Source organism: Halpernia sp. (assembly GCF_048269545.1).
Taxonomy (GTDB): domain Bacteria; phylum Bacteroidota; class Bacteroidia; order Flavobacteriales; family Weeksellaceae; genus Halpernia.
On sequence record NZ_JBLXIJ010000002.1, the window covers coordinates 115,344 to 173,014 of the forward strand.

Consider the following 57,671-nt stretch of genomic DNA (forward strand, 5'->3'; position numbering starts at 1 on the left):
AAGATGTAATTATTTGCGGATTTACAGAGCCAAGAGGATCTAGAAAAGCTTTTGGCGCATTAATTTTAGGTAAATATTTAGATGAAAAACTGATTTACTGTGGACATACAGGAACCGGATTTAACAATGAAAAGCTTAAAGATTTAGAAAAGATTTTTAAACCATTAATTACAAAAAAATGCCCTTTTGAAGAAGTTCCTAAAACAAATTCTCCAGCAACCTGGTTAAAACCAAACTTAATTTGTGAAATAAAATTTACAGGAATTACTAAAGATGGTATCTTTCGACATCCAGTTTTTTTGGGATTACGTGAAGATAAGGATTTAGAAGATTTAAAAAATGAAAAAAATTCCGAAAAATTTGATAAAAAAAAATCAAATAAATTAAAAAATGAAGTTTCAAAAGCTTCTAAGAAAATTGAAATTTTAAATTTGAAACTTACGAATCAAGATAAAATTTATTTTCCTGAAAATGGCTATACTAAAGGAGATGTGATAGAATATTATCAATCTGTTGCAAAATATATTTTGCCGCATTTAAAAAATAGACCGCAATCTTTAAATAGATTTCCGAATGGAATTAAAGGTTTAAGTTTTTACCAAAAAGATGCAGGAAATGATGCTCCAGATTGGATTGAAAAAGTTGAAATTCATTCGGATTCCAATGATAAAGAAATTAATTATTTGATTTGTAACTCCAAAGAAAGTTTAGCTTATCTGAACAATTTGGGTTGCATCGATTTCAATCCTTGGAATTCTACAATAGAACATTTAGAAAACCCGACTTGGATGGCGATTGATTTGGATCCATCAAATAAAAATACTTTTGACCAAGTTATTGAAACAGCATTGGTAGTAAAAGAAGTTTTAGATTTAGTAAATATAAAAGGTTTTTGTAAAACTTCAGGAAGTTCCGGAATTCATATTTTCGTACCCATGAACAATCAATATTCCTTTGAACAAGTGAAAAATTTCGCACATATTTTAATGCAAAAAGTGGAGAAAAAATTACCAAAAATAACCACTTTAGAACGCGCTTTGAAAACTAGAAGTGACAAAAAAATCTATTTGGATTATTTGCAAAATCGAAGCGGACAAACCTTGGCAAGTGTTTACAGCATTCGTCCGAAAGAATTTGCGCCCGTTTCTATGCCTTTAGAATGGGAAGAATTAAAAATGGGCTTAAAACCAACTGATTTTAATATTGAAAATGCCTTGGAAAGAATAAAAAAAAATGGTGATTTATTTAAACCTGTTTTAGGAAAAGGAATAAATATGTTGAAAGCATTGGAAAATCTCTCGAACGCTTAGTTCTTAAAAACCAAAGGTAGAATCTCATTTTCCTTTAAAGAATATTTTTTTCGCTCCTCAGATGAGAATTTTCTTGAATAAAAATTAGCATCTACTTTAAAACCAACACTTTTCAAGCGATCAAAATAATCCATTCCGTACCAACGAACATGATCATATTGCCCAAAATGTTTTTGCCGTTCTTTAGGATCTTTAATGTTAAAATCCTCATAAGTTTTTTCTAAAGAATTTTTCATTGGAACTTGGAAAATTCCCCAACCGCCGGGTTTCATCACGCGAAATAATTCTGACATCGCTTTTCTATCATCTTCAATGTGCTCTAAAACGTGGTTACAAAAAACAACATCAAAACTTTCATCTTCAAAAGGTAAATTTAAAATATCGGCTTTTACATCTACAATTGGAGAAAATAAATCGGCTGTTAAATAATCTAAATTTTTCATCATTTTGAAACGTTTAAAAAAAGATTGTTCTGGCGCCATATGAAGAACTTTGTAATTTTTAGTAAAAAAATCGGTTTCATTTTTTAAATAAAGCCACATTTGGCGGTGTCTTTCTAAACTTAAAGTTCCCGGTGAAAGTGCGTTTTCTCTTTGTTTTCCATAACCATAAGGCAAAAATTTGCGATAAAAATTATTGTCAATTGGATCATGGAATTGATTTCCTTTAAAAAAAAGAACAATTACTGGACGAAAAAAAACGCTCAATGAAATCAGCCACGGTCGTGGAATTTTATTAAGTAGAAATTTTGCTATTTTTTTCAAGAAAATGGATTAAAAATTAAATTCCTACAGTTTTTGAACGACGTTCCAAAAGTACAATATCGCGCCATTTATTATTCATTTGTGCAATTTTTTCGCGTCTTCCAACAGTTACAAATCCTAACTTATGATGAACTGCAATACTCGCTTCATTTTCTGGAAAAATTCCGGATTGTAAAGTCCAGAATTCTTTTTCTTCAGAATCTAAAATTAATTTTTGTAGTAACATTTGTCCGAGACCTTTTCCTTGCGCTTTTGCAGTTAAATAAATACTTACTTCTGCCACACCACGAAAACAATCTCGGTTGCTCACTGGCTGAATGGCCGCCCAACCTACAATTTCATTATTTTCATCTTCTAAAATCCATCTGCAAAGATTAAAATGTTTTGTATCCCAAACTTCCCAAGTTGGCGCTTCTTTATCAAAAGTGGCATTTTCAGATTCTATACCTTCAGTAAAAATTTTTAAAACCACTTCCCCATCGTCGGGTTGCATTTCACGGATTTCGTAGTTCAAAATATATAGGTTTTTAAGTTAAATTAGTTGCTTAATCCTGCAATTATATTGATAGTTAAAGCAACTACAAAAGTATTCATAAAAAATGAAATTAAACTGTGGACTAATGTTATATTTCTAAGTTTTTTGCTAGTTGTTTCAACATCAGAAACCTGAAATGTACAACCGATACAGAATGAATAATATGCAAAATCTAAATAATCGGGATCTTCGTCGCCTGGAAAATCTAAACCTTCTGCTTGTTTTTTATTTCCATTTTCATCCTCATCATAATATTCGTGAGCATAATGAAAAAGAAATTGGGTATGAACCGTTGCCCAAGCCAAAATCATGGCGGAAATTACTGTTGGAAGATAGTATGAAGTTTCACGAACTGCATCGTCTTTTGAAGTAATGAGTAATAAAATGGCAAACATACTTGCAACAGAAGAAATTAGAATAATTAGAAAAACAAAAATTGCACTTCCATCATCTTCTCGCGCTTTTCTTCTGATACCTTCTAAATTTCTTTTGAATACGATAACCCAATTTAAAATTAAAAAGACAATTGCAAAAGCCACCCAAGAAAAAGTGATAGAAAATAGAAATTTTATATCTGAAAAATGAGCGGAAAATCCAACAATTGCGGCAATTATAAAACTAATTATTGCTCTGTAAAGGGGTTTTGATTTTAAGATATATTTAATCATTTTATTTAATTTTAATAATTTAATATTATAAAATAACTTTAAAATTTCTCTTCACCGCTAATTTTAATTTGAGATATTTTCGAAATTCTCTTTCGGGACAAATTTTGTAGTATCACTTAAAAAATCATTCTAATTCTTTCTTCAAAAACCTCGCTGTCAAAGATTTTTTAGATTTTGCAACTTGCTCCGGCGTTCCTTTTACCACGATTTCTCCTCCATTTTTTCCTCCTTCTGGACCGACATCAATAATATGATCGGCTAATTTTATAACATCCATATTATGTTCAATAATAATAAAAGAATTTCCTAAATCGACCAATTGATTGATGGCTTCCATCAACACACGCACGTCCTCGAAATGTAGTCCAGTTGTCGGTTCATCTAAAATGTAAAGTGTATTTCCGGTATTTCTTTTGGAAAGTTCTGTTGCCAATTTTATGCGTTGTGCTTCACCGCCAGAAAGCGTTGTAGATTGTTGTCCGAGAGTGATATAACCCAAACCGACATCCTGCAAAGTCTTCACTTTAATAAAAATTTTAGGAATCGGCTGGAAAAATTCTACGGCTTCATCAATCGTCATTTCCAATACATCAGAAATTGATTTTCCTTTGTAGCGCACTTCTAAAGTTTCACGATTAAACCTTTTGCCGTGACAAGTTTCACAATGCACATAAACATCGGGTAAAAAGTTCATTTCTATGACTTTCAAACCGCCGCCTTGACAAGTTTCACATCTTCCGCCTTTTACATTAAACGAAAATCTTCCCGGTTTGTAACCACGGATTTTACTTTCTGGCAATTCTGAAAATAAATTACGAATATCGGTAAACATTCCTGTGTAGGTCGCAGGATTTGAGCGCGGCGTTCTCCCAATCGGCGATTGGTCAACATCTACAATTTTGTCAATATTTTCAATTCCTTCGATTTTTTTATACGGCAATGGTTCTTTTACGGCTCTGTAAATATGTTTATTTAAAATTGGATAAAGCGTTCCATTGATTAAAGAAGATTTTCCACTTCCTGAAACTCCGGTTACAACAACTAATTTTCCAAGAGGGATTTCGAGGTTTACATTTTTTAAATTATTTCCTGTTGCACCTTTTAAAATAATTGATTTCCCATTGCCTTCTCTCCTATTTTCTGGAATTTTAATTTTTCTTTTTCCAGTAATATAATCTGCAGTTATAGTGTTTGCTTTTAATAAATCTTTGGGCTTTCCTTGCCACAAAATTTCACCGCCAAATTTCCCCGCTCTCGGTCCAACATCTAAAACTTCATCAGCTTCCAGAATCATATCCTTATCGTGCTCCACAACGATTACAGAATTTCCGATATCTCGTAAATTTTTTAAAGAAGCAATTAATCTTTCGTTATCTCTTTGATGCAAACCAATTGAAGGTTCATCTAAAATATAAAGAACATTTACAAGTTGCGAACCAATTTGTGTAGCGAGACGAATTCTTTGTGATTCGCCACCAGATAAAGTGCGTGAACTTCGGCTTAAACTTAAATATTCTAAACCTACATTCAATAAAAATTGCAAACGCGTTCTAATTTCTTTTAAAATTTCGTGGGCAATAATTTTTTTTGTTTTATTAAATTTTGGTTCAATTGAATGAAGCCAATCCATTAATTCTGAAAGAGGTAGCGCATTAATTTCAGCAATATTTTTACCGTCAATTTTAAAACTTAAACTTGAAGCCATTAAACGAGTTCCATCACATACTGAACAAATTTCTTCAGTTGTGAAATGTCTTTCTATTAAAACCGCATCATAACTTTCTTTGTCTTCAACTATTTCTTCCAAAATAGAAATCAAACCATCGAAATTGACCTTTATTTTTTTTGTAATTCCAGCGAGTTTTAAGTCTTTGCTAATTTCTTTATGACAACCATTGTAAATATAATTTATGGCTTCTTCCGGGATTTTATTAAAAGGAGTTGATAAATCTAAACCAAAGATTTCAAGAATATTTTTAATTTGTCCGAGAATCCATTTATTGGATTTAATGTCTTCTAATGGTAATAAAGCACCTTGATCAATGGAAAGTTTTGGATTTGTAACAAAAAAATCTGTATTAATTCTTTTTACCATTCCCAAACCTTTGCAATTTGGGCAACTTCCTTTTGGAGAATTAAATGAAAATGTATTTGGTTCAGGCAAAGCGAGGGAATTCCCGCTATCTTCGTCCATTAAATTTCTGGAAAAATATTGAAATTCATCACTTTCAAATTTTTGAATTCCAACCAAACCTTCTCCCATCTGCATAGCTGTTTTCAGTGATTTTTCCATTCTGGCTTCCGAAGCATTTTCGCCAATAATCCAGCGGTCAATTACGACATCGATATCGTGGGTTTTGTAGCGGTCGAGTTTTAAATCGTATTCAATATCTTGCAACTCACCATCAATTCTTGCTTGGCTGTATCCTTTCTTAGCTAATTGTACAAAAAGTTCATGATAATGTCCTTTTCTGGAACGCACAACTGGCGCTAAAAGCAACACTTTTTCACCTTGATAATTTTCTTTAATGGTTTCTAAAATCTGTTCTTCTGTGTAACTTACAAGTTTTCTGCCTGAAGTTTGAGAATAAGCGTCGGAAACGCGCGCAAAAAGTAAACGCAAATAATCGTAAAGTTCAGTTACCGTTCCAACCGTCGAACGCGGATTTTTATTAGTCGTTTTTTGTTCAATAGCGATTACGGGGGAAAGTCCATCAATTTTATCAACATCTGGACGTTCTAATCCGCCTAAAAACTGTCTCGCATAAGCCGAAAAAGTTTCAATATAACGTCTTTGTCCTTCCGCAAAAATAGTATCAAAAGCAAGTGATGATTTTCCACTTCCAGAAAGTCCGGTAATTACAACCAGTTCATTTCTTGGAATTTTAACGTCAATATTTTTTAAATTATGTTCTCGAGCACCGTAAACCTCGATGTATTCTTTGCTATCGCTCATTTAATCTTTAGAATTTTGATTGCAATTATTCAAAATTTGCAATTTTACAAAAATACGGAATTTTTAGGTTTAAAAATAATATCATGATGTTAAGAAAGGTATAAAACTCGAGATATTTTTTAATGGCTAAGTCACTAAAAGTTTTTAAATTTTTATGTTTTTGAGGCAATTTTAAAGGCGCTCATTTTAAAGATGTTTTTATAATTTATAATCTTTAATTTCAATATACTTAAAAGCAATTTTCGTAAATTTGAGAAAATAAAGATTTCAGAAATATGGCACCTATAAAGAGACATCCTGCTTTAATAAAATTGAGTCACGATCATCATTTTACGCTACTTTTAGGTTGGAAAATAAGAGAAGGTTTAAGTAAAAATATTTCAATTGAAAGAATTTCAAACTATGTGAAATTTTTCTATGAAGAAAATTTGAAAAAACATTTCCGTGAAGAAGAAGAAACAATTTTTAAATTATTACCAATTGATAATCCTAATCTTAAACAAGCACTTTTTGAGCACGTAAAATTAAATGAATTAGGAAATTCTGACCTAAATTCTACTGAAAAATTAGAAGAATTTGAAAAATTATTGACGGCTCATATTCGATTTGAAGAACGCACTTTATTTAAAGAAATTCAGCAAGTTGCAACAGATGAAGAACTTCAGAAAATTTTAGAAATGCCGCATCACGATTGCAATGATTTTTGGAGAGATGAGTTTTGGAAATAATTATTTTCTCCGTTTCGCTTTCGTTTTTGCTTGACCTCTATTTGAAGGTTTTGTTTTTGGTGGATTTCGTTTGGTTGGACCGCCAAGATTAATTTTTCTATTTTTTTCCTTCTTCTCATGAAACGCACCGCCGCCTTCGTACATTTTTACTGGTGAGATATCCTTCATGATTACTTCGTCTTTTTCGGAAGCAATTTTTATCGGGTTTATCGCCACATTTTTAGGGAAATCTTGAAGAGTAATTTCTTTGTTCATCAAAAGTTCAATTTCCAAAAGTGATCTTTCTTCAGCTTCAGTCACAAATGAAATTGAAATTCCGTCTTTTTCCGCTCGACCTGTTCTACCAATTCTATGAATATATTGTTCTGGGATTTCAGAAATTTCAAAATTTATAACATGGGTAATTTTTGAAATATCGAGTCCACGCGCCATAATATCGGTGGTAATAATTCCTCGTAAATTTTCGTTTTCAAAATTCCGCATTGCGCGTAAACGGTAATTTTGAGATTTATTAGAATGAATGACGTCAAATTCCCCAGGAAATAATTCGTCAATTTTTGTAAATAAATAATCGGCGTGTTTTTTATTATTACAGAAAATTAGAACTTTAGATAAATCTTCGTTGCTTTCTAAAAGATGTTCAAGCAAATTAATTTTAGTATTAAAATTTTGAACTTTATATGCAATTTGTTCAATTTTTTCTAAAGGTGTTCCAGATTTTGCCAAAGAAATTTCAATTGGTCCCGCGAAATATTCTTCCAACATTGCATCTACATTTTCTGTCATAGTCGCAGAAAAAAGAATATTTTGTCTTTTCTCTTTCATCATTTCGAAAATGTGTGTGAGTTGGGGACGAAAACCTAAATTCAGCATTTCATCAAATTCATCAATCACCAATTGCTTTACTTCTTTTAAAGAAATTGCATTGTCAATCGCCAAATCCATTACTCTTCCGGGCGTTCCAACTAAAATATCGCAACCATTTTTAAATAATAATTTCTGGGTGTTGATATTTTTGCCACCATAAATTCCGATGATTCTTGCTGTAAGATTTTGGGCTAAATTTTCTAAAATTTCAGTCACTTGAACAACTAATTCTCTAGTTGGAACTAAAACCAAAATAGTTGGATTTCCAGTTTTGTTATATTTCCATTGTTTTAAAACGGGAAGTAAATACGCCAAAGTCTTACCTGTTCCAGTTTGAGCAATTCCCATCACATCACGTCCTGAAAGAATGTGACTAAAACTTTTTATTTGAATGGGAGTAGGTTCAAAAAGATTTTCATCTGCTAAAACATCGAGAATTTTTGAAGGTAAATCGAAATCTGCAAAGGTTTTTATTTCCATTTTGCAAAGATAGTTATTTTGGGTGGAGATTTTTAATCCCAAAAAAAAGTATGGTTATAAAGTTGAAAATTTTGTTTTCTAATAAAAAAGGTAAAGAGTTATTAAAAATATTTTTTTTCACTATTATTCCCACTCAATCGTAGCAGGTGGTTTGCTGGAAATATCATAAGCAACCCGATTGATTCCACGAACTTCATTGATAATTCTGCTTGAAATTAAATCTAAAAATTCGTACGGAAGTCGGCTCCAAGTCGCGGTCATGAAATCGATTGTATTTGCGGAACGAACAACCGCGGTATATTCGTAAGTTCTTTCATCTCCCATTACGCCGACAGATTTTACAGGAAGCAAAACTACGAAAGCTTGCGACACTTTTTCATATAAATCATTTTTGTATAATTCTTCAATGAAAATATCATCGGCTTCTTGTAGGATTCTTACTTTTTCTGCATCTACGGCTCCCAAAATTCTTATTCCTAAACCGGGTCCTGGAAATGGATGGCGGTAAACTAAATGGTGCGGAATTGCTAGTTCCTCTCCTACTTTTCTTACTTCATCTTTAAATAATTCTCGCAAAGGTTCTAATAATTGAAAACCCATTTCTTTCGGTAAACCTCCTACATTATGATGTGATTTTATCACGGAAGATGGTCCTTTTACAGACTGACTTTCAATAACATCTGGATAAATTGTTCCTTGAGCAAGAAATTTTGCGCCTTCAATTTTTTTTGATTCTTCATCGAAAACTGCCACGAATTCGTTTCCAATGATTTTTCGTTTTTGTTCGGGATCTGAAATGTCTTTTAACTTATTTAAAAATCTTTCTGAAGCGTCAATTAATTTAATGTTTAAATTAAAATGATCACCGTAATTTTTCATTACTTTTTGATCTTCATCTTTGCGTAAAAGTCCTGTGTCAACAAAAATACAAGTTAATTGATTTCCGATTGCACGATGAATTAAAACTGCAGCAACAGAAGAATCAACTCCGCCAGAAAGTCCAAGAATTACTTTTTGATCGCCTACTTTTTCTTTGATTTCAGAAATTGATTTTACAATATAATCTGTGAGAAACCAGTTTTTTTCTGCTTTACAAATTTTGAAAATAAAATTATTCAGTATTTTTTGACCTTCTTCTGTATGTGTTACTTCTGGGTGAAATTGAATGCCGTAAATATTTTTTTGTGAATTGCTGATTGCTGCAACTACACCCGATTTTCCGTTGATTTCAAAGTTTTCTGGAACTTTTTCTACTTCATCAAAATGACTCATCCAAACGACAGAATTGTTTGAAACGCCGTCAAATAATGAGCAATTTTTGGTCATTTCTAATTCTGCTTTTCCGTATTCTCCTTTTGTACCACGGGAAACTTTGCCACCCAATAAATGCGTGATCAATTGCATTCCATAGCAAATTCCTAAAATTGGAATTCCCGCTTCTAATAATTTCTTTGAAATTAAACTGGCGTTTTCAGAATTTACAGAACTTGGTCCGCCAGATAAAATAATCCCAACTGGTTTTTTGTCTAAAATTTCTGAAACTGGAGTATTGAAAGGAATTATTTCTGAATAAACTTCCATCTCACGAATTCTTCTACCAATTAATTGATTGTATTGGGAGCCGAAATCTAAAATTAATATACCGTTTTGCATGTTTTATTTGTAAAGTTGTTGAGATGTAAAGTGTCAAGTCGTGAAGTTGTAATGTTGTTGAGTTGTGGAGTTTTTGCTTATTTTTATTAATTTTCAAATCAATGATTTCATGTGTTTTTTTATTAAAATTTTTGAAATTCGTTTTTTAAAAAATACTATTCAAAAAAAGCGAATTTGTAACTAGCCCCGATTGCAGCGACATCCTTTTGTGATGAGGAACGAAGAGCAAAAGATATAGCGAAAAGCGGGAAATAGCTCCAAATAAAAAAGACGCGAAATAATCACGTCTTTAATTTTTTAAAATTTACCAATATCTGTGCGGTAATAAGCGTAATCAAACTTAATTGGAAGTGCGTCATTGTAAACTTTCTTACGCGCTTCATCAAAAGTATCGCCTGTTGCAACCAAACTTAAAACTCTTCCTCCGGATGTTACAATTTTCTTCGGTTCTTGTGTTGCACCAGCAAATAAAAGCGTGGAATTTTCTACTTTATCTAAACCTCTGATTTCAAATCCAGTTTCGTAATTCTGTGGATAACCGCCGGAACACATCACTAAACAAACTGCTTTTTTATCTGAAAATTTCAACTGAATATCTTCGCCATTTAAACAGGAAGTAATGGTATCAATTAAATTATTTTCTAAAAGCGCCATCAAAACCTGAGTTTCTGGATCACCGAGACGCATATTATATTCTAATAAATAACAACCTTTCGGCGTTACCATTAAACCAAAGAAAATAAAGCCTCTGAAATTTAAATTTTTATCTTGTAAACCTGCAATGGTTGGTTCTAAAATATTTTTTTCAAAATCTGCTTGGTTTTCTGGAGTCCATTCTGGACTTGGCGCAGCTGATCCCATTCCGCCTGTATTTGGACCTTTTTCGCCGTTTCCAGCTTTCTTGTAATCTTTCGCAGGAATACATGGAAACAATTTTTTACCATTTGAAAAAGCAATAATAGAAACTTCGTATCCAACTAAATATTCTTCAATCACTAATTGAATTCCGGCATCGCCATAAATTCTATCAATCATAAATTTGTGAATTGTAGCATTTGCTTCTAAAATATCTTCACAAACAACAACTCCTTTTCCGCCGGCTAAACCGCTTGCTTTAATTACCAATGGATAAGAATGTGTTTTTACATAATCCATTGCTTCGTGATAAGCGTCAAAAACTTCGGCTTTTGCAGTTTTTATATTGTAAGTCTGCATAAATTTTTTAGAATAAGCTTTACTGCCTTCTAATTCTGCACAACGCGCCGTTGCACCAAAAATCTGTAAATCATTTTTTCTAAATTCATCTACAATTCCATTTACCAAAGGCGCTTCTGGACCAACAATTGTTAAATCTATATTTTCTTGAATAGCCAAATTGCGGAGTGAAATAATGTCATCTTCATAATAATTTTGACCAATAGTTTCTGTAGTTGCATTTCCATGAGCAAAAAATATTTTCGAAACTCTCTTGTCTTGTTGTAATTTTACGCCTAAAGCTGATTCTCTTGCGCCGTTACCAACGATTAATATTTTCATAAATTTAGTCTTGTTATTTTATATTACAAATTTAGTTATTTAATAAATGGAGGTCAAATTTAGTTCCAAGTTTTTCATAATTATTTTTTAATGAAAGAAATGTCGCATTCCTGTAAATACCATTGGAATTTTATTTTCGTTTGCTGCTGAAATAGATTCTTCGTCTTTCATAGAACCACCTGGCTGAATGATTGCGGTAATGCCTTCTTTTGCACAAAAATCTACAACATCTCGGAATGGGAAAAACGCATCAGATGCGAGAACTAAATCGCCGGAAAATTTTTCTTTAGCTCTTGAAATCGCTTGTTCTGTCGCCCAAATTCTATTGACTTGTCCACCGCCAATTCCTAAAGCTTGTGTTCCGTTTGAAACAACTATGGCGTTAGATTTCACATATTTTACAATTCTTTGGCTAAAAAGAAGCGCTTGATTTTGCGCTTCATTTGGTTTTTTTTCTGTAACACAATTTAAATTTTCTGAAAATTGATTATCAGAGGATTGAACTAACATTCCACCATCAATTTTCACCCAAGTTTGCGTATCTGAAACAGGATTTTTAATTTTAATAATTCGCAAGTTTTTTTTCTTTTTTAATATTTCTAAAGCCTCTTCATCAAAATCTGTTGCGGCAACTATTTCTAAAAATGTTTTATTTAATTCGGTTGCGGTTTCTACATTTACTTTAAAATTCATTCCAACAATTCCACCGAAGATAGACATTGGATCACATTCAAAAGTTTTTTTAAAGGTTTCTAATTCTGAATTTCCAACTGCAACTCCACAAGGAGTAGAATGTTTAACGGCGCAACAAACCATTTCTTCTTTAAATTCATTGACCACTTTCCAACACAAATCTAAATCTCGTAAATTATTAAAAGATAATTCTTTACCGCCCAATATTTCAAAATCTTTCATCGCACCATTTTCGACATTCGAAACATAGTACGCTGCTTTTTGATGTGGATTTTCGCCATATCTTAAATCTGAAACTTTCTTATAAGATGCTTCAAGATAATCCGGAAATTCTTCATTTAGCAACATTTTAGAAATTGCGGCGTCATAAGCTGAAGTTAAATTAAATACTTTTCCCGCTAATTTCTTTTTTGTTTCAAAAGAAACTTCGCCGGTTTCCATTTCATTTTTAACTAAATCATAATCTTTTACATCTGTTAAAACGACTACATCTTTAAAGTTCTTCGCACCAGAACGCAACATTGAAGGTCCACCAATATCGATGAATTCTATTTTATCGGCTAAAGAAATATCAGAATTTGCATTTTCAAAAAATGGATAAAGATTAACAATCACCATATCAATTAAACCAATTTTATGAACTGCAACTGTTTTCATGTGATCTTCATTTTCTCTTAAAGCCAATAAACCGCCATGAATTTTTGGATGTAAAGTTTTCACTCTTCCATTCAGCATTTCTGGAAAATCTGTGATTTCATCTATTTGAATTGGATTTAAGCCTGCTTCTTTTAAATGTTTAAAAGTTCCGCCAGTTGAAATAATTTCAAAGTTTTTACTTTCTAAAAATTGAGCAAATTCTATTAGATTGCTTTTGTCTGAGACGGAAATTAAAACTCTTTTTTTCATAATTATTTTTCTGAATTTAAAATTTGTTGGATCGCTTTTGGGAAAATTTCATATTCTATTTTGTGTACTTTTTCGGCTAAAGTTTCTGTAGTTTCATCTTCAATTAACTTAAAAGATTTTTGTAAAATTATTTCACCTTCATCAACTTCTTGGGTTACAAAATGAACTGTAGCACCACTTTCTGTTTCATTATTTTCTAAAACAGCGTTATGAACATTATTTCCCCACATGCCTTTTCCACCAAATTTTGGTAACAATGCAGGATGAATATTAATGATTGGTACATAAATTTTATTAAAAATTTCTTTGTTTAAAATAGAAAGAAATCCGGCTAAAACGATTAAATCTGTGTTTTCAGGAATTGCATTTAACAATTCTTCTGTAAACGATTTTCCTCTTTTAATTAAAATAGATTTTAGACCTAAATTTTTCGCTCGTTCCAAAGCAAAACATTCTCTGTCTGCAATCACCAAATTGATTTTAGCATTCTGAATTTTGCCGTCTTTTATATTTTCAAAAATATTTTGAAGATTTGTACCAGAACCGGAAAGTAAAATGCAAATGTTTTTCATTAATTTAAAATAATCTTTTCGTCACTTTCTATAATTTCACCGATAATGTAAGTTTCTGGTAAAATTTCCAAAACTTTTTCAGCGCTATTTTTATCAACAACTACAACCATTCCGACGCCCATATTAAAAGTTCCAAACATTTCATTGCGATTAATATTTCCGCGTTTTTCACATTCTAACATAATATTTGGAATTTTAATTTTATTAATTTTAATCTTTGCTCCTAAACCTTCAGGAATGATACGTGGAATATTTTCTATAATTCCGCCACCTGTAATATGTGCAATTCCATTAATTTCAAGTTTTTCTGTCAATTTTTTGATGTCTTGATAATATAATTTTGTAGGAACTAAAAGTGTTTCGTACAAAGGTTTTTCTTCAAAAATTTCATTAAAATCTGGAAAGATTTTTCGTACTAATGAAAATCCATTGGAATGAAAACCAGAACTTGGCAAACAAATAATAACGTTGCCCGATTTTATTTTAGAACCATCAATAATGTTCTCTTTTTCTACAATTCCCACACAAAATCCCGCCACATCGTAATCGCCATCTTTGTACATTCCGGGCATTTCTGCGGTTTCTCCACCAATTAAAGCGCATTCATTGTCTTTGCAGGCTTTTACCATTCCTAAAACAATTTCAGCAGCAACGTTGGAATCTAATTTTCCGCATGCTAAATAATCCAGAAAAAATAAAGGTTTTGCGCCGTGACAAACGATGTCATTTGCGCACATGGCAAAACAATCTATTCCGATAGAATCGTAATTTTTGGTGTCTAAAGCAATTTTTAATTTAGTTCCAACGCCATCTGTTCCACTTACTAAAACTGGATTTTTATAATTTCCAATTTCGTAAAATGCTCCAAAACTTCCTAAATTATTCAGAACATTTTTATTATGCGTTTCGGCAACTGCGGATTTTATTTTATCGACTGTTTTATAGCCTTCTTCTTTATCAACTCCGGCAGATTTGTATGTGTTGCTCATTTTCTTAAATTATATAAATTTTTAAATAAAAAAAGCCGACACTTTTAGGCGTCGGCTTTTCATTATTATTTAGCGGTGCTTATTTTTATCCCATTTTCGTGGAAAAACTGTGGATTAAAAATGAGCAGTAATTTCTTCAATTGTAAAGATATTTTCTTTTGGCAAAAGTAAGATTATTTTTAGACAAACAAAAAATATTTTAAAAAATTATCTTATAGATTTATTAGATTTTAAATTTTGAGAAAATTAATTCCTTTTAATCTAGATTTTACACTTTCGACTTTCTGTTCAAATTCTGCCTTTAGTTCTTCATTAATAATTCCTTTTCCTTCTTCGAAATTTTCTTTAAATTTTGGTAGAATAAAATTTTCTAAAACAGTTGTTCCACTAAAGGGTGCTCTTTTTAAAAAAGCTTCTGTAACATTTTTTCCACCGCCGGGACCTGTTGCAGTTGACATTAAAAACATTGGTTTTTCACCAAAATGTTTTCTACCTTTTACTCTTGAAACCCAATCAAAAATATTTTTAAAGGCAGAAGTATAAGTAGAATTGTGTTCCGCCAAAGACATTATTATTAAATCTGAGTTGTCAATTTTATGAGCAAAATCTATTGCCAATTGTGGAATTCCCGTTGCTTCTCGTTCTGGTTTATAAATCGGCATTTCAAAGTCATTTAAATCTAAAATTTCAACTTCATCTTCTTTAAAATAAGTGCTTGCGAAATGTATTAATTTTTTATTGACAGATTGCTCAGAATTACTTCCGGCAAAAGCGAGTATTTTCATATATAATTATTTTTTAATTAATCTCCATAGGAACTTCCATTAGTAATATTTCGGAATCTTCTAAAGCTTCTAAAGTGAAACTTTCTGTTTCCCAAATTCCGAAACCATCTCTTGTTTCTAAAATTTGATTGCCCACTTTTGCAGAACCTTTTAATACAAAGATATAAACTCCATTTTTAGAATCATGTAATTGATATTTTTTAGAATTTCCTTTTTCAAATTTAGCCAAATTAAACCAAGCATTTTGATAAATCCAAACGCCTTCATCATTTTGATTCGGTGAAAGAATTTGTTGAAAATCATTTAATTTTTCATCTTTTTTTATATTGATTTGATCATAGCGTGGTTCGACACTTTTTTTATTGGGTATAACCCAAATTTGCAAAAACTTTACAAGTTCATCTTTATTTTTATTGTATTCACTGTGTTGTATACCCGTTCCTGCACTCATGACTTGAATTTCACCTTTTTTAATAACGGCGGTTGTTCCCATAGAATCTTTATGTTCTAAATCTCCTTCTAAAGGAATTGAAATAATTTCCATATCACGATGCGGATGCGTACCAAAACCCATTCCAGAAGCAACTTGATCGTCATTCAGAACGCGTAAAACACCGAAATTCATTCTTTCTGGATTGTGATAATTTGCAAAACTAAATGTGTGATGAGATTTTAACCAACCATGATCTGCAAAACCTCTTGTATTTGATTTATGATAAACTGTTTTCATATCTAAATTTTTTAATTTTTTATAATCTATAATTGCCTAACTTTATGGGTGTTGTTTTATAAACTCCTTAATTTTATTATACAAAGGTAGATTTAATTAAAAAGTTTTCCATTATCATAAGGTAAGAAATCTTACAAAATAATTAATATTAGAAAAAGATGAAGGTAAAAGAAAAAAGAATTTATGAAACCGCTGAAAAAAAAGATGGTTATAGAATTTTTGTAGATAAACTTTGGCCACGAGGAATGAAAAAAGAAGATGCTCATTTTGATTTTTGGGCAAAAGAAATTTCACCAAGTAAGAAATTACGGAAATCCTATCACGGAAATGAAATTGATTTTAAAGAATTTAGCAAACTTTATTTAAAAGAGTTAGAAAATAATCCGGACTCAAAAGAGTTTTTGGAAAAAATAAAATCAGAGAAAATTATTACGCTTTTGACTTCTGTAAAAAATATTGAAACAAGTGAAACTCCTGTGTTAAAAGAATTTATAGAATCTGAAATTTAACTCAAAAAACGTCTCGAAAAATATCGAGACGTTTTTTTGAATTAAATTATTTTTAAAAATGAATTTGTTCTATTTCTTGTTCAATTTCTTTTGCAGTTTCGTTTTCATCATTTTGAATTAAAAACATGGTAATTGCAGAAGCGATTAACATACAAATTCCGCCCACAACAACATAATCCATTGCCATATTTCCAAAGAAATTTTTCACAATTGGTCCGCCGAAAATTCCATTTACGATTTGGGGAATAACGATGAAAAAATTAAAAATCCCCATGTAAACACCCATTTTGTGTTGTGGAATTGCATCGATTAACATTGCATAAGGCATTGCTAAAATACTTGCCCACGCAAAACCAAGACCAACCATCGAAATCCAAAGCATTCCTGAATCTTTTATAAAAAACATTGAAATTAAACCTAAACCTCCGCAAAATAAAGCCAAAGCATGAGTTTGTTTTTTACCAATACTCTTTGCAATAGGTGTTAAAAGAAAGGCAAATGGAATGGCAAATAAATTATATAAACCAAATAAATGCCCCGTTAAATCTCCTGCTTTATTGAATTCTAAGGATTTTGTATCTTCTGGTGAAAGTCCGAAAGTATGTGTAGCTAAAGCACTTGTAGTAAAAACCCACATTGTGAAAAGCGCAAACCACGAGAAAAACTGGACGATTCCTAGTTTTTTCATTCGCATAGGAATTTTAGCAAAATCCGTGAACATTTCAGAAAATTTGGAAGGTTCTGCAGTGCTTTCATCCCCTGAAAATTCTGCAAATTCTTTCGGCGAATATTCTTTAGTAGTAAAAATTGTGTATAAAATGGATGCTAATAAAACGCCTGCTCCGATATAAAAAGCATAAATTACATTGTCTGCTACAAAACCTTCTGGTGCTACATTTGAAATACCCAATTTTGTAAGCCAGTTCGGCATTTCTGAACCGATTACAGCACCAATTCCAATTAGAATGGTTTGTACTGAAAAACCAACTGTTCCTTGATGTTTTGGTAACATATCTCCTACTAAAGCACGAAAAGGTTCCATCGCAATATTAACAGAAAAATCCATCATTGCTAAAAAGATTACCGCCAAAAGTAAAACGCTTGCACCAATCATTGCATTAACTGAAGCAGCATTTGGTAAAAAAACCAAACCAACTGCACACAAAATTGCACCAATTAAAAAATAGGGTTTTCTTCTTCCAAGAGGGCTCCAAGTATTATCTCCCATGTGACCAATAATTGGCTGAACAATTAAACCTGTAACAGGAGCAACCAACCAAAACCAAGATAACTGATCCACATTGGCGCCTAAATTTGCGAGAATTCTACTTGCATTTCCATTTTGTAATCCAAATGCCATCTGAATTCCCATAAAACCCATACTCATATTAATGATTTGAGGTATGGTGAGATTTGGTTTTATTTTTTTTATCATTTTAGTTTAGAGAATTTTATTATTATTTTTTAATAATTATTTAACCAGAGTTTGGAGTAAAGCGTCTTCTAGCGGAGTTTTCAGTTTTGTAACTTCATCAGAAATTTCATTTGGAATTGTCATAGAAAGTACATATTGTTTTATTTTCCAGCCATCTTTGGTCTTTTCTAAAACTCCCGAACCTCTGCAAATTTCCATCTGGGTTTTTAAAAGTTCATCAAACCAAGCATATTTTCCATCAGTACTAAAAGAGATATTTCTTTTTATGGAAGAGAAATTCCAGGCTTTTCCTTTATCGAAAAATGGTTTTGCAAAAGCCATAAATTCTTTTTTATTCCAAATTTCTGTGGCATCTGTTCCCACGAATGTAGAGTTTTCAGCGTATAGATTAAAATAATTATTAAAATCTGCAGCGGCGGCGAATTTATTTAAATTATCTAAAACTTGTGAAACATTTTTTTTCTGAACGTTTTCATAAAAGCCTTTCTTTTGAGCAGAAAATGAAGCAGAAAAAAAAGTAAACAAACTAAAAACAGATAACAAAAAGTATTTTTTCATCTAAAAAATTTTATTAAAAATAAAGAAATTTTTTGAGTTTTGGTAAGTTGTTCCCAATTATTTAGAAAAACTTTGCCAAAGTATAATTACTCAACTAAAAACTTTGGCAAAGTGGTGTAGGATAATTTTAACTAATCATTTTAAGTCTAGTATTAATGAAGACTTTGCGGATATTGTTAAATCATTTTTTAAATCAAAATCTTTGTTTGAAATGATGTCTTTTCCTTTTGTATAGTTATGAAGTGATTCTGCAAAACGATTTAATTTTAAAGTTTGGTCTTTTTCATTGTTATTTATAATGACCATCACGCTTTCATTTTCATTGTATCTGAAATAAACATAAACATTATTTTCTGGAACATAATGTTTTGTTTTTCCTATGTGAATCACGGTTTTATCTTTTCTCCAATTCAATAATTTTGAAGAAAAATCATAATATTCTTGTTGAAAAGCAGTTTGTGTTTTTGGGTTAAATGCATTTTCCTTATCAGATTTCCAACCGCCAGGAAAATCGCGGCGAATATCTGCATCGCCTAATTTGTCTTTATTTCCACGCATTCCTATTTCTGAACCGTAATAAATTTGGGGAATTCCGCGAACTGTCATTATTAAAGAAAAGACCATTTTGTAATATCTAATATCACTATTAAAAATCTCATTCCAACGCATTGTATCATGGTTTTCAAAAAATACGAGTAAATTATTGATGTCTGGATAAAGAAAATCATTAGAAAAAGAATCGTATAATTTTACTATTCCTTGATCCCAATTTTGTTTGTTTGAAAAGGCAGAAGGCATAGAAGTGAACAAATTAAAATCCATAACAGAAGGTAAATTGGAATTATAATTTTCTATTTCACCAATTTTTGAATTTTTTTGCCAAAAGGAAATATTTGCGGGCGATTGCATCCAAGTTTCTCCAACAATATTGAAATTTGGATATTCATTGGTAATTGATTTCGCCCATTTTGCCATTGCAATTTTATCGTTATATGGATAAGTATCCACTCTCATTCCGTCTAAATCTGAAGATTCTATCCACCAAATTGCGTTTTGTGTCAAGTAATTTAAAACCAGAGGATTGCTCTGATTTAAATCCGGCATTGTTGTATCAAACCAACCATCAAGTGCTAATTTTTTATCAAATTCGGAAGTATTAGTATCAAATTGTGAAGAAATTCTGTAATTTGATCTTTTGAAACCATCTTTTCCTTCGCCATCTGGAAATTGATGTATCCAATCTTTGGAAGGTAAATCCTGAATTAACCAATGCGAAATTCCCCAATGATTAGTCACATAATCTTGCACCAATTTCATATTACGGGATTTTAATTCTGCAGATAATTTTGAATAGTCTGAGTTTGTTCCGTAACGTCCGTCGATTTTGTATAAATCAGTTTGCGCATAACCGTGATAAGTAGTTTGTTTTTCATTATCCTCATTTACGGGAGTTAACCAAATAGTAGTTACACCTAAATTTTTTAAATAATCCAAATGATTAATAATTCCTTGCAAATCGCCGCCATGACGTCCATTGGGTAAATTTCGGTTGGCTTTTTCTGTTAAATTTGGTTGAGAATCATTTTTTTCATCGCCATTTGAAAATCTATCGGGCATTATTAAATAAATAACGTCTGAAGAATTATAGGATTTTCTTTCGGCTGAATTCGGTCTTCTATCTTTCAATTCATATTTGTAAGAGGCGATATTTTTACTCCCTTCTTTTACATTTATTTTAAAATTGGAGGAAATTATAGCGTTCGTGTTTAAAGTTAAAAAAACATAGTTTGGATTTTCAACTTTTTCTAATTTTTCAATTTTAATTCCATCAGAAAGTTCGATGTTTTTTGATGCAATATCTTTACCATAAAGCAATATTTGCACTTGTGGATTGTGCATATTGTGCCACCAAAAAGGTGGTTCTACTCTATCTAAAGTTTTTTGGGCGTTTAGAAATGAAATTAAAAAAATAAAGATTAGGAATAGTTTTTTCATAACTGATATTTTTGTTAACCACAAAAGTCACAAAAGTTTTGGGGTTTTAAAGTTGAATTTACTCCGTTTTAAAGCTAAAAAAAATTTAGATTAAACTCGTTTTAATATTGTTTACAAATTTTTTTTCAATCTTAAAATACAAATGACACAAATTGATAAGTTTAATTTCAACTCACTTTTTTTTGTTTAAAAAACTTTGTCAAATTACAATTACTACTTAAAAACTTTAACATAGAGTAATTTTATTTTACAAAATTTATTTTACAGGATAAACTGAAATTGCGTAACCACCGCTTCTTACCAAATGCATTTTTAATTTCGTTTTGTTTGTAATTACTTTTTTATATATATGATAAGATTGTGGATTATTGATGTAATCTGCATCTTTTCCGTCTTCATAAATAGTTGCTTCATATTTTTTATTAGAATCTAAAAATGAAAAATCTACGATAAAATCTCTTGCATTTTCATCGGTAATTCCGCCTACAAACCAATTGTCTGTTCCTTTTGCTTTTCTCGCTGTGTGAATAAAATCACCCGGTTCAGCGGATAAAATCTTTGTATCGTCCCAATCTAAAGCGACGTCTTTGATGAACTGAAAAGCGTCCATGTGTTTTTCATAATTTTCAGGTAAATCTGCCGCCATTTGCAGCGGAGAATACATCACTACATATAAAGCCAATTGTTTCGCTAAAGTGGTTTTCACAAAACGTTTATCGCCAGGAAAATAATAATTTAATTGGGTTTGGAAAATTCCAGGAGTATAATCCATCGGTCCACCCATAAATCTTGTGAATGGTAAAATTGTTTGATGGTCTGGATTGTTTCCGCCAAAAGCTTCGAATTCTGTTCCACGTGCAGCTTCTGCAGCAATCCAGTTTGGGTATGTTCTATTTAATCCAGTTGGACGAATGGATTCGTGAGAATTAACCATAATGTGATGTTCTGCAGCCAAATCTACAATTCTTTGGTAATGATTGATTGTCCATTGAGAAAAATGGTGTTCTCCGCGGGGAATAATATTTCCAACATAACCCGTTTTTACGGCGTCATAACCATATCTATTCATTAAATCAAATGCTTTTGGCGCCCATCTTTCATAATTTGTTGCGGAGCCAGAAGTTTCGTGATGCATGATTAATTTTATACCTTTTGAATGGGCGTAATTATTTAACATGGGCAAATCAAAATCTGGATATGGCGTAAGAAAATCAAAAACAAATTCTTTGCTGTGACCAAACCAATCTTCCCAACCGATGTTCCAACCTTCAATTAGCAATGCATCAAAACCATTTGTAGCGGCAAAATCAATGTAATGTTTTACTTTTTCATTATTTGCGGCGTGTTTTCCGTTGGGAGTCAATTTAGAAAAATCTGTAATTCCAATATGCACATTATCTGCTGTGGAATAAGCCCATTGTGATTTTCCAATAATCATTTCCCACCAAACGCCCATATATTTTGTAGGGTGAATCCACGAAGTGTCTTTGTATTTTGTAGGTTCATTAAGATTAAAAATCATTTTTGACGCTAGAACATCTTCAGCTTTTGGTGAAACTATAATTGTTCTCCATGGTGAAACTGCTGGTGTTTGAATATATCCTTTTGCGCCTTGCGCATCTGGTGTAAGATGTGTTTTAAAACTAAAATTTTTGGCATCTACTTCTAAATTTGCGGCGGAATAATTAATTAAAGCAGCTTCTGATAAATTGACATACAATTGTTCTTTTCCTTCTTTTTTTAACATCAAAGGCATTTGAACGGCATTTTTTATCAAAGTTTGTGAGGCATTCCCATCATAACTTGTGGGCCAAAGTTTTGGGATTTCTGAAATATTTGAAGTTTGAGTTTGGTATTCTTCTGAATCATAATCTCCAGCGAGCCACCAAGCTTTCATATCCCAAGGAAAATTAATTTCTGAATCTTCTTCTTTTATGACGAAATAATTCAAATTTTTCTGCTGTGGGAATTCATATCTGAAACCAAGTCCATCATCAAATAAGCGAAATTTCAGAATTATATATCTTTCGTTTGCAGGTTGATTTAAAGTAACAGCTAATTCATTATAAGTATTTTTATAATTTTTTTTCTCACCCAAAACTGGTTGCCACGTTTCATTTTTAGAATCCCTTTTTTCATCAGTTTTTACAAAACCATCGTTTAGATTTTTTCCTTGATTATTTTTGCTTTCTAATTCTGAAGCGAACTGGATATTCCCATCTTTTAAAATTCTAAGACCTAATTTGGAATCTTCAATTATGGTTTTTCCTTCATATTTTAAATTATAATAAGGAATACCATTTTTCAAACTAAAATCCATTTGGAATTTTCCGTTGGGAGATTTTAAATTTTGTGCATTAACAAACGTTATGGTTAATAAAAAGGCTAAAGCGAATTGAATGAAATTTTTCATAGTATTTTTATAATGTTTAAAAATAAAAAAACTGCTGCGATAAAGCAACAGTTTTAAAATTTAATTTGAAATAAAGATTATAATTTAGTTTTGCTCCAAGTAAGGTTTACTTCGTCAAAAGTGATTTTATAGTTTCCTGCATCTGCAATTGGAATATTTGCGCCGCCTGCTTCTAGACTTCCATTATTTCCATCATCACCATAATTAGTTCCCCAATCATTATTTAAACGGAATTTAATTTCACCAGGAACTAAAGCAATAGTAACTTCCCATTTTTGAGTAGCATCATTATAAACCAAATCTGTATCTGGATCATTCCATCCGTTTGGAGTTGCAGAACCTATTACTGCCCAAGAATATGGAGCTAAAGCATAAGTCATTGTATTTAAATTAACTGTTAATTTTTGACTTCCTGCGTTTGGTGCTTTTAAATTATCACCTCCATTTAAAGTAATATTGTTACCTCCGGTTGAGCCGTAACTATTATCCCAGTTTCTAACAGGTGTAATTTTAAATTCTGAATTTGCATCTACAAAATTAATGTAACCAATGTAAATACCATTACTTGTAGCAGAAATTAAAGTGTTTGCTGTTGTAGGATTCCAACCTTGATATGCACCTGGTGCGTAAAGATAGGAAATTAACGCATAAGGTTTTACAGCCATTTTTACTGTTTGGGAGTATACAGATTTTGGTAAATCAATTGCAGATCCATCTAAAGAGTAAACTGAGGATAATAATCTAACCTCAACATCAGAAGTACTACCATCTAAAGGTAAACCTAAATTTAACATTATAGAGTTAAAATCTTGAACATTATAAGAAATAGTATTTTTTCCTTTTGGTAAATCAACTGTTTTTGGATTTGCAAAATTTGTCCCTTTAATTGCAAATTGTAGTTGATTATTGAAAGCTAACTTCGGTCCATAATTTGGATCTGTCCAAGTATAAACAACTGCAACTTTATCTGCATTATCTTTAGTCAAAACCACTGAACTTTGAGACGTTACTAAAGTTGCAGGTGTATTAGAAGACACAATTGCCATATCTTCATCTTTTGTACATGAGAACAGCAAAAAGCTGATTATCATTACAAAACTTATTTTTAAAAAATTTTTCATTTTATCTTTGGTTTTATTATTAATAACCTGGGTTTTGCACCAAGTTTGGATTTGCAATGATATCTTTTGCTGGGATTGGGAAAAGATTTCTTGTTTCATCTACTGCTTTACCATCTTTCACACCACCTTTCCATGGCCATAAATAAGCTGCGCTAGTAAATTTTCCAAAACGGATAAGATCTGTTCTTCTTGTTAATTCCCAACTTAGTTCACGAGCTCTTTCATCTAAAATAAAATCTAAATTAATGGAAGTAACATTTCCAGAGTTATTACCATAAGCTCTTTCACGAAGTTGATTAATATAACCAATTGCAGTGTTCATATCTCCACCTGCACCTCCACGCAATGTAGCTTCTGCATACATTAAATATATATCCGCTAATCTGTATAAAGGAATATCTGTATCTACAAAATTCCCCGAATTGTCTGAACCAGGTGCTCCTGTGCTTGTTACATTTTTATATTTAATAAAAGCATAACCATCTGTGAAAGATCCTAAATCATTAATTTCTTTATCTTGTCCGTTGGTATAAAAATTTCCTCTTTTATCCGCTCCATTTGTTGGAAATTTATCTACAAAAGCTTTTGTAGTTCTAAGACCACCCCATCCGCCATTCACTCCAAAATCTGAAGCAGGCATACTTCCGCCAATGGATGCATGAACCATGTAAGTGGATCCGCCATAAGTTTGTGTATGAACTCCATCATAATTTATAGAAAAAATTTGTTCATTATTTCCTATATTATTATCTGCTTTAAATAAATCTGCATAATTAGATTTAAGAGAATATCCTGCACCGATTACCTTTTTACAATAAGTAATACAATCTGTGCTTCTATCCGTTCCTGTATAAACTTTTGCATTTAAATATAATCTCGCTAATAAAGACCAAGCTGCAGCTTGATCTGCATGTCCGTAAGTATTAGTACGAGCGGGAGCCATTTCTGCTGCAGCAGATATTAATTCTGATTCTACATATTTAAAAAGATCTGCTCTGGTAATTCTTGCAGGAGGAGTTGTAGAACCTGGTAAATTAGTTTCAGTAATGAAAGGTACATTTCCGAAAAGATCTAAAGCATGTTCATAAGATTGAGCTCTAATAAATCTTGCTTCACCACGCATTACTTTTGCTTTTGCGAGATTATCACCTGTAATATTATTGGACGCTAATTTTTCGTCTGTTGTATTTCTCAAAAATTCATTACAAAAAGCAATTTCTGTAAAAATTCTATAATACATTGCTCCAATAAATTCATTTGATGAATCCCAAGTCATTTTATGCATTGTTTGCAAAGTTCCGTCATTCCATGCAATTACTGCTTCGTCTGTTGTAATTACATTCATGGTATAAAGTTGACGTAGATAATTAGAAAATCCACCATCAATACCTGCAACATCAGAATTTCCATCACCACCACTTTGTCCACCAACAGCAAGTCCGCCATAAAGTTTTGCCAATGCATTTGGATAATTTGCAAAATCGGAAAAAACACTCGCAGAAGTAACATCTGAAATAGGCTCTCTTTCAAGATCTTTAACACAAGAACCTAAAGAAAGTAAAGCTATTGCTGAAAAAGCTATTATACTTCTAAATTTTATTTTATTTGATTTCATTTTTTTTTATTAAAAATTAAAGTTAAAACCTAAAGAATAAACATGAGGTAATTGGTAATAACCATTATCTATTCCATTGAAAACTTCAGGATCTACACCTGTATATTTACTTATTACAAAAACGTTTTGCGCCATTGCATAAACTCTCATATTACTATTATTAGATAAGAAATTTTTAAAATTATAACCTAAATTAATATTATCTAATCTAAAGAATGAAGCGTTTTCTACAAATATATCAGAGAAATATTGTGGACTCTGAAATCTATTTTGTACAGCTGAACTGTAAACATTTTGAAGATAATCATTTGTAGTAGAAGATTGTATAGAACTATTTGAAGCTGCATTATTATACACATAGTTTCCTAAAACTGCTCTTCCACTCATACTCAGATCCCAATCTTTGTAAGAAACTTTAGTATTAAATCCTAAAATAGCATCTGGTGTAGTAGATTTATAATAATATTTATCCGCGGCAGTAATATTTCCATCGCCATTTCTATCTACATAAACACCATCTAAAGGATGTCCACTTGCATCATAAACTTGTTGGTAAACATAGAAAGAGTTTGGGTTATATCCAACTGCATGAGCTTGCACCGTATTTCCAACGCCACCAGAAATTCCGCCAACGCCAATATTAAATGTAGGATCATTTCTTTCTAATAATTTTGTCACAATAGGATTGTAATGTGTCGCATTAAAACCAATTTCCCAAGTTATATTCTCTTTTTTAACAGGTACGAAATTTATTGAAGCATCGATTCCTTTATTTTGCATATTTCCAACATTCAAAATATTAAAGTTGCTTAAATCACCTGCTGCAATTGGGCTATAAACAATTAAATCTTTTGTGTCTTTTTGATAAATATCTACGGAACCTGTAATTCTGTCACTGAAGAATCCAAAATCTAAACCTAAATTCTTGGTAGTTGTAGTTTCCCATTTAAGATTTGGATTATAAATTTCTGGTCTATAAAAATAATAATAACTATTTCCAAATTGATATTGCGCTCCACTTCCACTCAAATTATATTTAGCAAAAGCTGGGAAATCTGAACCAATTTCTTGTTGACCAGTTTGTCCCCATCCGCCACGTAATTTTAATGAACTTATTACTTTGGAATTTTTTAAGAAATTTTCATCATTAATTTTCCAAGCTCCAGAGATACTTGGGAAATTACCCCAAAGGTTATTTCTTGTTCCATTATAAAATCTGGAAGATCCATCTCTTCTAATTGAAGCGGAAATGATATATTTATCTGCAATTGTGAAAATACCCCTTCCGTAAAATGATAATAATGTATATCCAGTTGCAGTATCTACACCGTATGGATTATAATCTGGTGCTGCATTACCGATAAAGGTACTTCCTCCTGGACTTATAGTTTTAAAATCTTGATAAGAATATCCTGCTGTTAAATCTATATTTGTATTTATTGCAGAAATATTTTTAACATAATTAAAATAAGTTTCTAATAATTTATTCTTTTTCTCTTGTGTAAATTGAGATACACTTCCTTTATTAAAAAAACCTGCACGAAGATTTGCATCTACTGTTTTTCTTCCTTCACCTTTGGAATAATCATAACCTGCATTTACATTAAAATGTAAATCTGGTAAGAAATGAAATTTATAATCCAACTGAATATTTCCTAAACCTCTATAAACAGAAGTTACATCATGAATTGCTCGCAAAGTAGAAACTGGATTGGAGGTTCCGTTTACGTTTAAACTTCCATTGAGTAACCATTCGTAATAACCACCGTAATTAGAATTTCCAGAATAAACCGGTTGAGTGGGATCGAAATAAGTTGCAGCTGCAATTACACCACCATCAGGAAATCTATTATCTGTATAAGTTCCTTTTAAACTAACATCTACTTTTAAATGTTTGTCAAAAAAAGTTGGATTTAAATTTAAACCAAGTGAAGTTCTTTTAAAACTATTGGTTTTAACAATACCATTTTGCTCATTATAACCGATGGATAATCTGTAAGGTAACCATTTTAATCCACCAGATAAAGCTAAATTATTATCTGTTCCCCAAGCTTGCTGATAAATTTGGTCTTGCCAATTGGTATCTGCACTTCCCAGTCTAGCTTTATAACCTGAGCTTGCATTTGCATTTACAAAATTTCTAAAATCATCTGCACTCAAAACATCTACATTTCCCATTTTTTCTGAGACAGAAGCCACTGTTGAAAAATTGATTTTCAATCTACCAGAAGTTCCTTTCTTTGTCGTAATTAAAATGACACCATTGGTTGCACGGTTACCATAAATCGCAGTTGCAGAAGCATCCTTTAAAATATTGAACGTTGCAATATCATTTGGATTAATTAAAGATAAGGGATCTGAAGCACCACTAATTCCTGAAAAATCTTGCGGAACGCCATCAATAACTATTAAGGGTGAATTACTTCCTGTAAGTGAAGAAGTTCCTCTTACTCTAATTGAAGTTCCAGCTCCCGGTGCTCCACTATTTGTAGTGATTTGAACACCCGGCGTTTTACCTTGTATTAATTGTCCAGGTGAAGTTGCACCTCCATTAAAATCCTTGGAGGAAATTGAAGTAATTGATCCAGTGAGATCAGTTTTCTTTTGTTTTCCGTACCCAATTAAAACTACTTCTTCAATCTTTTTTTCTTTTGAAGTTGAATCTGTAGTTTGTGCGTTAAACATTGCGCCGAACAATAAAAAAGCTGGTGCAATTTTTAAAACTGTGTTATAGTTTTTCACAAAAAATAAATTTTAGGATTAATATTCTTTTTCTTCTACATCTCTGTAGTCTTCAAATTTAATTAATATATAATTATTATAAAATTATTTTAAAAGTGTTAAATTATTGATAACAAATAACTTTTAAAAATGCTTTTTCCCTTTATCAATGAAGCATTTAAAAGATTTTATACCATTCTAATTTTTAATAAACTTATTTTACTTTAACATTTCATTAAACATTTGTTTAACTAAAAAAGATTATTGTCCCAGATTAAGACAGGAGAAATAAAAAAAAAGCTAAAAATTTTGCTATAATCTTTATATTTGCAGAGAAATTTACTCTAAAAAATGTCAGATAAAAAATTAATTACAGCCGCACTTCCTTATGCAAATGGACCCGTTCACATTGGTCATCTCGCAGGAGTTTATATTCCCGCAGATGTTTATGCAAGATTTGAACGTAGAATGGGAAAAGACGTGGCGTTTATTTGCGGTTCTGATGAACATGGAATTCCAATTACGATTCGTGCTAAAAAAGAAGGCGTTTCACCACAGAATATAGTGGATCAATACCACGAAATTATCAAGAAATCATTTTCAGATTTAGGAATTTCTTTCGACGAATATTCTAGAACTACCTCTCCAAAACACAGACAAGTCTCACAAGATTTTTTTACAACTTTATATGATAAAAATAAATTTATAGAAGAAACTTCTGAACAATATTTTGATGAAGAAGCAGAAGAATTTTTAGCCGATCGTTATATTGTAGGAACTTGTCCTAATTGTGGCAATGAAAATGCTTACGGCGACCAATGTGAAAAATGTGGAACAACGCTTTCTCCTTCAGAATTGATTAATCCACGTTCAATGTTAAGCGGAAATAGTCCTATTTTAAAAGAAACTAAAAATTGGTATTTGCCTTTAAATGATTACGAAGATTTTTTAAATAAATGGATTATTGAAGGTCATAAAGAAGATTGGAAACCGAACGTTTATGGACAAGTAAAATCTTGGTTAAATGATGGATTAAAACCCAGAGCAATGACGCGCGATTTAAATTGGGGCGTTCCTGTTCCTTTACCAAATGCAGACGGAAAAGTACTTTACGTTTGGTTTGACGCACCAATTGGTTACATTTCTTTTACCCAAGAATGGGCAGAAAAAACCGGAAAAAACTGGAAAGATTATTGGCAAAGTGACGATTCTGAACTCGTTCATTTTATTGGAAAAGATAATATTGTTTTTCATTGTATTATTTTCCCTGCAATGATGAAAGCACATGGCGATTATAAAATGCCAAAAAATGTTCCTGCTTTTGAGTTTTTAAATCTTGAAAATGATAAAATTTCGACCTCCAGAAATTGGGCAGTTTGGGCGCATGAATATGTAGAAGAATTTCCCGGTCAACAAGATGTTTTGCGTTATGCACTACTCTCTTCCGCGCCAGAAACAAAAGATAATAATTTTACTTGGAAAGATTTTCAAACTAAAAATAATTCGGAATTAGTCGGAATTTTCGGGAATTTTATTAATCGTGTAGCGGTTTTAATTAATAAATATTACGACGGAGTCATTCCTTCAGGAAATGAAAATGCAACGGAATTAAATGAAATTTCTAAAGCTGCAAAAGAAGTTAATCAATTTTTAACCAAATTTGAATTTAGAAACGCCTTAAGTTCAATGATGAATTTGGCTCGTTTCGGAAACCAGTATTTGCAAATTGAAGAGCCTTGGAAAACTATTAAAGAAAATCCTGAAAAAGCTGCAAATTCTTTATTTGTAGCGGCTCAAATTGCGGCAGGTTTAGCGCAAATTTGTGAACCATTTTTACCATTTAGTTCAGAAAAATTAATGAAAATGTTTAATTCTGAAAAATGGACTTGGCAAAAAATTGAAACTGAAAATGTACTTTTAAAAACAGGACACAAAATAAATGAAGCGTCACTTTTATTTTCTAAAATTGAAGATGAAACTATTGAATTCCAAATTCAAAAATTAGAAGCGACCAAACAAAATAATAAAAAAACCAATGCAAACGCAAAACCCATGAAAGACGAAATTCAATTTGACGATTTTACTAAAATTGACTTAAGAACGGCAACTATTTTAACTGCAGAAAAAGTTGAAAAAGCAGACAAATTATTAAAATTTTCCGTCGATACAGGAATTGATGTGAGAACTGTAGTTTCAGGAGTTGCAGAAAGTTTCACACCTGAAGAATGTGTAGGAAAACAAGTGATGATTTTAGCGAATTTAACACCCAGAAAAATCCGTGGAATTGAATCTCAAGGAATGCTTTTATTGACAACAAAAGAAGACGGAAAATTGGCTTTTGTAACGCCAGAAGTGAAAGTTGAAAACGGAATTGAAATCAGTTAAAAAAAATCATTTGTCATTCTGAACGGAGCAAAGCGAAGTGAAGAATTTTCTTTTAGTAGAGATTCTGCCTTCGTCAGAAATCAAAGATTCTACGTAGTCAATGACAAAAATAAATTTTTGAACGTATGAAACTTAAATCGATAAGCTAAAACCTAAAAACTGAAAGTATGAGAAAAATAGATTTACTTTTCGCAGAATATGCAGAAAGCCATCAAAACCACACGAATAAAATCATTCACTGGATTTGTATACCCTTAATTTTTTTGAGTATTTTAGGATTTATTTCACTAATCCCTGTTCCGCATATTTTTATTAAATTTTATGGTTATATAAGTATTGCGAGCTTAATTGCAATAGTTTTAGTAAGTTTATTTTATTTCAGATTATCCTGGAAAATTGCGCTATTGATGATTTTAATTATGTTTATTTTTGAGTTTATCATTTTTCATATTAATGTTTCATTTCGCCCTAATTCTTGGATAATTTTTTTAGTAATCTTTGTTCTTTCTTGGATCGGACAATTTTACGGTCACAAAATTGAAGGTAAGAAACCAAGTTTCCTGAAAGATTTACAATTTTTATTGGTTGGTCCAATTTGGTTGCTCAGTTTTATTTTGAAAAATTGGAATATTAAATATTAAAAAAACAAAATCCGAAAATTATATTTCGGATTTTATTTTCTATTCTTTGGGCGATTCTGTTTCCGCTTTATCCATTTTTTTCTTAGATAATCTTGGTTGCAATAATTTTGCAATTACCGCGGTCCAACCAGTTTGGTGTGATGCACCTACTCCACGTCCAGAATCTCCATCAAAATATTCATAAAATAAAATGTAATCTCGAAAATCTGGATCGTCTTGAAATCTCGGATATTGTCTGTTGAAAACGCGTTTCCCATCTTTCCCTTTTAAAAAAATATTTTTCAATCGATCTCCAAGTGAAGTTGCAATTTCATCTAAATTAAAATAATTTCCACTTCCTGTAGGATATTCCACTTTAAAATCTGGACTATAATAAAAGAAAAAACGTTGTAAACTTTCTATGATTAAAAAATTAATTGGAAACCAAATAGGTCCGCGCCAATTGCTATTTCCGCCAAACATGTAACTATCACTTTCTGCCGGTAAATATTTTACAGAAAAATCTTTACCATCTAAATTAATATGAAATGGATTGTCTTGATATTCTTTTGATAATGCCCGAATTCCAAATTCTCCCAAAAATTCTTTTTCATCAAGCATTCTATAAAGCAATCTTTTTAAACGATGACCGCGCAGCAAACTTAGTAAATGTTTAGAGTCTTCTCCTTTAACTTCCCAATGCGAAACAAGAGCCGCTAATTCTGGTTTATTATCTAAAACCCATTGCATTCTGGCTTTAAATTTTGGTAATTTTTCCAACATTTCCTCATCCATAACTTCTACTGCAAACATTGGGATTAAACCAACAATTGTTCTTAATCTTAAAAATAAACAAGTGCCATCTTTTAAAGAAAGTGCGTCATAGAAAAACTGATCTTGTTCATCCCACAAACTAAAGTTTTCTTCACCCATATTATCTAATGCTTTTGCAATGCTTAGAAAATGTTCAAAAAATTTAGTCGCCATATCTTGATAGACTTTATTGTAAAGCGCCAATTCCATTGCAATACGCATCATATTTAAAGCAAACATCGCCATCCAACTTGTTCCATCTGCTTGTTCCAAACTTTCGCCATCTGGTAATTTTTGACTTCGATCAAAAACACCAATATTATCTAAACCAAGAAATCCACCTTCAAAAATATTGTTTCCATTATTGTCTTTTTTATTTACCCACCAAGTGAAATTCATAAGTAATTTTTGAAAAACTGCTTCTAGAAATTCTAAATCCGGTTTGTTTTTTAAAGCTTCATCAATTTTAAAAACTCTAAATGCTGCATAGGCATGAACTGGTGGATTTACATCACTAAAATCCCATTCATAGGCGGGTAATTGTCCGTTTGGATGCATAAACCAATCGAGCGTTAATAATCTAAGTTGGTCTTTTGCAAAATCTGAATCTATTAAAGAAAAACCAATCGTGTGAAACGCCAAATCCCAAGTTGCAAACCACGGATATTCCCATTTATCGGGCATTGAAATAATGTTTAAACTATCTAAAGTTTCCCATTCATAATTTCTTATTTTTTTTCTACTTTCTGGCGGTTTTACTTCTGCAGGATCTCCATCTAACCATTTTTCTACATTATAATGGTAAAATTGTTTGCTCCATAAAAGTCCTGCAAAAGCTTGTCTTTGCACCAACTTTTCATCGTCAGTTTCTATTCCTTTTTGAATTTCTTTGTAAAATTCATTGGCTTCATTTTGTCTTAATTTAAATAAATTTTCGAAATCTTCAAATGGTTTTTCTAAATCTGCATCACAAAGTCTGAATTCAAAAGTTTTTGTTTCTAAAGCCGCAAAACTTTCTTCAATCATAAATGCGACTTTTGTACCCGTATTTTCAGGGTTTATTGTAGAATTATTTTTATTTATTATAAAATCATTAATTCCGTCTTTGCAAAATTTGGAAGTATTTGGTTGATGATAGATTTTTTTTTGATTGGTTTCATTATCACAAAAAAGTGGTTTTGCGGAAGTATTTGAATAAAGATTTTTTAAATTTAATTCTTTGTGATTTATTTTAATTTGATTTTCAGTAGTGGAAGAAAGTTGAGGTTTATAATCGTTATAACCCCAATTCCAAGTATTTCTGTACCATAAAGTTGGAAGTAAAATTAACGGGGCTTCTACGTTTGCTTTATTGGTGATAGTTAATTTTATTAAAATATCTTCGGGTGAATTTTTTGCATATTCAATAAAAATATCAAAATATTCATTTTGATCAAATATTCCGGTATCAATTAATTCATATTCCGGATTTTCTTTTCCCGCTGCTGCATTTTTATCAATTAAATCTTCATAAGGAAAAGCATTTTGTGGATATTTATAAAGCATTTTCATGTAAGAATGCGTTGGAGTACTATCTAAATAATAATAATATTCTTTCACATCTTCGCCGTGATTTCCTTGTGAATTAGAAAGTCCGAATAAACGTTCTTTAATAATTTGATCTTTTTTATTCCAAAATCCTACCGAAAAAACTATTAATTGTTTATCGTCACAAATCCCACAAATTCCTTCTTCTCCCCATCTATAGGTGGTAGATTCTGCAGAAAAATAATTGGTATAATTCCACGCATCACCATTTGCGCTGTAATCTTCTCTTACCAAACCCCATTCTCTGTTACTTACGTATGGTCCATATTTCTTCCATTCAGTATGTGGAAGGCGTTTTTGTTCTGCGGTCATATTTAAGATGTTAGAAATTAGATTAAAGATTTTGGAAAACGATACAATATAAAAAAAATGTATGACTTTTTACTCTCGAAACTGCGCTTTAGCGTGAGTAAGTTCTCCGACGTGGTGGAAGAAGATGATGGAAAGTGGCGTAAAAAGATATCCGATTTAAGAATTTTCAATTTTTTGTTACATTTCCATTACAATGGAATTTATCCATTTTCAGAAAAACTCTCAAATGTGGTCATTCCACCATCAATGAAAATACTTGCACCTGTAATATAATCCGCTGCATCGCTTGCTAAAAATACCGCTAGATTTCCTATATCTTGTGGTTGTCCAATTCTATTATACGGAATGAGCGTCATCAAAGAATTTAAGGCTTCTTGTGAACTCCACGCTCCTTTATTAATATTGGTTTGAATAGCACCCGGACAAATTGAATTTACTCTTATTTTTCTACTGCCAAATTCTTGAGCTAAAGTTTGCATCAACATTCGGATTGCGCCTTTGCTACTCGCGTAATTTGCATGACCGCCCCACGGAATTATTTCGTGAACGGAAGAAATATGAATGATTTTTCCGCAAGCAACGGAACGAGTTTCATCGATTCCGCGTTTTAAAAAAACTTTTATGGCTTCTCTTGCACAAAGAAATTGACCAGTTAAATTCACGCCAATCACTGCGTTCCATTGGTCTAAAGTCATTTCTTCAAATTTTGAATCTTTCTGAATTCCTGCATTATTAACTAAAATATCAACCGTTCCATAAGCAGAAACAATATCTTGAAACATTTTAATCACTTCTTCTTCTTTTGAAACATCGCACTTGTAAACCATTCCTTTTCCACCATTATCGGTAATTTCTTTTAAAACTTTTTCTGCATCTGAAATTGCGCCGTCAAAAGGATAATTAATAATAACTGTAGCGCCAGATTTAGCCATTGATTTTGCAATTCCCGCGCCGATGCCGCTTGATGAACCTGTAATTAAAGCAATTTGATTTTTGAGCGAGATTTCCATTTTTTAATTATTTACTCAAATTTAGTGAAGTGAAATTTTAATGGCGAATTATTAAACTTAAAATTTTCTTAAATTTTTTTGCATAAAATTTTCTGAAGTCCACTCTTTCCAGATATAATTTTACCAAAAAAATGGAAACCTGTCTTTAAATAAATTTGATAAGCCAACTCATTTCTTTCATTTACAGACAAAATGATTTCATTCACTTTGGGGAAATTATTTTTCACAAAATCTGTTATAAGAAACATTGCAGATTTTCCGATTCCTTCTCCTTGAAATTTGGGATTTACAGAAAAGGAACGAACCAATATAGAATCAGGATTTTCCGTAAGTCCAAATTTATCTTCTCCTAAATCTAAAACGAAAAAGCCGACGGGTTTTTCATCCAAAAAAATAGAAATTGGTTGAGAAAAAAAATCACTATTCAATTCTCTTTCTTTAATTCTTTCTAAAACTAAATTTAAGGTTGCAGTAAATTCCATTTGGAGTTCACTTAAATTGTAATTTAAATCTTCGAAATCTTTTGGTTTATAAAATTTAAGAAAAATCATTTTTAATGCTCGAAATAAGTGTTCAAATATTTTACGCCCGCTTCAATTCTGATGGGTAAAGAATTTTCTTTTGGAACAACGGGACAATTGTAATCATAAGCATTATAAGCGCAATACGGTTGATAAGATTGATTGAAATCTATCACAATTTTATCCGTTTTTGGGATTCTTAAATCTAAATATTTTCCGCCACCATAAGTTTCGTGATTGTTGGTTAAATCATGAAAAGGTAGAAAAAGATAATCTTCAAATCCTTTTTGTTTCATTAAATCTTGACTTTGATAAATAGTTAAAGAATATTTCTTTCCTTCTAAATTAAAAGTGGCTTTTCCATAAGCTTTATAAGTTTTTGATTTACCAGAACTTGTGGGTAATTGGAAACTTGGGCTATTTGTAAGTTTAGTAAAATCAGCTTTTACGCGGTATTTTAAATTAATTGGAAAGAACGGATGAACGGTAAAATTCTTAAAATTTTCTCCTCTTAAAGGGGTTTCTTTTGGATTTTGGTATTCGGTATTTAAATCTTTTTGAAATTTTTGAATATCTGCAATTTCAGATTTTTTATTGGGAGTTGCGCAAGAAAACAAAAGGAAAATGATAGAAAAATAAAATAGGTTTTTCATAAATTTTTTTAGTTTTAAATATTAATATTATAAACATCTGTCTTATTTCTCTCAATTTTCGGCACATAAAAACCACCACTTTCTGGAATTATTTCAGCCAAATCAAAATGAGTACAATCTTTTGGTAAACCACTAAAAACTAGAGTAAACCAATAATTTTCTACCAAAGGAACTTCCATCCAATCGGGATTAAAACAAATGTTATTTGCGAAAAGCAGTTTGCTTTTGTGAGAAGATTGCGTGTCTAATAAATAAGTAGTTTTCCAAATTCTAATTAACATTCCAAAAGCAAAATTATTTTTAAAACAACAATGCACGATGACTTGTTGCTCTGTAGAAATTTCAGTTTTTAAATCTTCTAAAATTTTCTTTTCAATAAATGGTTTTACAATTGTAGACAATGGGATTTTTTTAAAATTAATCGTAATCTAATTCTAAAATTTCTTTAGAATAATTTCTAACTTTCTCCGTCAATTCGGGATTTTCAGATAATTTTTTTCCATAACTCGGAAAAATTTCCAACAATTTTTCATGCCATTCATTTTCCATTTTTTCAGGAAAACATTCTTCTAAAATATGTAGCATTGCAAAAGCAGCAGTTGAAGCACCTGGAGAAGCGCCTAAAATTGCGGCAATTGTTTTATTTTTATTAATCACCACTTCAGTTCCGAATTCTAATTTGCCACCTTTCTCGTCATCTTTTTTAATAACTTGTACTCTTTGACCCGCAATTTTCAGTTCCCAATCTTCTTCTTTTGCATCTTTTACAAATTGTCTTAAGTGTGCAATTCTTTGGGTTTTCGTCATCGCCACTTGTTCAATTAAATATTTTGTTAACGGTAAATTATGCCACCACGCACCAAAAAGAGAACGAATATTACTTAAATTTACGCTTTCAGGTAAATCTAAATAACTTCCATTTTTAAGAAATTTTGTAGAAAATCCTGCAAAAGGACCAAAAAGCAACGCTTCTTCACCATCAATTATTCGCAAATCTAAATGTGGAACGCTCATTGGAGGCGCATTTAAACCAGCTTGAGTATAAACTTTTGCTTGGTGTTGTGCAATTAATTCCTTATTGTGAGTAACCAACCATTGTCCGGAAACGGGAAATCCTCCGTAACCTTCACTTTCTTTAATATCTGAACTTTCTAAAAGTGGTAATGCATAACCTCCTGCTCCAATAAAAACAAATTTAGCAGAAACTTTCTTACTTTTTCCTGTCATTCGGTTTTTCACTTTCATTTTCCAAGTGCCGTTTTTTTCTAAATCTAAATCTTTCACTTCATGATAAAGAAAAACATCTACCAAAGAATCTTCGGCTAAAAAACGCCCCATTTTTCTTGTTAAACTTCCAAAATTTACATCAGTTCCAAGATCCATTTTGGTAGCTGCCAAAACTTCTTCGTCTTTTCTCTTAGACATAATTAAAGGAATCCATTCTCGCAATTGATTGTGATCGGTGGAAAATTTCATTCCTTTAAATAAATTGGAAGTTATCATTTTATCATGACGCTTTTTGAGATATTCTGCGTCCTTTTCACCAAAAACTAAACTCATGTGTGGACAAGAATTAATGAAATCTTTTGGATTTTCAATATATTTTTTTGAAATTAAATAAGACCAAAACTGCTTTGAAATTTCAAATTGCTCTGCAATCTTTTCGGCTTTTGAAATATCGATTGTTCCGTCTTCATTTTCTGGTGTATAATTGAGTTCACAAAAAGCGGAATGTCCTGTTCCGGCGTTGTTCCACGCGGCTGAACTTTCTTTTGCAAATCTTCCGAGACGTTCAAAAATGGCTATTTTTAAATTCGGTTCAAACTCATGAAGTAAAGTTCCCAAAGTGGTACTCATTATTCCGCCACCAATCAGAATGATGTCGTATTCGTTTTTTATATCTGTATTTGTGAGAAAATTTGGCATAAATAAATTTTATGCTACGAATTTCGTGAAAAGTTTTTTGTTTAAAGATTTTTTAAGTTAAAACTTATATAAGTAATTTTAGATTAAAATAATTAACATATAATTTTTTAATTATACCAACAATTGGTATATTTGAATTTAAAATAAAAAATAATGGCAAAAAATACTTCAATTTTAATAGGTGATTATTTTGATGATTTCATAAACCGTCAAATAAAATCTGGGCATTTTACTTCTGCAAGTGAAGTTGTGAGAACTGCTTTAAGACTTTTTGAAAATCAAGAATCTAAAAAAGCATTATTAATTAGCGAACTAAAAAAAGGAGAAAAATCTGGATTTTCAAAAGATTTCAACCGTGATGGTTTTTTAGATAAGATGAAAAATCAATCCGCTAAATGATGAATTACAAAATTTCTAAATTAGCTGAAATTGATTTAGAAAACATTTGGATTTACACCTGTGAAAATTGGTCTGAAGTACAAGCGATCAGATATTACAATTTGATAATGGACGAAATTGAATATCTTGCTGAGAATCCTAAATCGGGAAAAGATTACAACGACCTTCGAAAAGGATATTTTTGTACAAAAGTAAAATCTCATTTTATTTTTTACAAAATAAATTTAAAAGAATTAAGAATTGAAATTATTAGAATTCTCCATCAGCAAATGGATATTGAACTTCATCTTGAAGGATAAAAAACTTCGCTTTTTATATCTGTATTTGTGAGAAAATTTGGCATAAATAAATTTTATGCTACGAATTTCGGGTAAAGTTTTTTGTTTAAAGATTTATGCGGAGAGAATTTTTTTTGAATTAAAATAATATGTTGTTTATATTTGACTTAAATGAAAATAAAACTTCTAACTAAAATAAATTTAAAAAATATATTGTTTCAGTTTTTACTGTTTATTTTTTAGGACTTTCATTTAGAACTTTTGCCTGTTTTCAAAATATTAAAATGACCGAAATTTTTGTAAAAAGTGAAATTTAGACGAAATTAAAACCTATTTTAGAATTGAAAATTTTGATGGGAGTGATATTTCTGATTTCAGTTTAACTTTATTATTCAGCGGTTATTTTGCGGTTTTATTAGGAATTTTAATTTCTCTTATGATTAATTATCATCGAAAAATATCGCAATTAAATTTACTTTTTATTGCAATACCTAATTTGATACTTCTCTATTTCCATGAAGATTTTAATAAACCTGCGTATTATTTAAGTTTGATATTTTTGAATGAAGATTTAAAATCAAAAATTATATTAGTTGGAATATTATTTTTCATAATTTCCATTTTATATTTTTTATTTTAGTTCGAAATTATCTTTTAAAAAGGAAAAATCTGAGATTATTTAATTTCTTTAGTTCAACTTCAAAGTCAGTTTCTTAAACAATTTCTCCGCACTTTTTTCTTCATATAAAATCTGATAAATTGTATTAATTATCGGTAAATCTATTTTTTTTTCTTTACCGGTTTTATAGACAGAATCTGCCGCGTAATAACCTTCTGCAATCATATTCATAGATTGAATTGCAGATTTTACGGTGTAACCTTTTCCAATTAAATTTCCCAAACTTCGGTTTCTAGAAAATAAGGAATATGCAGTTACCAATAAATCTCCGAGATACGCACTTTCATTCACGTCACGTGGTTCTTCGTAAATCGCTTCCAAAAAAACTTCCATTTCACGGATAGCGTTTGAGACAAAAACAGCAGCAAAGTTATCTCCATAACCTAATCCAGAAGCCATTCCGGCGCCGATTGCATAAATATTTTTTAAAATAGCGCTGTATTCATTTCCCAAGATATCTTTGCTCGTATGAACATTAATAAAATCTGATGCAAATAATTTTTTTAAAATCTCGCCCACTTTATGTTCTGCAGTTGCAATTGTAAGATAAGATAAACGCTCCATCCCCACTTCTTCTGCGTGACAAGGTCCTGCAATTACCGCTTGAGATTTAAACCCTATTTTAAAGACATCTCGCAAATAATGTGCTACAACATCATTGTGTTTTGGCACAATTCCTTTGATGGCAGAAACAAAAATTTTATTAGAATAATCGCAAGTCATTTTCTCTATGGCATCTGAAAGATAAATAGACGGCGTCGCTAAAACGATAACATCACAATTGGAAACCAATTCATTAATTTCAGTTGTTAAAATTAAATTTTCTTTTTTAAAACTAACGGAAGTCAGATAAACTGGATTATGACCGCGAAGTTCTATGGCTCCTTTTACAAATTCATTTCGTACACACCAATAAACTTTATCAGAATTCTCTACCAACATTTTTACAATTGCGGTTGCAAAACTACCACTTCCAACTACTCCAACTTTTCCAGAATTTTTTAATTCTTTTTCTGAAACTATTTTTTTATCCGTCAATTTTTTTGTCATAATTAATTCTGAGTATTACAAATATATGAATTGTGCTTCATTATTACCTTCCCAATTTTTAAAGAATTTAATTTTAACATTCTTTCTTAAAGTTTGTTAAAACTAACTTTTGAATATAATAAATATTTACTTTTGCCGTCTGAAAAATTTAATTTTAATTATTTATGAAACAATTTCTGAAAAGAAAGAAAAATATACAGTTACTTTTAGGTGGTTTTTTATTCTTAATTTTTCTTCAAAGTATTATAATAGCGAAACTATTTTCGGAAAGAAATTATAAAAATTATGAAGTCAATTTAGTTAAAATAAATACTCAAAAAGACAGTATAGATTATTTTAAAATGAAAACCGACTTAGGACAAATTGACCAAACTATTCGTAATTTACATCAATTTTTAAGCTCCAAAAATATAGAAGACCAAAATATTAATTTCCTTTCTAAAGACAGTTTGAGCGATGCAGTTTATGTTTCTAAACAAAGCAATCGTTACAGTCAATATTTAGTAAATCTTCAAAATAAATTACAAACTATTCCTTTAGGTTTGCCAACAAACGGATATATTTCTTCTAATTTCGGTAAAAGAGTAAATCCTATTCCAAAAAGAACGGTTTTATTAGCTTCTGTAACGGGTTCTGAAAATTCTAAAAAAGATAGTTTAGAAGCTAATAAAGCAAATGGAAAACCAGAAGCTGATGAAATGCAATTTCACAAAGGTTTAGATATTGCCGTTGCTTTTGGAACTGATGTGAGATGCGCCGCTACAGGAACCGTTATTTTTTCAGGTCAAAAAGGCGGTTATGGAAATTGCATTATTGTTTCCCACGGAAATGGTTTAGCTACACTTTACGGACATCTTTCCGAACTTTTAGTGAAAGCAAATGACGTGGTAAAAGTCAATGATATAATCGCAAAATCTGGAAATACAGGTCGTTCAACTGGGCCACATTTGCATTATGAAGTTCATAAAAATAATACGCCGGTAAATCCGAGATTATTTTTGAATTTATAAAAAGTAAAAAATCCTGAAATTTTCAGGATTTTTTTTTGAATTTACTCTCGTAGATTTTCCAAATTGAGCAGACTTTTAAAAAGTATTTATTCTGCGTTTTCTGTAGAATCTGCGATAGTAAAAATTAAACGATTTTCACAGAAACGACATCGTCCGTTTTCTCAATTTTAATTAAATTATTTTTAGATAAATTTTTAGAAGATTTATCCCATTTTTTACCAGAGAATTTAGATTGTTCTTTTAAATCATTTAAAGACATTTCGCCATTATTTTGGTTTAATAATTTTAAAAGTAATTCATCATCTTCTGATAATTCTACTTTTGGCAAGACTTTTTCTGGGCGCATTTGTGGGAAAAATAATACTTCCTGAATGCTTTCATTATTGGTTAAAAACATAATTAATCGGTCCATTCCGATTCCCAAACCAGAAGTTGGAGGCATTCCGTATTCTAATGCGCGAAGAAAATCATTGTCGATAAACATTGCTTCGTCATCGCCTCTTTCGGATAATTGCATTTGAGATTCAAAACGTTCTCTTTGGTCAATCGGATCATTTAATTCAGAATAAGCGTTTGCGATTTCTTTTCCGCAAACCATTAACTCAAATCTTTCGGTTAAACCTTCTTTGCTTCTGTGTTTTTTGGTTAAAGGTGACATTTCAATCGGATAATCAGTAATAAAAGTCGGTTGAATAAATTTTCCTTCACATTTTTCTCCAAAAATTTCATCAATTAATTTTCCTTTACCCATAGATTCATCCACTTCAACTCCTATGGATTTTGCAAAAGTAAAAATTTCTTCTTCTGATTTTCCAGTAATGTCAAATCCCGTAAATTTTTGAATGGCTTCTGTCATAGAAACTCTTGGATAGGGCGCTTTCCAATTAATAGTATGTTCGCCAAAAGTAGAATCTGTCGTTCCATTCACTTGAATTGCAGAAAATTCTAACAATTTTTCTGTGAAATCCATCATCCAATTGTAATCTTTGTAAGCCACATAAATTTCCATTGCGGTAAATTCTGGATTGTGCGTTCTATCCATTCCTTCATTCCTAAAGTTTTTAGAAAACTCATAAACACCGTCAAATCCACCTACAATAAGTCTTTTAAGATACAATTCATTCGCAATTCTTAAATATAATGGAATATCTAAAGCATTATGATGTGAGATAAAGGGTTTTGCTGCAGCTCCACCCGGAATTGCTTGTAAAATGGGTGTTTCCACTTCAAAATATCCTGCGTTGTTAAAATAAGTTCGCATCGCATTAAATAATTTTGTGCGTTTTATAAAAACTTCTTTTACTTGCGGATTGACGATTAAATCAACATATCTCTGTCTGTAACGCAATTCAGGATCATTAAAAGCATCAAAAACATTTCCTTCTTCGTCCGTTCTTGGTTGTGGAAGCGGGCGTAAAGTTTTGGTTAACAAAGTGAAATTGGAAACTTTTACGGTCATTTCTCCAACTTGTGTCGTGAATAATTCCCCTTCAATTCCGATGATATCTCCGATGTCTAAAAGATGTTTATAAACTTCATTATATAAAGTTTTATCTTCTCCTTTGCAAATTTCATCTCTGTTAAAGTAAACTTGAATTTTCCCTTCAGAATCCTGAAGTTCAGCAAAAGAAGCTTTTCCCTGAATTCTGCGTGACATTAATCGACCAGCTAATTTTACTTTCTTTCCTTCTGCGAAATTTTCTTTTATGGATTTTGAAGTGTCCGTAAATTTGTATTCTGCGGCAGGAAAAGCGTCGATTCCTAAAGCATTTAATTTAGATAGTTTTTCTCTTCGAATGACTTCTTGTTCTGATAATTGCATTTATTTTGTGTAATTTTATAAGTTGCAAATATAATTAATTTAAAGCTATTTGCTTACTTACTAAAAGCAAAAAAGCTTTCCAATTTAATGAAAAGCTTTTATTTTTAAATAAAATTCTGATTATATTTCAATAAAATTATTTTGACATTGTACTATCAGATTTCATTGGTTTCATAGCAGTTGAATCCATTTTAACTGCTCCATCGGTTGGTTTTGAATCTGATTTAATTGTTGTACTATCTGGTTCTTCCATCATTGTGTTACTTTCGGTATTTTCAGTTTTTTTTGAACATGCGGAAAGCGTTAAAGCACCGAGAAATGCTACTACTAATAATTTTTTCATAATACTTTTATTTTTTTTCAAATGTAAGAGTTATTTATTGTTATAGAAAATTTTGCAATTAATTTAAATAACTTTGTGTTGTTTCAAAAATCTTTTCTACATTTGCCTCAGAATTAATCTAAATTAATTTTAGGAATTACAAAATGAATATTTTAAACAAAAATTGGTGGTGGCATTTCAACTCTTCGCGGGTCTGAAATACATTTCTTTTGTTTAAATTTTTAAAAATATAATTTAAGATTTTATTAGACTTTAGCGAAATGTTAAAGTCTTTTTTTATGTCTTGAAATCAAAATAACTAAATTTAAAATATGGAATTTTCACAGAAAATTATTTATAAAACTTCGGTAAAATCTACCCTAAGTGACCTTTTTACACCTGTAGGAATTTATCTTCGATTGCGAGATCAATTTAGAGATACTGTTCTTTTAGAAAGTGCCGGAAATCAAAATTCGCAAAATAATTTCTCGTTTATTGCCGTTAATGCGATTGGCGGAATTGAAATTAAAAACTTTAATGAAGCCGAAGTAAAATTTCCACTTGAACCTTCTTTTAAAATGAATTTAAAAGATGAAAAGTTAACGGATGTTTTACAAAATTTCTGTAAATGTTTTAAAGGCGAACTTCCAATTCACGATTTGGGAAAATCTGCACAAGGTTTATTTGGATATACAAGTTATGATGCAATTCCTTTTTTTGAAAATATTAAATTTAAAGAGCACTCTGAAGAAAATAAAATTCCATTATTAAGATACAGATTTTATCAATTTGTGATTGCTATTAATCATTTTAACGATGAAATGTTTTTAATTGAAAATAAAATAAAAGGCTTAAAATCTGATATTTCTAAAATTGAAAATTTAATCAATCAAAAAAATGCTCCAATTTTTCCCTTCAATAAAATAGACAAAGAAAAATCTAATCTTACGGATGAAAACTACAGAGAAAATGTTGAAAAAGCCAAAAAACATTGTTTCCGTGGCGATGTGTTTCAATTGGTTTTATCTAGAAGATTTGAGCAAAAATTTCAAGGTGACGATTTTAATGTTTACCGCGCTTTGCGAAATATTAATCCGTCACCTTATCTTTTTTACTTTGATTATGGCGATTATAAATTATTTGGTTCTTCGCCAGAAAGTCAATTGATTATAAAAGATGGAAAAGCAATAATTCACCCAATTGCAGGAACTTTTAAAAGAACCGGCGTTTTAGAAGAAGATTTAAAATCTGCTGAAGAATTAAAAAAAGATCCCAAAGAAAATGCGGAACATACGATGTTAGTTGATTTAGCACGAAACGATTTAAGCATTATTGGTAAAAATACAACAGTTACAAAATTAAAAGAAATTCAGTTTTTTTCACACGTGATTCATATGGTTTCTGAAGTGACGGCAAAAACTTTACTAAATCAGAATCCTTTTGAAATGATTGCGACTACTTTCCCACAAGGAACTTTAAGTGGCGCTCCAAAATATAGAGCGATGGAATTAATTGATGAATATGAAAAAACATCGCGTGGTTTTTACGGCGGTTGTTTGGGTTTTGTTGGTTTTGATGGAAGCTGTAATCAGGCAATAATGATTCGAACATTTTTAAGTAAAAACAATACTTTATTTTACCAAGCCGGTGCAGGAATTGTTGCAAAATCTTCTGCTGAAAATGAATTACAGGAAGTAAATAATAAACTGAGTGCTTTGAAAAAAGCAATTCTAAAAGCAGAATCAATATAATGTATTGTCTTTATTTTTCAGTTGATAGAAAAATCACAATCACTAAAACAAATAATTATTAAAGAAATGAAAAAAAATACTGAAAAATCAACATCAAAAATTCTGGTTTTAGATAATTACGACAGTTTCACTTACAATTTGGTTCAGATGATTGAAGAAATTGTGGACGCAAAAATTGACGTTTTCCGAAATAATGAAATCTCGTTAGACGATGTTGAAAAATATGACAAGATCATTTTGTCACCCGGTCCAGGAATTCCTAAAGAATCAGGAATTTTATTAGATTTAATTAAAACTTACGCACCCAAAAAATCAATTTTCGGTGTTTGTCTTGGCTTACAAGCAATTGGAGAAGCTTTTGGAGGAAATTTAATTAATCTTTCAGAAATTTATCACGGTGTTGCCACAGAAGTGCAAATTTTAAATCCAAAGAGTAAGATTTTTAAAAATTTCCCAGAAACTTTTGAAGCAGGAAGATACCATTCTTGGGCGCTTTCTCCAGAAGATTTTCCAAAAGAATTAGAAATTACAGCAATTGATAAAGACAAAATGATTATGGCATTGCAACATAAAATTTACGATGTTCAAGCCGTACAGTTTCATCCCGAAAGTATTTTAACTCCAAAAGGAAAAGAAATTTTGGAAAATTTTTTAAAGAATTAAAATGAAAGAAATATTACAATATTTATTTAATCATAATACTTTAACCAAAGTAGAAGCAAAAGCGATTTTAACGGAAATTGCGCAAAATAAATTTAATGACAAAGAAGTTACTGCTTTTGTTACGGTTTTCTTAATGCGAAATATTACTTTGCAAGAATTGGAAGGTTTTTGTGAAGCTTTAATGCAACTTTCCGTTAAAGTCAATTTAGGCGAAGATTTAGCAGATATTGTTGGAACTGGCGGTGACGGAAAAAACACTTTTAATATTTCAACCTTGGCAAGTTTTATTGTTGCAGGAGCTGGACAAAAAGTGGCGAAACACGGTAATTACGGCGTTTCTACAGTTTCTGGTTCCTCGAATGTTTTGGAAGAATTGGGATACAAATTTAAAAATAATGAAGCAGATTTAAAGCAAGATTTAGAAAAAGCAAATCTTTGTTTTTTACACGCACCACTTTTTCATCCTGCTTTGAAATCCGTTGCGCCTTTGAGAAAAGGACTTGGTTTAAGAACATTTTTTAATATTTTGGGACCCCTTGTTAATCCTTCAAAACCAGAATTTTCTGTGATTGGTGTTTACAATTTGGAAATCGCAAGACTGTATCAATATTTGCTTCAAAAACAAAAAAGAAATTTTAATTTAGTACACGCCTTGGATGGTTATGACGAAGTTTCCTTAACGGCCGACACTAAAATTATTTCTAAAAATGGTGAAAAGATTTTTTCCCCAGAAGATCTCGGGTTTCAGAAAATAAATCCGGATGAAATTTTAGGAGGCAATTCAATATCAGAAAGTGCAAAAATCTTTAAATCAATTTTAGAAGGTAAAGGAACTTTAGCACAAAATGCAGTTGTAACTGCAAATGCGGCTATTGTTTTGGAAAGCACGCAAAAATTTGGCAATTACAATTCTTGTTTGAGTTTAGCAAAAGAAAGTCTGGAAAGTGGAAAAGCACTCAATTGTTTGACACATTTAATCAATTAAAAATGAACATTTTAGATAAAATAATTGAGCATAAAAAAGAAGAAGTTCAGAAAGCAAAATCTGAAGTTTCTTTAAGTGAATTAATGGATTCTGAATTTTTTGGAAAATCGGGAAAATCTTTGAAACAAACTTTAAAAGAAAAATGGGGAATTATCGCTGAATTTAAAAGACAGTCGCCTTCAAAAGGAATTGTCAATGATAAATCTGATGTTTTAGAAGTCGTAACAAATTACGAAAAATTTGGAGCAAGTGCAGTTTCAATTTTAACAGATAATCAATTTTTTGGGGGAAGTTTAGATGACATTTCAAAAATTAGAAAAGAGATTTCAATCCCCATTTTGCGCAAGGATTTTATGATTGATGAATATCAATTCTATGAAGCAAAATCATTTGGCGCAAATGTAATTTTATTAATTGCAGCAAATCTTTCGGTTTCTCAAGTTCAAGAATTTACGGCTCTTTCACATCAAATGGGTTTGGAAGTTCTATTGGAAATTCATGATGAAAGCGAATTAAAACATATTAATAAAGAAGTAGATTTTGTGGGAATTAATAATCGGAATTTAAAAGATTTTAAAGTTAATCTGGAACATTCTTTTCACTTAAAAAATCAACTTCCAAAAGACATTTTAAAAATTGCAGAAAGTGGAATTTACAATATTGAAGATTTCCAATATTTAAAGGAAAAAGGTTTTGATGGTTTCTTAATGGGCGAATATTTTATGAAAACCGAAAATCCAGGGAAAACTTTTGAAGAATTTTGTAAACAAATTTGATATGAAAATTAAAGTTTGCGGTTTAACAAAAATCAACCAAATTGAAGAATTAATTTCTTTTAAAATAGACTTTTTAGGATTTATTTTCTATGAGAAATCACCACGATTTGTACTGAATCATTTGACTTATAATGAAATTAAATCACTTGACTCACATTCAAAAGTGGGAGTTTTCGTTAACGAAAAAATTGAAAAAATTATTGAAATTTCCGAAACAGCAGATCTTAATTTTATTCAACTTCATGGTGACGAAAATGAAAATTTTATAGTGGAATTAAGACAAAAATTAAATCCAAAAACAGGAATTATAAAAGTAATTCGAATAGGAAATCAATTTTCAGAAGTTAAAAATCAACTTGAAAAAATCTCAAATCTCAAATCTGAAATCTCGTATCTCTTATTTGACACCGATTCAAAAGTATTTGGTGGAACAGGAAAATCTTTTGATTGGCAGATTTTAAATAAAATTGAAATACCAAAACCTTACTTTTTAAGTGGCGGAATTTCATTGGAAAATATTGAAAATCTAAAAAATTTAAACCAAAAACCTTTCGCGTTGGATATCAATTCGAAATTCGAAATTGAACCCGGAAATAAAAATTTAGAAAAAATAAAAGACTTCAAAAATAGTATCAAAAATGAGTTTATTAAAATATAAGAATCCCAATCAAGACGGATATTATGGCGAATTTGGCGGCGCTTTCGTCCCCGAAATGCTTTATCCAAATGTATCTGAATTACAAGAAAAATATATCGAAATAATTGAATCGGAAGAATTCCAAAAAGAATTTCGAAACCTATTAAAAGATTATGTTGGTCGCGCTACACCACTCTATTTTGCAAAAAATTTAAGTGAAAAATACAATTCTCAAATTTATTTAAAACGCGAAGATTTAAATCACACCGGAGCGCACAAAATTAATAATGCACTCGGACAAGTTTTATTGGCGAAGAAATTAGGAAAAAAACGAATCATTGCAGAAACTGGAGCCGGACAGCATGGCGTTGCAACGGCAACTGCATGTGCTTTGATGAATTTAGAATGCATCGTTTATATGGGCGAAATCGATATTGCAAGACAAGCGCCAAATGTTGCGAGAATGAAAATGCTCGGAGCAAATATAATTCCTGCAACTTCTGGTTCAAAAACTTTAAAAGATGCTGTAAATGAAGCACTCCGAGATTGGATCAATAATGCAACAACAACACATTATATCATTGGAAGTGTAGTTGGACCACATCCGTTTCCGGATTTGGTTGCAAGATTTCAATCTGTAATTTCAGAGGAAATTAAATGGCAATTAAAAGAAAAAATTGGACGTGAAAATCCCGATTATGTAATTGCTTGTGTCGGTGGCGGAAGTAATGCTGCAGGAACTTTCTATCATTTTGTGGAAGAAAAAAATGTAAAATTGATTGCTGCAGAAGCAGGTGGTTTTGGTTTAGATTCCGGTAAATCTGCAGCGACTACTTTTCTCGGAACTTTGGGCGTTTTGCACGGAAGCAAAAGTATTGTAATGCAAACAAAAGAAGGTCAAGTTATTGAGCCACACTCTATTTCTGCGGGTTTAGATTATCCGGGAATCGGTCCTTTTCATGCGAATTTATTTAAACAAAACCGAGCAGAATTTTTCAGTATTACAGACGATGAAGCCTTGCAATCTGCGTTTGAACTGACCAAAATTGAAGGCATAATTCCGGCTTTGGAATCAGCACACGCTTTGGCGGTTTTTGGTAAAAAGAAATTTAATGAAAATGATGTCGTAGTCGTTTGTTTGAGCGGACGTGGTGATAAAGACATGGAAACTTATCTGCAATATTTGTAAATGAAAAAGCAAGAATTTTATAATATTTTAGAATGGAGTTTTGTTATTTACATCGCATTAAATATGTGCGTTTATGGCGGCGCAAAATTTCTGCAGTTTGGTGAATTTCTTTCTTTTACAAAACCTCTTTCCGAATATGATGGAATGAGAATAATGTGGGCTTTTTACGCTTATTCAAGAAGTTATGCCATCATTCTTGGAGTATTTGAAATATTGGGATCGATATTGCTTTTTATTCCGAAAACAAGAATTTTAGGTTGTTTTGTTTTATCAAGCATTCTTGTAAATATTATCCTGCAAGACTATTTTTATCAAGTTTCTCATGGTGCTTTAGCGAATGCCATTTTATATCAGATTTTAATATTTATTTTACTTTGGCTAAATAAATCTAAATTAATTTTAGCCTTTAAAAACCTTTCAATTCAAACATTTATTCCGAAGAAAGAACGAATTTTAGTGAGTATTTTGTACTTTATTTTAACAATAATTACTTTATATATTCTACAATTCCTACTTAATCTTTTACTTAATCTTTTAATAAAATGAAAAAACTAAATATATACTTCACAGCTGGAATTCCAAAACTGGAAGATACCACCGAAATTATGAAAATAATCCAGGATTCTGGTGCAAAAATGATGGAAATCGGGATGCCTTATTCTGATCCAGTTGCAGATGGACCAGTTATTCAAAAAGCACATGAATTGGCCTTAAAAAATGGAATGTCTATCGAAAAATTATTTGAGCAACTAAAATCGGTGAAAGATGAGATTAAAATTCCTGTAATTTTAATGGGCTATATTAATCCGGTTTTAAGTTTTGGTTTTGAAGAATTCTGCAAAAAATGTTCAGATTCGGGCGTTTCTGGTTTAATAATTCCAGATTTACCTCCTGTGGAATTTGAAAAAAATTATCAGAAAATTTTAGAAAAATATAATCTGAAATTCACATTTTTGGTAACACCCGAAACTTCTGAAGAAAGAATAAAATATTTAGATTCTTTAAGTTCCGGATTTTTGTATGCGGTAAGTTCTTCTTCTACCACAGGAAATGAAAATAAAACCGTAAACAACGAAGACTATTTACAAAAGCTTTCAGAAATAGATTTAAAAAATCCTTTATTCATCGGTTTTGGTATAAAAAATAGAAATGATTTTGAAATTGTTACAAAAAAAGCAGATGGCGCAATTATAGGAACAGCTTTCGTCAATATTCTACTTGAACAAAAAGATTGGAAGTCAAAATCAGTAGATTTTATTCATAGCATAATAAATTAAATTCTTAATTTTGTTTGATATTAAGAACGCTACTTTCGGCACGTTCAAATAAAATAAAATAATGACGGCAACACAAAATAAAGTTTTAGAGTTTAAAGATTTGGGTTTGATGGATTATCAAACAGCTTTTGATTATCAAGAAAATTTAATGAAATCAATTATCGAGCAGAAACTTAAAAACCGTGACAGAACCGATGGCATTTTTGAGGAAACACCAAATTATTTGCTTTTTGTAGAACATCCGCACGTTTATACTTTAGGAAAATCTGGTGACGAACATAATATGCTCGCAAATGCCAAAAAGTTAAAAGAGATTGACGCTTTTTTTGTGAAAACCAACCGTGGTGGAGATATTACTTATCACGGATTCGGACAGTTAGTTGGTTATCCAATTATAGATTTAGATAATTTTAAATCTGATATCCACGTTTATATGCGGAATTTAGAAGAAGTTATTATCCGAACAATTGCAGAATATGGATTAAAAGGTGAACGTTCTGAAGGTGAAACAGGAGTTTGGTTAGATGTGGGAAAACCATACGCTAGAAAAATCTGTGCTTTAGGTGTAAAAACTTCAAAATGGGTTACAATGCACGGTTTTGCTCTAAATGTAAATACGGATTTAAAATATTTTGATTATATAATTGCCTGTGGAATAAAAGATAAAGGTGTAACTTCACTTAAAGCGGAACTAGAAAAAGAATTTTCTTTAGAAGAAATTTCAGAATTAAAAAACAAAATTAAAACACATTTTGAAGAAGTTTTTGAAGCAGAAATCAATTAAAATTATACTTTAAATATATTTAAATCACAATAATTTTAAATTTCTTTTTAAAATTTCTATTTTATAAATTTTGCAAAAATATTATTAAAAAATTCACTATTTTATAATTGATAAAATTTTTTATCTTTGTAAAAATCGTAAAAACAATATGGCAGAATATAAATTATTACTCCCTTCTATGGGAGAAGGTGTGATGGAAGCTACAATTATCGATTGGCTTTTTACAGAAGGAGCAACCGTAAATGAAGATGATTCTGTAGTAGAAATTGCCACAGATAAAGTAGATTCTGATGTTCCGACCCCAGTTTCAGGAAAGATAGTTAAAATCTTGAAAGTAAAAGATGAAGTTGCAAAAGTGGGAGAAGTAATTGCAATTCTAGAAACTGAAGATGGAAATTCTTCTGAAAGTGAATCTCAAAATACAGAAGAAATTAAAATTGACGAGAATTCTGAAGTCGTAAAAGGTTTAGAAAAAGCCATGAGTAATTCTATGTCAGAAACAGGGAATTCTTCTTCAACTACTGAAAACGCAGGTTTTCTTTCGCCTTTGGTAAAATCTATCGTACAACAAGAAAATATTTCAAACCAAGAATTAGAAAATATTAAAGGAACTGGTTTAGAAGGAAGAATTACAAAAGAAGATATTTTGGCATTTGTTGCAAACCGTGGAAATACACAAACAAAAACCACAGTTTCAGAAATACCGAAAGCTACTTCAATAAGTGCTTCTACTCCATCTCCACAATCAATTCCTGTAAAAATTAATGATGGAGATGAAATCATACAAATGGATCGCGTTAGAAAAATTATTGCAGATGCAATGGTTAATTCCAAAAAAACTTCGCCCCATGTTACTTCTTTTATAGAAAGCGACGTTACAAATGTAGTTCGTTGGAGAAATAAACACAAAGATCATTTAATGAAACGCGAAGGCGAAAAATTAACTTTTATGCCGATTTTTGTTCACGCTATTGTAAAAGCAATTCAAGATTTCCCAATGATTAATGTTTCTGTAGATGGTGATAAAATCATTAAAAAGAAAAATATTAACATTGGAATGGCAACTGCACTTCCAGACGGAAATTTAATTGTTCCAGTGATTAAAAATGCCGATCAACTCTCACTTTTAGGATTAACTAAAGCGATTAATGATTTGGCTTTCCGCGCAAGAAATAAAAAACTAAAACCAGAAGATACACAAGGCGCAACTTACACCATTTCAAACGTGGGTGGTTTTGGAAATCTCATGGGAACACCAATTATTCCGCAGCCGCAAGTGGCGATTTTAGCAGTTGGTGCGATTGTGAAAAAACCTGCAGTTTTAGAGACAAAAGATGGCGATGTAATTGCGATTAGAAACTTAATGTTTATGTCGCATTCTTATGATCATCGCGTTGTAGATGGTTCTTTAGGCGGAATGTTTTTAAAACATGTTCATGATTATTTGGAAAATTGGGATTTAGAAACTGAGATTTAAATTATTTTTTTTGGCAGCTTTTTCCGCCTTCCACTCCCGCTTTTTTTGTTCCGCTTTGCTACACAAAAAAGAGCTCCGTTCAAGTCGGGCTGCAATTATTCGCAGCTAAAAAGTGATTAACAATTTAATTAGATTATATAAACCTTTGAAAAATTTTCAAAGGTTTTTATATTAATCAAACTCATTATTTTATATTTGTTTAAATTTATTTTCTATGAAAAAATTCCTGTTATTTTTTGTTATTTCTAGTCAAATTTTCTCTGCTCAGTTTAAAGATTTTAATACGGTAAAAGAGGTTGAAGTTCGTAATAAAGGTTTAGTGGTTTCTGCACATCCTTTGGCGAGTGAAGTTGGTGCTCAAATTTTAAAAAAAGGTGGAAACGCTTTTGATGCAATTATTGCAACTCAGTTAGCTTTGGCTGTAGTTTATCCGCACGCAGGAAATATTGGTGGCGGTGGATTTTTGGTGGGCTATAAAAACGGCGAAAAATTTACTTTAGATTATCGTGAAACAGCACCTGAAAAAGCTTTTGCAGATATGTATTTAGACGCAAAAGGAAATGCAGACACGGATTTATCCCAAAATGGAAGATTAGCGGTTGGAATTCCAGGTTCGGTTTCTGGGTTTTTTGCGACTTTAAAATATGCAAAATTACCGATGAAAGTTTTAATCCAACCAGCAATAGATTTAGCTGAAAAAGGTTTTGCAATTACTTCTAAAGAAGCAAATGAATTAAATGAAACCAAAGCAGATTTTCTAAAACACAATAAAAATTCAATTGTTTTTATTAAAGACAAACCTTGGAAAGCAGGTGATCTACTCATTCAAAAAGAGTTGGCAAAAACTTTAATTAGAATAAGAGATTTTGGGGAAAAAGGCTTTTATGAAGGCGAAACCGCAAAAGCAATTGTTGCCGAAATGAAACGTGGCAATGGAATAATTACTTTAGAAGATTTAAAAAGTTACAAAACAAAAGTTCGGAAACCAATGGTTTTTGATTACAAAGGAAATGAAATTGTGACGATGGGTTTACCTTCAAGTGGCGGAATTCTTTTAGCTCAAATGCTAAAAATGAGTGGTTATCAAAATATCGAAAAATATCAACAAAATTCTGTAAATGCAGTTCAACCAATGATTGAAGCAGAAAGACGCGCTTTTGCAGACAGAGCAGAATATATGGGAGATCCAGATTTTATTAAAGATCAAACTGCAAAATTAATTTCAGATGAGTATTTAAAAAACCGGTGGAAATCTTACAATCCAAATAAAGCAACACCAAGTTCAGAAGTTGGAACCATCATTTCTCAACCGAAAGAATCTACGGAAACAACGCATATTTCAGTTTTGGATAAAGACGGAAATGCAGCTTCTGTTACCACAACTTTGAACGGACTTTATGGTAGTAAAGTCGTGGTTTCTGGCGCTGGTTTTTTTTTAAATAATGAAATGGATGATTTCTCTATAAAACCGGGAGTTCCGAATATGTACGGCGCAGTTGGTGGAAAAGCAAATTCAATTCAACCTGGAAAAAGAATGTTGAGTTCTATGTCTCCCACTTTAGTTTTAAAAAATGGAAAAGTTTTAATGGTTGTTGGAACTCCGGGCGGAACTACAATTCCTACTTCGGTTTATCAATCAATTGTAGATGTTGTTGATTTCAAAATGAATGCGAATCTTTCTATAAATTCTCCAAAATTTCACCACCAATGGTTGCCTGAAGTGGTTTTTGTGGAAAAAGATTTCCCAGAAAGCACCATCAATTCTTTAGAGAAAATGAATTATAAAGTGGAGAAAAGAGAACAAATTGGTAGAACTGAAATGATTTTAGTAAATATGGACGGAACAATTTCTGGAGTTGCAGACGGGCGCGGCGATGATTCAGTGGGAGTGGAATAATTAAAAAATATAAATTATGAAAAATTATTCCTTTATCACATTATTTTCTATTGGGATTTTATATTCAATTTATAATTATTTCTCAATCAAAAAAAGTAATTCACAATGCAAAAAAGTAGAAATAAAATATAATTTTTTATTAATGGTTATTTTAATTATTGCTCTTTTAAACAGATTGGAAAAGATTGAATTATTAGATTAATTATAAATCGACTGTCGAATAAAAATACATCTAAAAAACAACTTTTATTTTTTTTTAAGTTGTTTTTTTATTATATATAATTCTGAGATTATCAACTTTAATTTTACTTTTTTAATATATCAAAAGCTAAATATTGTGTATTTATAAAATTTTAACGTAATTTGATAATATTCCATCAACCAAAAATGATATTTCATTAAAACTTTTAATTAAAAATTACAAATGAAAAATAATTTAATTTTTATAATATTTCTTTTTGGCTTTTCGGTCTTTTCAGCACAAAAGCATCCATCAACTTTAGAAGATTTATACTTTTTTATAGGGAAAAGTTCTTCTAATTTTGAAAAGATGATGAAATCGTATGGATATCCACTTCACGATAAAAGAGATGATACTGTTAATGCTAATTTCACAGTTCAGTTTTACGAAGGAGAGGAATATGAAGAATTAAAAGTTTATAGAGATGGAAATAAAATAACCGCAATTGGTTTTGAATATTTTACTGATATTGAAGCGAGTCGTATTTTAGATTTTGTGCAAACAAAAAATTTCACAAAAATTTGTGGGGACAAACCTATTGATAGTAAAAATGGATTAGGAAATGGTGCATGGAAAAGAATTGACGGTAAATATAAAGTGTATATTAATGCTTATGATTTGTATGGAGGCGGAGCGCGTAAATTAAATGTTATCGTTGCAGATAACTCTGCAAATTGGACCTGTGAAAAAACTTATAAACCAGAGGAAACAAAATTATTAAGTACTGAACAAATAAAAAATATTGAAGCAAAAATAAATAATACTTATAAAGCCGTTAGAGATGACGGTAAACCGAGAGCCACAAAACAGGAAATAGTAGAATATTTAAATGCGGTTGCAAGCAATACAAATAATAAAAAAATATATAAATCGTCAAAAAGTTATATTCAAGATTCTTGGTTTTCTGTCAAGGGAAATGATGTGACTTACTATATAAAAGAAACTATCTTAAGTGACAATGAAGTTCAAACATTAAGATATGAATTTAGTCTTAACGATATTTCCACATTGGAATTGAATTGGGATGATAACCTCTTACTGAATAAATTCACTTTTTATTTTTATAAAAAACCTGCAAAAAAATATTATGTAAGACCTACTTCTTTTCAAGGCATGAGTATCTCAGATGAAAATAAAATTAAGTTTTATATGGATTCCAAATACGCAGATAAAAAGGTGGTTCATCACGCGTTTATGTTACTGTTTCCCATGAAATAATTTTGATAAATAATAATGAAACTTTATTTTGAAATCAATTTTATAAAAGTTTTGTGAAAGTTAATTAGGAAAATATTAAAATGCAAAAAAATAGCAGAGATAAAAGATTTTTAAGAGAAAAAGTTCTGTCTTATAAACCAGATTTCAATTTAGAAATTTTAGAGATTGGGCTGGATAAATTTCAAATTTCCGATTGCAAAAGCGGTGATTTTATTTTGAAAAATGGTGAAATTTGTAAAAGTATTTTTATGGTTGAAAATTCAATTACACGTTGCTATTTTGTAGATAAAGACGGGGAAGAAAAAACTATTTGGCTGGAACCGGAAAAAACTGTAATCACAGATTATGAAAGTTTCAGCAGTCAAATAATTAGCAGATGTGATATTTGTTGTTATGAAAACTCAACAGTTTATTCCATTGACAAACAAAATTTAATGATGCTTTACTCACAATATCACGATTGGGCAATCTTTGGACTTCTTGTAATGGAAGAACATTATGTGGGTTTAATGAAAATAAAAAATTTAATTAGTTTCAATAGCGCCACTGAAAATTACGATTTTCTGGAAAGTTATTTTCCGCGATTTTTAGAAATTGTACCACTGAAACATCTTGCGTCATGGCTTAATATTTCTGCGGTTCACTTATCCAGAATTCGTAAAGAAAGAATAAAAAGTGGTTCTAATTAACAAATGTTAAGTGGAGTTCGGTCTAGTTATAATATCTTTGTTATAACACAAAGGATGAGAAAAGAAATTCTTCTTTAAACTTGCCTCTTTCGTTTTTTATTCTTTTTATTTAAAAGGACTAAAGCAAAGAGGCAATTTTTTATTGTTTTAAATTAGAATTA

The 57,671-nt window shown here is 30.9% G+C and carries 49 protein-coding genes (1 of these 49 only partly in view); 21 read left to right on the plus strand and 28 right to left on the minus strand.

Going from position 1 to position 57,671, the window contains the following annotated elements; all coding sequences use genetic code 11:
- Positions 1–1,310 carry the 3' portion of a DNA ligase D gene (gene ligD, locus ACN0WB_RS03720; protein WP_417428979.1) on the plus strand. 1,216 nt of this gene lie to the left of the window's left edge, so only the last 1,310 of its 2,526 coding nucleotides appear in the window; the start codon falls outside the window, past its left edge; the stop codon is at positions 1,308–1,310.
- On the opposite strand, the gene ACN0WB_RS03725 is transcribed toward ligD, so the two are convergent.
- The 4 genes from ACN0WB_RS03725 to uvrA form a co-directional block, all read right to left on the minus strand.
- Positions 1,307–2,074 (minus strand): class I SAM-dependent methyltransferase, encoded by a 768-nt coding sequence (locus ACN0WB_RS03725; RefSeq protein WP_417428981.1) that lies wholly within the window; start codon positions 2,072–2,074, stop codon positions 1,307–1,309. The two genes, ligD and ACN0WB_RS03725, sit on opposite strands and share 4 nt — an antisense overlap.
- Before the next feature lie 16 nt (positions 2,075–2,090).
- Positions 2,091–2,588 carry a GNAT family N-acetyltransferase gene (locus ACN0WB_RS03730; RefSeq protein WP_417428983.1) on the minus strand — a complete coding sequence of 166 codons (498 nt, stop codon included), beginning with the start codon at positions 2,586–2,588 and terminating at the stop codon, positions 2,091–2,093.
- Positions 2,589–2,611: 23 nt separating this feature from the next.
- A complete protein-coding gene (locus tag ACN0WB_RS03735) occupies positions 2,612–3,277 on the minus strand; it encodes a DUF1345 domain-containing protein (protein ID WP_417428985.1) in 666 nt (221 codons plus the stop codon).
- Positions 3,278–3,401: 124 nt separating this feature from the next.
- Entirely contained in the window at positions 3,402–6,233 is a 2,832-nt protein-coding gene (gene uvrA / locus ACN0WB_RS03740) for an excinuclease ABC subunit UvrA (protein WP_417428987.1), read from the minus strand.
- Between the two features lie 275 nt (positions 6,234–6,508).
- Between uvrA and ACN0WB_RS03745 the strand changes: the two genes are divergently transcribed.
- On the plus strand, positions 6,509–6,961 hold the full coding sequence (locus ACN0WB_RS03745; RefSeq protein ID WP_417428989.1) for a hemerythrin domain-containing protein: 453 nt from the start codon (positions 6,509–6,511) through the stop codon (positions 6,959–6,961).
- Here the strand turns inward: ACN0WB_RS03745 and ACN0WB_RS03750 are convergent, their stop codons facing one another.
- The 8 genes from ACN0WB_RS03750 to ACN0WB_RS03785 form a co-directional block, all read right to left on the minus strand.
- Complete coding sequence (locus tag ACN0WB_RS03750; protein WP_417428991.1) at positions 6,962–8,308, minus strand: DEAD/DEAH box helicase; 1,347 nt, start codon at positions 8,306–8,308, stop codon at positions 6,962–6,964.
- A gap of 123 nt (positions 8,309–8,431) precedes the next feature.
- A complete protein-coding gene (guaA, locus tag ACN0WB_RS03755; protein ID WP_417428993.1) occupies positions 8,432–9,961 on the minus strand; it encodes a glutamine-hydrolyzing GMP synthase in 1,530 nt (509 codons plus the stop codon).
- A 297-nt stretch (positions 9,962–10,258) separates the two neighbouring features.
- Complete coding sequence (gene purD / locus ACN0WB_RS03760) at positions 10,259–11,497, minus strand: phosphoribosylamine--glycine ligase (protein ID WP_417428995.1); 1,239 nt, start codon at positions 11,495–11,497, stop codon at positions 10,259–10,261.
- An 87-nt stretch (positions 11,498–11,584) separates the two neighbouring features.
- The gene (gene purH, locus ACN0WB_RS03765) at positions 11,585–13,096 is read right to left on the minus strand and encodes a bifunctional phosphoribosylaminoimidazolecarboxamide formyltransferase/IMP cyclohydrolase (RefSeq protein WP_417428997.1); all 1,512 of its coding nucleotides are present in this window, start codon (positions 13,094–13,096) and stop codon (positions 11,585–11,587) included.
- Positions 13,097–13,098: 2 nt separating this feature from the next.
- On the minus strand, positions 13,099–13,668 hold the full coding sequence (gene purN / locus ACN0WB_RS03770; protein ID WP_417428999.1) for a phosphoribosylglycinamide formyltransferase: 570 nt from the start codon (positions 13,666–13,668) through the stop codon (positions 13,099–13,101).
- A complete protein-coding gene (gene purM / locus ACN0WB_RS03775; protein WP_417429001.1) occupies positions 13,668–14,657 on the minus strand; it encodes a phosphoribosylformylglycinamidine cyclo-ligase in 990 nt (329 codons plus the stop codon). The genes purN and purM overlap by 1 nt, the downstream gene beginning before the upstream one ends.
- 230 nt (positions 14,658–14,887) lie before the next feature.
- Complete coding sequence (locus tag ACN0WB_RS03780) at positions 14,888–15,442, minus strand: NADPH-dependent FMN reductase (RefSeq protein WP_417429003.1); 555 nt, start codon at positions 15,440–15,442, stop codon at positions 14,888–14,890.
- A gap of 13 nt (positions 15,443–15,455) precedes the next feature.
- On the minus strand, positions 15,456–16,172 hold the full coding sequence (locus ACN0WB_RS03785) for a pirin family protein (RefSeq protein WP_417429005.1): 717 nt from the start codon (positions 16,170–16,172) through the stop codon (positions 15,456–15,458).
- A 158-nt stretch (positions 16,173–16,330) separates the two neighbouring features.
- Here ACN0WB_RS03785 and ACN0WB_RS03790 point away from each other — a divergent pair, with 158 nt between their 5' ends.
- On the plus strand, positions 16,331–16,681 hold the full coding sequence (locus tag ACN0WB_RS03790; protein ID WP_417429007.1) for a DUF488 domain-containing protein: 351 nt from the start codon (positions 16,331–16,333) through the stop codon (positions 16,679–16,681).
- A 52-nt stretch (positions 16,682–16,733) separates the two neighbouring features.
- On the opposite strand, the gene ACN0WB_RS03795 is transcribed toward ACN0WB_RS03790, so the two are convergent.
- The 7 genes from ACN0WB_RS03795 to ACN0WB_RS03825 form a co-directional block, all read right to left on the minus strand.
- On the minus strand, positions 16,734–18,116 hold the full coding sequence (locus ACN0WB_RS03795) for an MFS transporter (RefSeq protein ID WP_417429009.1): 1,383 nt from the start codon (positions 18,114–18,116) through the stop codon (positions 16,734–16,736).
- Positions 18,117–18,152: 36 nt separating this feature from the next.
- Positions 18,153–18,674 (minus strand): nuclear transport factor 2 family protein, encoded by a 522-nt coding sequence (locus tag ACN0WB_RS03800; RefSeq protein WP_417429011.1) that lies wholly within the window; start codon positions 18,672–18,674, stop codon positions 18,153–18,155.
- Positions 18,675–18,809: 135 nt separating this feature from the next.
- Complete coding sequence (locus ACN0WB_RS03805) at positions 18,810–20,669, minus strand: glycoside hydrolase family 13 protein (protein ID WP_417429013.1); 1,860 nt, start codon at positions 20,667–20,669, stop codon at positions 18,810–18,812.
- 256 nt (positions 20,670–20,925) lie between these two features.
- Positions 20,926–23,082, minus strand: coding sequence for a glycoside hydrolase family 97 protein (locus ACN0WB_RS03810; RefSeq protein WP_417429015.1), 2,157 nt, complete (start codon positions 23,080–23,082; stop codon positions 20,926–20,928).
- A gap of 77 nt (positions 23,083–23,159) precedes the next feature.
- On the minus strand, positions 23,160–24,173 hold the full coding sequence (locus ACN0WB_RS03815; RefSeq protein WP_417429017.1) for a SusE domain-containing protein: 1,014 nt from the start codon (positions 24,171–24,173) through the stop codon (positions 23,160–23,162).
- 49 nt (positions 24,174–24,222) lie between these two features.
- Complete coding sequence (locus tag ACN0WB_RS03820; RefSeq protein WP_417429019.1) at positions 24,223–25,818, minus strand: RagB/SusD family nutrient uptake outer membrane protein; 1,596 nt, start codon at positions 25,816–25,818, stop codon at positions 24,223–24,225.
- A 9-nt stretch (positions 25,819–25,827) separates the two neighbouring features.
- A complete protein-coding gene (locus ACN0WB_RS03825) occupies positions 25,828–28,560 on the minus strand; it encodes a SusC/RagA family TonB-linked outer membrane protein (RefSeq protein ID WP_417429021.1) in 2,733 nt (910 codons plus the stop codon).
- Positions 28,561–28,890: 330 nt separating this feature from the next.
- Between ACN0WB_RS03825 and metG the strand changes: the two genes are divergently transcribed.
- Both metG and ACN0WB_RS03835 read left to right on the plus strand, forming a co-directional pair.
- The gene (metG, locus tag ACN0WB_RS03830; RefSeq protein WP_417429023.1) at positions 28,891–30,924 is read left to right on the plus strand and encodes a methionine--tRNA ligase; all 2,034 of its coding nucleotides are present in this window, start codon (positions 28,891–28,893) and stop codon (positions 30,922–30,924) included.
- A gap of 167 nt (positions 30,925–31,091) precedes the next feature.
- The gene (locus ACN0WB_RS03835; protein ID WP_417429025.1) at positions 31,092–31,565 is read left to right on the plus strand and encodes a DUF962 domain-containing protein; all 474 of its coding nucleotides are present in this window, start codon (positions 31,092–31,094) and stop codon (positions 31,563–31,565) included.
- Between the two features lie 39 nt (positions 31,566–31,604).
- Here ACN0WB_RS03835 and ACN0WB_RS03840 read toward each other — a convergent pair whose 3' ends face one another.
- From ACN0WB_RS03840 to mqo, 6 genes are all read right to left on the minus strand, one after another.
- On the minus strand, positions 31,605–34,256 hold the full coding sequence (locus ACN0WB_RS03840; RefSeq protein ID WP_417429026.1) for an MGH1-like glycoside hydrolase domain-containing protein: 2,652 nt from the start codon (positions 34,254–34,256) through the stop codon (positions 31,605–31,607).
- A gap of 200 nt (positions 34,257–34,456) precedes the next feature.
- Positions 34,457–35,266: a glucose 1-dehydrogenase gene (locus ACN0WB_RS03845; RefSeq protein ID WP_417429028.1), complete on the minus strand. Its 810-nt coding sequence runs from the start codon at positions 35,264–35,266 to the stop codon at positions 34,457–34,459.
- Positions 35,267–35,334: 68 nt separating this feature from the next.
- Complete coding sequence (locus ACN0WB_RS03850; RefSeq protein ID WP_417429030.1) at positions 35,335–35,817, minus strand: GNAT family N-acetyltransferase; 483 nt, start codon at positions 35,815–35,817, stop codon at positions 35,335–35,337.
- Between the two features lie 2 nt (positions 35,818–35,819).
- Positions 35,820–36,440, minus strand: a complete 621-nt coding sequence (locus ACN0WB_RS03855; RefSeq protein ID WP_417429031.1) for a DUF1684 domain-containing protein — start codon at positions 36,438–36,440, stop codon at positions 35,820–35,822.
- 14 nt (positions 36,441–36,454) lie between these two features.
- Positions 36,455–36,841, minus strand: coding sequence for a hypothetical protein (locus ACN0WB_RS03860; protein ID WP_417429033.1), 387 nt, complete (start codon positions 36,839–36,841; stop codon positions 36,455–36,457).
- Positions 36,842–36,857: 16 nt separating this feature from the next.
- Positions 36,858–38,366 carry a malate dehydrogenase (quinone) gene (gene mqo, locus ACN0WB_RS03865; protein WP_417429035.1) on the minus strand — a complete coding sequence of 503 codons (1,509 nt, stop codon included), beginning with the start codon at positions 38,364–38,366 and terminating at the stop codon, positions 36,858–36,860.
- Between the two features lie 153 nt (positions 38,367–38,519).
- Between mqo and ACN0WB_RS03870 the strand changes: the two genes are divergently transcribed.
- Entirely contained in the window at positions 38,520–38,765 is a 246-nt protein-coding gene (locus tag ACN0WB_RS03870) for a type II toxin-antitoxin system ParD family antitoxin (RefSeq protein ID WP_417429037.1), read from the plus strand.
- Positions 38,762–39,064, plus strand: coding sequence for a type II toxin-antitoxin system RelE/ParE family toxin (locus ACN0WB_RS03875; protein WP_417429039.1), 303 nt, complete (start codon positions 38,762–38,764; stop codon positions 39,062–39,064). The genes ACN0WB_RS03870 and ACN0WB_RS03875 overlap by 4 nt, the downstream gene beginning before the upstream one ends.
- A 667-nt stretch (positions 39,065–39,731) precedes the next feature.
- Here the strand turns inward: ACN0WB_RS03875 and ACN0WB_RS03880 are convergent.
- Complete coding sequence (locus ACN0WB_RS03880; protein ID WP_417429041.1) at positions 39,732–40,772, minus strand: NAD(P)H-dependent glycerol-3-phosphate dehydrogenase; 1,041 nt, start codon at positions 40,770–40,772, stop codon at positions 39,732–39,734.
- A gap of 164 nt (positions 40,773–40,936) precedes the next feature.
- On the opposite strand from ACN0WB_RS03880, the gene ACN0WB_RS03885 reads away from it, so the two are divergent.
- A complete protein-coding gene (locus ACN0WB_RS03885; protein ID WP_417429043.1) occupies positions 40,937–41,782 on the plus strand; it encodes a M23 family metallopeptidase in 846 nt (281 codons plus the stop codon).
- 124 nt (positions 41,783–41,906) lie between these two features.
- Here the strand turns inward: ACN0WB_RS03885 and lysS are convergent, their stop codons facing one another.
- The gene (lysS, locus tag ACN0WB_RS03890) at positions 41,907–43,604 is read right to left on the minus strand and encodes a lysine--tRNA ligase (protein WP_417429045.1); all 1,698 of its coding nucleotides are present in this window, start codon (positions 43,602–43,604) and stop codon (positions 41,907–41,909) included.
- Positions 43,605–43,740: 136 nt separating this feature from the next.
- Positions 43,741–43,947, minus strand: a complete 207-nt coding sequence (locus ACN0WB_RS03895) for a hypothetical protein (protein WP_417429047.1) — start codon at positions 43,945–43,947, stop codon at positions 43,741–43,743.
- Positions 43,948–44,258: 311 nt separating this feature from the next.
- On the opposite strand from ACN0WB_RS03895, the gene ACN0WB_RS03900 reads away from it, so the two are divergent.
- The 13 genes from ACN0WB_RS03900 to ACN0WB_RS03960 all read left to right on the plus strand — a co-directional run bounded on the left by ACN0WB_RS03900 (position 44,259) and on the right by ACN0WB_RS03960 (position 57,510).
- Positions 44,259–45,677 carry an anthranilate synthase component I family protein gene (locus ACN0WB_RS03900; RefSeq protein WP_417429049.1) on the plus strand — a complete coding sequence of 473 codons (1,419 nt, stop codon included), beginning with the start codon at positions 44,259–44,261 and terminating at the stop codon, positions 45,675–45,677.
- A 66-nt stretch (positions 45,678–45,743) separates the two neighbouring features.
- Entirely contained in the window at positions 45,744–46,340 is a 597-nt protein-coding gene (locus ACN0WB_RS03905; protein ID WP_417429051.1) for an anthranilate synthase component II, read from the plus strand.
- Between the two features lies 1 nt (position 46,341).
- Positions 46,342–47,325: an anthranilate phosphoribosyltransferase gene (gene trpD / locus ACN0WB_RS03910; protein WP_417429053.1), complete on the plus strand. Its 984-nt coding sequence runs from the start codon at positions 46,342–46,344 to the stop codon at positions 47,323–47,325.
- A gap of 2 nt (positions 47,326–47,327) precedes the next feature.
- Positions 47,328–48,101: an indole-3-glycerol phosphate synthase TrpC gene (gene trpC / locus ACN0WB_RS03915; protein ID WP_417429055.1), complete on the plus strand. Its 774-nt coding sequence runs from the start codon at positions 47,328–47,330 to the stop codon at positions 48,099–48,101.
- A gap of 1 nt (position 48,102) precedes the next feature.
- Entirely contained in the window at positions 48,103–48,759 is a 657-nt protein-coding gene (locus ACN0WB_RS03920) for a phosphoribosylanthranilate isomerase (RefSeq protein ID WP_417429057.1), read from the plus strand.
- Positions 48,740–49,927 carry a tryptophan synthase subunit beta gene (gene trpB / locus ACN0WB_RS03925; protein WP_417429059.1) on the plus strand — a complete coding sequence of 396 codons (1,188 nt, stop codon included), beginning with the start codon at positions 48,740–48,742 and terminating at the stop codon, positions 49,925–49,927. The genes ACN0WB_RS03920 and trpB overlap by 20 nt, the downstream gene beginning before the upstream one ends.
- Positions 49,928–50,473: a hypothetical protein gene (locus ACN0WB_RS03930; RefSeq protein WP_417429061.1), complete on the plus strand. Its 546-nt coding sequence runs from the start codon at positions 49,928–49,930 to the stop codon at positions 50,471–50,473.
- Positions 50,470–51,204: a tryptophan synthase subunit alpha gene (gene trpA, locus ACN0WB_RS03935; protein ID WP_417429063.1), complete on the plus strand. Its 735-nt coding sequence runs from the start codon at positions 50,470–50,472 to the stop codon at positions 51,202–51,204. Before ACN0WB_RS03930 ends, trpA begins: the two co-directional genes overlap by 4 nt.
- A gap of 61 nt (positions 51,205–51,265) precedes the next feature.
- Positions 51,266–51,988, plus strand: a complete 723-nt coding sequence (gene lipB, locus ACN0WB_RS03940) for a lipoyl(octanoyl) transferase LipB (protein WP_417429065.1) — start codon at positions 51,266–51,268, stop codon at positions 51,986–51,988.
- Positions 51,989–52,136: 148 nt separating this feature from the next.
- Positions 52,137–53,465, plus strand: coding sequence for a dihydrolipoamide acetyltransferase family protein (locus tag ACN0WB_RS03945; protein ID WP_417429067.1), 1,329 nt, complete (start codon positions 52,137–52,139; stop codon positions 53,463–53,465).
- A 214-nt stretch (positions 53,466–53,679) separates the two neighbouring features.
- A complete protein-coding gene (gene ggt, locus ACN0WB_RS03950) occupies positions 53,680–55,362 on the plus strand; it encodes a gamma-glutamyltransferase (protein WP_417429069.1) in 1,683 nt (560 codons plus the stop codon).
- A 424-nt stretch (positions 55,363–55,786) separates the two neighbouring features.
- On the plus strand, positions 55,787–56,821 hold the full coding sequence (locus tag ACN0WB_RS03955) for a hypothetical protein (RefSeq protein ID WP_417429071.1): 1,035 nt from the start codon (positions 55,787–55,789) through the stop codon (positions 56,819–56,821).
- Positions 56,822–56,901: 80 nt separating this feature from the next.
- Complete coding sequence (locus ACN0WB_RS03960; RefSeq protein WP_417429073.1) at positions 56,902–57,510, plus strand: Crp/Fnr family transcriptional regulator; 609 nt, start codon at positions 56,902–56,904, stop codon at positions 57,508–57,510.
- Positions 57,511–57,671 lie beyond the last annotated feature (161 nt).

Bases quoted from the DNA above. Each gene is read 5' to 3' on its own strand.
- ACN0WB_RS03880 (WP_417429041.1), bottom strand. From the start codon at position 40,772: ATGACAAAAAAATTGACGGATAAAAAAATAGTTTCAGAAAAAGAATTA.
- metG (WP_417429023.1), top strand. From the start codon at position 28,891: ATGTCAGATAAAAAATTAATTACAGCCGCACTTCCTTATGCAAATGGA.
- ACN0WB_RS03870 (WP_417429037.1), top strand. From the start codon at position 38,520: ATGGCAAAAAATACTTCAATTTTAATAGGTGATTATTTTGATGATTTC.
- purM (WP_417429001.1), bottom strand. From the start codon at position 14,657: ATGAGCAACACATACAAATCTGCCGGAGTTGATAAAGAAGAAGGCTAT.
- ACN0WB_RS03900 (WP_417429049.1), top strand. From the start codon at position 44,259: ATGGAATTTTCACAGAAAATTATTTATAAAACTTCGGTAAAATCTACC.
- ACN0WB_RS03945 (WP_417429067.1), top strand. From the start codon at position 52,137: ATGGCAGAATATAAATTATTACTCCCTTCTATGGGAGAAGGTGTGATG.
- ACN0WB_RS03810 (WP_417429015.1), bottom strand. From the start codon at position 23,082: ATGAAAAATTTCATTCAATTCGCTTTAGCCTTTTTATTAACCATAACG.
- ACN0WB_RS03750 (WP_417428991.1), bottom strand. From the start codon at position 8,308: ATGGAAATAAAAACCTTTGCAGATTTCGATTTACCTTCAAAAATTCTC.
- ACN0WB_RS03930 (WP_417429061.1), top strand. From the start codon at position 49,928: ATGAAAAAGCAAGAATTTTATAATATTTTAGAATGGAGTTTTGTTATT.
- ACN0WB_RS03840 (WP_417429026.1), bottom strand. From the start codon at position 34,256: ATGACCGCAGAACAAAAACGCCTTCCACATACTGAATGGAAGAAATAT.
- ACN0WB_RS03815 (WP_417429017.1), bottom strand. From the start codon at position 24,173: ATGATAATCAGCTTTTTGCTGTTCTCATGTACAAAAGATGAAGATATG.
- ACN0WB_RS03805 (WP_417429013.1), bottom strand. From the start codon at position 20,669: ATGAAAAAACTATTCCTAATCTTTATTTTTTTAATTTCATTTCTAAAC.
- ACN0WB_RS03855 (WP_417429031.1), bottom strand. From the start codon at position 36,440: ATGAAAAACCTATTTTATTTTTCTATCATTTTCCTTTTGTTTTCTTGC.
- uvrA (WP_417428987.1), bottom strand. From the start codon at position 6,233: ATGAGCGATAGCAAAGAATACATCGAGGTTTACGGTGCTCGAGAACAT.
- ACN0WB_RS03785 (WP_417429005.1), bottom strand. From the start codon at position 16,172: ATGAAAACAGTTTATCATAAATCAAATACAAGAGGTTTTGCAGATCAT.
- guaA (WP_417428993.1), bottom strand. From the start codon at position 9,961: ATGCAAAACGGTATATTAATTTTAGATTTCGGCTCCCAATACAATCAA.
- ACN0WB_RS03895 (WP_417429047.1), bottom strand. From the start codon at position 43,947: ATGAAAAAATTATTAGTAGTAGCATTTCTCGGTGCTTTAACGCTTTCC.
- ACN0WB_RS03780 (WP_417429003.1), bottom strand. From the start codon at position 15,442: ATGAAAATACTCGCTTTTGCCGGAAGTAATTCTGAGCAATCTGTCAAT.
- ACN0WB_RS03955 (WP_417429071.1), top strand. From the start codon at position 55,787: ATGAAAAATAATTTAATTTTTATAATATTTCTTTTTGGCTTTTCGGTC.
- lipB (WP_417429065.1), top strand. From the start codon at position 51,266: ATGACGGCAACACAAAATAAAGTTTTAGAGTTTAAAGATTTGGGTTTG.
- ACN0WB_RS03875 (WP_417429039.1), top strand. From the start codon at position 38,762: ATGATGAATTACAAAATTTCTAAATTAGCTGAAATTGATTTAGAAAAC.
- ACN0WB_RS03960 (WP_417429073.1), top strand. From the start codon at position 56,902: ATGCAAAAAAATAGCAGAGATAAAAGATTTTTAAGAGAAAAAGTTCTG.
- ACN0WB_RS03795 (WP_417429009.1), bottom strand. From the start codon at position 18,116: ATGATAAAAAAAATAAAACCAAATCTCACCATACCTCAAATCATTAAT.
- trpD (WP_417429053.1), top strand. From the start codon at position 46,342: ATGAAAGAAATATTACAATATTTATTTAATCATAATACTTTAACCAAA.
- purN (WP_417428999.1), bottom strand. From the start codon at position 13,668: ATGAAAAACATTTGCATTTTACTTTCCGGTTCTGGTACAAATCTTCAA.
- ACN0WB_RS03885 (WP_417429043.1), top strand. From the start codon at position 40,937: ATGAAACAATTTCTGAAAAGAAAGAAAAATATACAGTTACTTTTAGGT.
- mqo (WP_417429035.1), bottom strand. From the start codon at position 38,366: ATGCCAAATTTTCTCACAAATACAGATATAAAAAACGAATACGACATC.
- ACN0WB_RS03920 (WP_417429057.1), top strand. From the start codon at position 48,103: ATGAAAATTAAAGTTTGCGGTTTAACAAAAATCAACCAAATTGAAGAA.
- ACN0WB_RS03905 (WP_417429051.1), top strand. From the start codon at position 45,744: ATGAAAAAAAATACTGAAAAATCAACATCAAAAATTCTGGTTTTAGAT.
- lysS (WP_417429045.1), bottom strand. From the start codon at position 43,604: ATGCAATTATCAGAACAAGAAGTCATTCGAAGAGAAAAACTATCTAAA.
- ACN0WB_RS03800 (WP_417429011.1), bottom strand. From the start codon at position 18,674: ATGAAAAAATACTTTTTGTTATCTGTTTTTAGTTTGTTTACTTTTTTT.
- trpB (WP_417429059.1), top strand. From the start codon at position 48,740: ATGAGTTTATTAAAATATAAGAATCCCAATCAAGACGGATATTATGGC.
- trpA (WP_417429063.1), top strand. From the start codon at position 50,470: ATGAAAAAACTAAATATATACTTCACAGCTGGAATTCCAAAACTGGAA.
- ACN0WB_RS03850 (WP_417429030.1), bottom strand. From the start codon at position 35,817: ATGATTTTTCTTAAATTTTATAAACCAAAAGATTTCGAAGATTTAAAT.
- trpC (WP_417429055.1), top strand. From the start codon at position 47,328: ATGAACATTTTAGATAAAATAATTGAGCATAAAAAAGAAGAAGTTCAG.
- ACN0WB_RS03790 (WP_417429007.1), top strand. From the start codon at position 16,331: ATGAAGGTAAAAGAAAAAAGAATTTATGAAACCGCTGAAAAAAAAGAT.
- ACN0WB_RS03745 (WP_417428989.1), top strand. From the start codon at position 6,509: ATGGCACCTATAAAGAGACATCCTGCTTTAATAAAATTGAGTCACGAT.
- ACN0WB_RS03820 (WP_417429019.1), bottom strand. From the start codon at position 25,818: ATGAAATCAAATAAAATAAAATTTAGAAGTATAATAGCTTTTTCAGCA.
- ACN0WB_RS03835 (WP_417429025.1), top strand. From the start codon at position 31,092: ATGAGAAAAATAGATTTACTTTTCGCAGAATATGCAGAAAGCCATCAA.
- ACN0WB_RS03735 (WP_417428985.1), bottom strand. From the start codon at position 3,277: ATGATTAAATATATCTTAAAATCAAAACCCCTTTACAGAGCAATAATT.
- ggt (WP_417429069.1), top strand. From the start codon at position 53,680: ATGAAAAAATTCCTGTTATTTTTTGTTATTTCTAGTCAAATTTTCTCT.
- purD (WP_417428995.1), bottom strand. From the start codon at position 11,497: ATGAAAATATTAATCGTTGGTAACGGCGCAAGAGAATCAGCTTTAGGC.
- purH (WP_417428997.1), bottom strand. From the start codon at position 13,096: ATGAAAAAAAGAGTTTTAATTTCCGTCTCAGACAAAAGCAATCTAATA.
- ACN0WB_RS03845 (WP_417429028.1), bottom strand. From the start codon at position 35,266: ATGGAAATCTCGCTCAAAAATCAAATTGCTTTAATTACAGGTTCATCA.